Origin of the sequence: Streptomyces meridianus (assembly GCF_023703325.1) — a bacterium.
GTDB lineage: Bacteria > Actinomycetota > Actinomycetes > Streptomycetales > Streptomycetaceae > Streptomyces > Streptomyces meridianus.
In genome coordinates, this window is the sequence record NZ_JAMQGM010000018.1 from 1 (window position 1) to 55,208 (window position 55,208).

A 55,208-nucleotide genomic window follows, 5' to 3' on the forward strand; every position below is an offset into this window, starting at 1 on the left:
GTATTCGCGTCGATGTTCACCAGGATCGTGCGCGGACCGACCCGCTGAGCCGGTACCGGCAACATCCCCTCACGGAACCAGCGATACGCGGTGTGCGGATGCACTCCGTTCGCGATCGCCCATTCCTTGAGGCTCACGCAGAGAGGTTAACACCCACTCAAAGGCTCTCATACGCACTAGAATTGCCTTAAGGGCAACCAGTTCCCAACCCCGCGCACCAGGCCGCCGACATCCTCTTCTGCAAGGGCAATCTGGTCCCGGTCGGCCGGGATCAACTCCCGCACCTAGAACTCACCCGGACCATCGCTCGCCGCTTCAACGACCGCTACGGCGCGGGCACCGCTGTGTTTCCCCGGCCCGATGCCCTGTTGTCGAGCGCGCCGCTGCTGCTCGGCACGGATGGCTCGAAGATGAGCAAGAGCCGGGGCAACGCCATCGCCCTTGCCGCCGACGCCGACGAGACGGCTCGGCTGATCAAGGGGGCCAGGACCGATTCCGAACGTCGCATCACGTACGACCCGTCCGCTCGCCCCGAGGTGTCCTCACTTCTCCTTCTGGCGGCCCTCTGCCAGAACCGCACCCCTGAGCAGGTCGCCTCCGACATCGGTTCCGCGGGAGCCGCCGCGCTGAAGAAGACCGTGACCGAAGCGGTCAATGAGTACCTGGCTCCGATCCGGACCCGCCGGAGCGAGTACGCGCAGGACCGCGCCCACCTCCGCCGGGTTCTGCGGGAGGGGAACGAGCGAGCCGGAGCCGTGGCCGAGGCCACCCTCACCGAGGTGCGTGCGGCCATGAACAGCCACTACTGACGGCCGGAGGGACACCGCCGTTCGCGCACGCCCGGGTCCCGCGGCTCGGCCCAGCCGGCGTTGATCGTCGCCCTCGGCAGCGGGTGCTCGACCACCCACGTTCGGCGGTTCCAACAGGCCCTTTCTGTACGGCGATTGCCTCCGGCCGGCCGCGGTGAATGCCCAACGGCCCCTGCATCCCGACGAAGCGGTCCGATGAGCGGTCACCACGGCGGGATCTTCGCCGTCGGCGGTGAGCCGTACGCAGACCGCTGCCGGCCGGAAAGCGCCGCTGGTCCGTGACCGCCCAGCGGGATCGCGTGTCCGATCAACGCTCCTGGTTCCTCGGCTCGCAGACGTTGGCGCAATCCTCACCGGCCGTGACCCGGTCGCCGTCCCCCGGCGGCCGGGTCACGGTGTTCCGCGGCGATACCGAAACGGCGGCGTTCGCCCGCAGCGGATTCACCGGGGCGGGTGACCGAGACCGTGCTGATCACCTGCTCCTCGCTCCCGGTCTCCGCCGCCGCCTCCTGCTCTTCGAGAAGGCGCAGGTCGGCCGCCGAAACGAGGGCGACGAGCGGCTTGCCGTGGCGGGTCACGACGACCCGTTCCCCGCCGTACACAACGCGGTTGATGAGCTCGGCGAGCTCTGCACGGGCTTGCGTCACCGGAATCTCGTAGGCCATGCTCCCAGTCTAACGGGATGTACAACCTGTACAATTTTTACAGGGCACTCGGGCAGTCCCGACCCGGCCGCCCCGCGGGAGAGCGCACACAACGAGGTGAAGCGATGAACCGGCCCAACGCCCGCTATGTCCTCCCGGAGTTCACCGAGCGCACCAGCGCAGGACTCCGCACGCTGGACCCCTACTCCAAGCTTCTCGAGGAGCGGATCGTCTTCCTCGGGACACCCGTCGACGACACGGCCGCGAACGACGTGACAGCACAGTTCGTCCACCTCGAATACGCCGCCCCCGACCGGGACATCTCGCTGTACATCAACTCCCCCGGCGGCTCCCTGACGGCGATGACGGCCATCTACGACGTGATGCAGTTCGTGAGCTGCGACATCGAGACCGTCTGTCTGGGGCAGTGCGCCTCGGCCGCAGCCGTCCTGCTGGCCGCGGGCACACCGGGCAAACGCCTCGTCCTGCCCCGGTCGCGCGTCCTCATCCACCAGCCGGCCTTCCCGGAACCGGTCCGGGGCCAGGCTTCCGATCTGGAGATCCACGCACGCGAGTTGGCGCGGCTCGGCGACCGGCTCGAGGAGATGCTGGCCCGGCACACCGGCCGGCCGAAGGAGCAGATCGCCAACGACATCGAGCGCGACAGGATCCTCGACGCCGAGGAGGCGGTCGCCTACGGGCTCGCCGACCGCGTCGTACGGGACCGCGCCCGCATCCTCCGGTCCACCGGCGGGGCGTGAGACATGCTGCCCCCGGAACTGCCGCCGATTCCCTCCCTGACCCGGGCCGAGGGCGAGTTGGTCGACCGATACCTCGACGTGCTCGACCTGCTCGGCCGCATCAACCCGGCCCGCGGCTCCGACACGTACGGCGCCCTGCGCGCAGCCCAGGCCCTGGTGGGAAAGGTCGCAGGACTTCGCGACGCCCTGACGCTGATGCACCGGCGCGGCGAGCGCGAACTGCACCGGAGCACCCTGGAGCGGGCCCTGCGCGTGCTGGACGGGGAGCGGCGCGCAGAGCGCGTCACCCTTCCTCCGGCATCGCAGAGTTGACGGGCCGACGGTCCGGACAGGGGCCGGAAGCGGCCGAATGGGGTTCCCCCTTGCGGCCCATCCATGCCGTGGCGTGAAAGCCGATCAAGTTGCGGCACACCCGGCCTGGAACGGCTGCCGCGCCACATCTGCCCTGATGGAACGGGTGTTGAGGAGACAACAGCAACAACGAATCACACGATATGCACCCATACAGCGCAAGAGTGATCAATGTCACATAGGGCGGTTTCAACTCGAATCGGCGCCCATCGTGAGTGACGATCCCGGAGACGACAAGCCCCCGCCACACCGGCGGGGCGGTCCGGGCGGACGCCGAGTCCTGCCGCCGCCCGGATGACGGGTCGACATGAATGGACCGGCAGGAGTGGAGGACCCAGGCAGTGCGGGACGACATCGCGACACGCGTGTAGTCCCTTGGGGTGAAGCCGCACCGAGCGGCCGGGCATCTTCGTTCTGCCCGAACCCGACAGGTCATCCTTCACAGGCGGCTGACGAAGGGTTGCGCATGTCCGCGCACAGTCTTGTCCCCACCGCCCTCTCCCGCGCCGGCCTCGTGACGTTCCTCACCGCGACGGCTCTGGGCGGCACTCTCCTCGCTCCCCCGGAAGCCTCTGCGGCGACTCCACAGGCCTCGAAGGCACTGCGCATCGCTGCGTCGAAGAAGGGCGCACCCTACGTGTGGGGGGCGGCGGGCCCCCGCAGTTTCGACTGCTCCGGACTCGTCCTCTACGCCTTCAAGAAGGCCGGAAAGAAGCTGCCGCGCACCGCCGCCCAGCAGTACAACCGGACCCGGCACATCTCCGCCTCGCAGCGCAAGCGTGGAGATCTCGTCTTCTTCCACTCCGGCAAGTACGTTTATCACGTGGGGATTTACGCAGGTAAGGGAAGCATCCTGCACTCCCCGAGGCCCGGTTCGGTGGTCAAGAAGGAAAAGCTCTGGACCACGAGCGTCTGGTACGGCCGGGTGCGATGACATCCCTTGCGGCATCGTGACCGGGGCCTGCGGGGCCGCCCCGCAGGCCCCGGTTCATGAGCGGTCGGCGCGGCCGAGTCCGGCTTCGGCAGCTCCCGAAGGGCGGTCTGCGGACGGCATCCGAGCACCGGTGGGTGCCGTCGCGACGACCACCTCCACCGCCTCCTCGACCTGCCGGTCCGTGAGATCCGCTCGCGCCGTCAGGCGCAGCCGCGAGATGCCGTCCGGTACCGACGGCGGCCGGAAGCAGCCGGCCTGGATCCCCGCGGCCCGGCAGTCCTGGGCCCACCGCACGGCGTCCTCGGCGGAGGGGGCCCGCACCGACACCACACATGCGTCCGGACGGACCGCCGTCAGTCCTGACGCGGTCAGTCTCCGGTGGAGCCCGGTCGCGACCTCCCGGGCCCGCACCGCGCGGCCGGGTTCCCTGCCCAGCAGGCGCAGCGCGCTCAGGGCCCCGCCGGCCGCTGCCGGAGCCAGGCCGGTGTCGAAGATGAAGGTGCGGGCGGTGTTGACCAGGTGCTCGATGACCCGGGCCGGGCCGAGGACCGCGCCGCCCTGGCTGCCGAGGGACTTCGACAAGGTCACGGTGGCGACCGTGCCCGCACCCCCTGCCAGCCCTGCGGCATCGAGGGCCCCCCGCCCTCCGTCGCCCAGTACACCCAGGCCGTGCGCATCGTCGACGAGCAGCGCCGCTCCGTGCGCGCCGGCGAGGGCGGCGAGTTCCGCCAGCGGGGCGGCGTCGCCGTCGACCGAGAAGACCGCGTCGGTGACCACGACGGCGGGTCCGTCGTGGCCCTCGAGCGCCTTGCGGACGGCCGTGGTGTCGCGGTGCGGGGTCACCACGGTCGCGGCCCGGGAGAGCCTGCAGCCGTCGATGAGGGACGCGTGGTTGCCGGCGTCCGACACCAGCAGGCCTCCGGCCCCGTTGAGCGCGGTGACGGCGGCCAGGTTTGCCGCGTAGCCCGAGGACAGGACGAGTGCGGCCTCGAAGCCGCAGAAGGCCGCCAACTCGTCCTCGAGTTCGGCATGGAGTGCGGTACTGCCCGTGACGAGACGGGACCCGGTGGCCCCCGCGCCCCACAGCCGCGCCGCCTCCGCAGCCCCCTGAACGACCTCGGGGTGCCGGGCCAGTCCCAGGTAGTCGTTGCTCGCGAGATCGAGGACGGCCGACCGCTCGGGGCGCGGGCGGAGCGTACGGGCCAGCCCGGCGCGCCGACGGGCGTCCGCCTGGGCGCCGATCCACTCGAACGGGTCCTGGGGCATGGGCCGTCCCTCGTCGGTCGTGAGCCGGGGCAGGCCCGGAAGTCTTCGAGGTTTCCAACGTAGTGCCCGGCAGGAGCGACGACGGTGTGGCGATACACACACCCGGATCCCACCGAGTTGTCCGGTCCCTCCTTGGCCCGGACCGCTTCTGTGGGTAAGGATTCGCGTCATGGATCTGCTGAAGACGCTGGTGGACAAGGGGCTGCGACGCGAGCTGCCCACCCGGGACGAGGCGCTGGCGGTACTGGCCACCTCGGACGACGAACTCCTCGACGTGGTGGCCGCGGCAGGCCGTGTGCGCCGGCAGTGGTTCGGGCGCCGGGTGAAGCTGAACTACCTGGTGAACCTCAAGTCCGGGCTGTGCCCCGAGGACTGCTCCTACTGCTCGCAGCGCCTGGGCTCGAAGGCGGAGATCCTCAAGTACACCTGGCTGGGCAAGGACGAGGCGGTGGCGGCGGCCGGTGCGGGTCTGGCCGGCGGCGCCAAGCGGGTGTGCCTGGTGGCCAGCGGCCGCGGCCCGACCGACCGGGACGTGGACCGGGTCTCGCAGACCATCGAGGCGATCAAGGAAGCCAACGAGGGCGTCGAGGTGTGCGCCTGTCTCGGCCTGCTTTCCGGTGACCAGGCCGAGCGGCTGCGCACGGCCGGCGCCGACGCGTACAACCACAACCTCAACACGTCCGAGGCCACGTACGGGGACATCACGACCACCCACACCTACGCCGACCGGGTGTCGACGGTGCAGCAGGCGCAGGCCGCCGGGCTGTCGGCGTGCTCGGGCCTGATCGCAGGTATGGGCGAGAGCGACGAGGATCTGGTCGACGTGGTGTTCTCGCTGCGCGAGCTGGACCCGGACTCGGTGCCCGTCAACTTCCTGATCCCCTTCGAGGGCACTCCGCTGGCGAAGGAGTGGAACCTGACGCCGCAGCGCGCACTGCGCATCCTGGCGATGGTCCGGTTCGTCTGCCCGGACGTCGAGGTCCGGCTTGCGGGCGGCCGCGAGGTGCACCTGCGCTCGATGCAGCCGCTGGCGCTGCACCTGGTCAACTCGATCTTCCTCGGCGACTACCTGACCAGCGAGGGCCAGGCCGGCAAGGCCGACCTCGAGATGATCGCCGATGCCGGGTTCGAGGTCGAGGGCTCCGGCACCACGACGCTGCCGGAGCACCGCGCGGGCGCCCTGGCGGCGGCCGGCGGCTGCGGTTCGCACGGGGGCGGTTCCTGCGCTCCGTGCGGTGACGCGGCCGAGCCTGCCGCCGAGGAGACCTCCGGCGCCGCTGACGTCCGCACCGACCTCGTGAACGTCCGCCGCCGCGGAGCCGGAACGGATCTCGCACCCAATGCCTGAACCGCTCACGACCGGCGAGCTGCTGGCACTCGACCGGCAGCACGTCTGGCACCCGTACGGACCGATGCCGGGACGTCAGGAGCCGCTGGTCGTCGAGTCGGCGTCGGGGGTGCGACTGCGGCTCGCCGACCCGGCCGAGGGGCATCGTGAGCTCGTCGACGGCATGTCCTCGTGGTGGTCGGCGGTGCACGGCTACAACCACCCTGTGCTCAACGAGGCCGCACACGAGCAGCTGGGGCGGATGAGCCACGTGATGTTCGGCGGGCTCACCCATGAGCCCGCCGTCCGGCTCGCCGCCCGCCTGGTGGAGATCACGCCGGAGCCGCTCCGGCACGTCTTCCTCGCCGACTCCGGTTCGGTCTCGGTCGAGGTGGCCGTCAAGATGTGCCTGCAGTACTGGCGTTCCGCGGGCCGCCCCGCCAAGCACCGGTTGCTGACCTGGCGCGGCGGCTACCACGGCGACACCTGGCAGCCGATGTCGGTGTGCGACCCGGACGGCGGCATGCATCATCTGTGGTCCGGGGTGCTGCCGCGGCAGGTCTTCGCCGACGCGCCTCCAGCGGGGTTCGATACCGAGCCGGACGAGTCCTACGCACGCCACCTGCGCGCGCTCGTGGCCCGGCATGCGGACGAACTGGCGGCCGTCGTCGTGGAACCGGTCGTGCAGGGAGCGGGGGGCATGCGGTTCCACTCCCCCGGATACCTGCGGGTACTGCGCGAAGCCTGCGACGAACACGACGTGCTGCTGGTGTTCGACGAGATCGCCACCGGTTTCGGGCGCACCGGCGAGCTGTTCGCCGCGTCCCACGCCGGGGTCTCCCCCGATGTGATGTGCCTCGGAAAAGCCCTGACCGGCGGTTACCTCACCCTAGCCGCGACGCTGTGCACCGCTCGCGTGGCCGACGGGATCAGCTCCGGCGAGGTCCCCGTGCTGGCCCACGGCCCCACCTTCATGGGCAACCCACTGGCCGCGGCCGTCGCGAACGCGTCCCTCGAACTGCTGCTGTCGCAGGACTGGCAGGGCGAGGTGCGGAGGATCGAGACCGGACTCCGGCAGGGGCTCGCGGAGACGGCCGGCCTTCCCGGCGTACGTGACGTCCGGGTGCTGGGAGCCGTCGGTGTGGTGCAGCTCGACCACGAGGCCGACATGGCCGCCGCCTCCCGGGCGGCGTTCCGCGAGGGCGTGTGGCTGCGGCCGTTCCGCGACCTCGTCTACACCATGCCGCCGTACATCACGCAGGACGACGACCTCGCACGGATCTGTGCGGCGGTGACGGCCGCCGCCCGCGAGGGGTGAGGCAGGTGCTGGACATGTCGGTGCTGTTCGTCACCGGGACGGGCACGGAGGTCGGCAAGACGGTGACGACCGCGGCGGTGGCCGCGGCCGCGCTCGCGGCCGGCCGGTCCGTCGCGGTGCTCAAACCTGCCCAGACCGGTGTCGGTCCCCTCGAGCCGGGGGACGCCGCGGAGGTCGCCCGGCTCGCGGGTGACGTCACCACCGCCGAACTCGGGCGCTATCCGGAGCCCTTGGCCCCGGCGACGGCCGCCCGGCGGGCAGGGCGTACCCCGGTCGGTCCCGAGCAGGTAGCCGACGCCGCCCGGAAGCTCGCCCCGGACTACGATCTGGTCCTCGTCGAGGGCGCGGGCGGGCTGCTCGTGCACTTCGACGACACGGGTGCGACGCTCGCCGACGCCGCAGGGCTGCTGGACGCTCCGGTGCTCGTGGTGGCCGCGGCCGGACTCGGCACCCTCAACGCGGTGGCCCTGACCGGCGAAGCGCTGCGCTCCCGCGGACTTCGGTGCCCGGGCGTCGTCATCGGGTCCTGGCCGGACCAGCCGGGCCTGGCGGCCCGCTGCAACGCCACCGACCTGCCGGAGTGCGCGGGCGTCCCGTTGCTGGGAGCGGTCCCCCGGGGCGCGGGGGCGATGGCCCCCACGGTCTTCCGGACCGCGGCCGCAAGCTGGCTCGCACCGGGGCTCGGCGGCACCTGGAACGCGGACGACTTCGCGGCACGGGTACGGAAATTGCCGGAACTTCCCTGACCACGGCGCCGGGGGAGCACAATCACGGTACAGCCGTCCGCGTCGGAAGGGGACCGTGATGCGCAGACGAAGCAACCAGGAGACGACCGGCTCCGTGCACCATCCGCTGTTCGCCCGGTTCTACGCCCGGATGAGCGTGGCCGCCGAGTACGGCGCGGGGATGGCGGCGCACCGCGCAGAACTGCTGGCGGGCCTGTCGGGGCGGGTGATCGAGATCGGGGCCGGGAACGGTCTGAACTTCGCGCACTACCCGCGGACGGTCTCGGAGGTGGTGGCGGTCGAGCCGGAGCCCCGCCTGCGAGGGCTGGCCCGGACCGCGGCTGTTCGCTCCGGGGTGCCGGTGGACGTGGTGCCCGGAACAGCCGAGTCCCTGCCGCTGAAGAGCGAGGCGTTCGACGCGGCGGTGGTGTCCCTGGTGCTGTGCTCGGTACGGGATCCGGCCCGAACCTGCGCCGAGATCGCACGAGTGCTCAGGCCCGGCGGCGAAGTGCGCTTCCTCGAACATCACCGCTCGGACCGGCCCGGCGTCGCCGCATTCCAGCGCGTACTCGACGGCACCGTCTGGCCCCTGCTGCTCGGGGGATGCCACTCGGCACGCGACCCGCTCGGAACGCTGCGCACGGCCGGCTTCGACATCGGCCCGTACCGGAACCTGCGCGTCCCGGCAGGCGGGCTGCCGCTGCCCACCTCCGCCCACGTCCTGGGCCGGGCGATCCGCCTCCCGGACGACGGTCCGCGGGGGTGAGGCGCCCGGGCGCCGGAGATCTTCCCGGCGGCGGGGGCTCCCACGAGGTATCGCCACGCCCCGCAGGCACACCCGGGTGTCCGGCCGATCAGGCGCCTGGCCCCGTCGGTACTGTCATGGGCCGGCACGCCACGCGTGGCCATGGCGTGGAACCCGGCCCGGGGCGGACGGGCGTGAGGCTCCTTCGGCGTCCTCGGCGCGCTGCACCTAGCTAGCCGCTCCAGGTGCGCAGCTCCCCGGCGATCTCGTGGACGTCCGCGTTGCCGGTCTTGACCAGGCGGGCCAGGTCGCGGACCTGCTCGGGCGAGGTGGCCACCTTCAGGCCGCTGGCGACGAGGTAGGCGTACGCGACTGCGGACGCGAACATCGCGTTGCTGCGCTCGAGGGCGGGGACGTGCATGAGCAGCTGGAGCAGCGAAGCAGCGCGGGTGGGCGTGTCGGTGTAGACGGGCGTGCCGAATATCTCCGCCTCGTGCCGGCTGACGGCGGCGACGAGCGCGCCCCAGTCGGTGACCTGGGGGTCTCCCGGAGTGTTCTTCTCGGCGATCATGAGGAGCCAGGCGAGATCGATGCGCAGGGTCAAGAGCTCTTGCGCTCCTCGCCGAACTCCTCAGCGAACAGGGACTCGTACTGCCGCATGAAATCCGCGGCCGCCTCGACGAACGCCTGGCCGACCTCGCCGGCGTCCTGACGGACGAGTTCCTCGATGTACCGGTTCATGCTCAACCCCCGCTGGGTGGCGCGCTGACGCGCCGCCTCGGCGGTGGCTTCGTCCACACGGACGTTCAACTGTGTCTTGGCCACACTTCAAGCTAGCGCTCGAACGCTAGCCATGCAAGAGCGCGGTTCGCCGTCCGCTTCCTCGCCCCGGCGCGCATCCGAGGCGATCATGGGCCTTTCCGTGACCTTTACCATGGCGGTTCGCTTCCCCACGACCCGGAAGAGGTGGCGCCCTCCCATGGGCGGATCCCCGACAGGACCGGACGATCGCGCACTCGCGCGTCCGCGGCCCGATCATGGCAGGGAGGTGACCCGATGACCGAAGTGCTCCTGCTCCTCGCGGCCGTGCTGCTGACCCTCGCCTGCGGTGTGTTCGTCGCGGCCGAGTTCTCCCTGACGACGGTTGAGCGCAGCCTGCTCGAGCGGGAGGCCGCCGAGGGCGACCGCAATGCGCAGAGCGCGCTCGAGGCCGTGCGCACGCTGACCTTCCAGCTCTCCGGCGCTCAGCTGGGGATCACCGTGACCGGTCTGGTCATCGGCATGCTCGCCGAGCCCTCGCTCGGCAAGCTGCTGGCCGGGCCGCTGGATGCCGCCGGTCTCGGGCTGTCGGGGGCCTCGTCGGTCGCGCTCGTCCTGAGCACCGGCGTGTCGACGGTGGTCCTCATGGTGGTGGGCGAGCTGGTGCCGAAGAACTGGGCGATCTCCCGTCCGCTGCCCGTCGCCAAGCGTGTCGGCGGGATCCAGCGGGGTTTCAGCACCGTCTTCAAGCCGTTGATCGGGCACCTGAACAACACCGCGAACCGCACCGTCCGGCGGCTCGGCCTGGAGCCCACCGAGGAGCTGGCCTCGGCCCGTGAGCCGCAGGAGCTGGTGGCGCTCGCCCGCCATTCGGCCGAGGAGGGCGCCATCGAGGCCGGGACCGCCGAGCTGTTCGTCCGCACGCTGAGCCTGGCCGCGCTGACGGCCGAGAACGTGATGACCCCGCGCGTCCAGGTGATGGCCCTCGAGGTGCAGGCCACGGCGGAGGACATCGCCAACGCGACCCGGGCCACCGGCCTGTCGCGCTTCCCCGTCTACCGCGGGAACCTCGACGCGGTCGTCGGCATCGCCCACATCAAGGACGTGCTCACCCTGCCCGCACAGGCCCGGCCCCGCCACTCGGTGGCCGAGCTGATGCGGGACCCCCTGCTGGTGCCCCAGTCACTGCCCGTCGACCGCCTGCTGGACCGGCTGTCGACCGCCCGTGGCATGGCAGTGGTGATCGACGAGTACGGCGGGACGGCCGGCGTGGTCACCTTCGAGGACATCGTGGAGGAGGTCGTCGGCGAGGTACGGGACGAACACGACCCGTACGAGCTCCCCGATCTGGCGCCGGCGGGCGTCGACCCGGAGGGGCGCGAGATGTACGACGCGGACGGCGCGGTGCGCAACGACCAGCTGGAGACCATCGGCCTGCGGGTGCCGGAGGGCCCTTACGAGACACTCGCCGGCCTGGTCGCCACCGAGCTCGGACGGATTCCCTCCGAGGGCGACCGGATCGACGTCGCCGGGTGGCGCATCGAGGTCGTGGACGCCTCCGGCCGCCGGGCCGCCCGGGTGCGGCTCACCGCTCCCCCGCAGGACAGCGGTGACGAGCCCCTGCGGGAGGCGGCCCGGTGACCGCGCTCCAGCTCTTCGTCGGTCTCCTCACCCTGGTGGTCAATGCCTTCTTCGTGGGGGCCGAGTTCGCGCTGATCTCCGTGCGACGCAGCCAGATCGAGCCGCTGTCGGACGAGGGCAACCGCCGGGCCCGCAGCGTGCTGTGGGGTCTCGAGCACGTCTCGGCGATGATGGCGGCGGCCCAGCTCGGCATCACCCTGTGCACCCTGGTGCTGGGCGTGGTGGCCGAACCGGCCATCGCCCACCTGCTGGAGCCGGTCTTCCACGCGCTCGGCGTACCGGACGGACTGACGCATCCGATCTCGTTCGTCATCGCGCTCTCGGCAGCCACTTACCTGCACATGCTGTTCGGCGAGATGGTGCCGAAGAACATTGCGCTCGCCGAGCCGGTGCGCACGGCCCTGGCGCTGGGGCCGCCGATGGTGGCGCTGAGCAGGGCCCTGCGACCCGTCGTCTTCTCGGTGAACGGCTTCGCGAACGCGCTGCTGAGGCTGCTGCGCGTGGAGCCCCGCAGCGAGGTGTCGGCGACGTTCTCGGACGACGAACTCGCCGGGATGGTTGCCGATTCGCGGGAGGCGGGGCTGCTGGACGAGCGTGCGACCGAGCGGCTGCGGGACGCCCTCGAGCTGGGGCGCCGGCCGGTCGGGGACGTGGTGAAGCCCGCCGGCCAGGTGGTCTCCGCCCGGCTCGGGGTGACGCCCGAGGGTCTGGAGCAGCTCTCGGTGGAGTCGGGCTTCTCACGCTTCCCGGTCGTGGACGCGCGCGGGCGGATCCTCGGCTATCTCCACGTCAAGGATGCTCTCGACGCGGTGCAGCGGGACGTGCCGTTCGCCGTCGGCGCGCTGCGCCGGATCGCGAGGATCCGCCCGAACACCGCACTGGACGACGCGCTGGCCGCCATGCGCGACACGGTGACGCACCTCGCGGCGGTCGTCGACGCGGAGGGCCGCCCGGCGGGGCTGGTCACGCTGGAGGACGTGCTCCGGGAGCTGGTGGGACAGACTCCTTCCGGCTGAGGGTGACGGGCCGGCGGAGGTGTAACCGCCCGCCGGCCCGTAACCCTGGTCCGCGCAGCGCCAGACGGACCTCAGGCCTCGAGCTCCCGGCGCACCTCGGTGAATGCCCGGACCGCGCGCAGCACTTCGTCCTTGGAGTGCGCGGCGGAGAGCTGCACGCGGATGCGCGCCTTGCCCTTCGGCACCACGGGATAGGAGAAGGCGATCACGTAGATGCCCTTCTCCAGCAGACCCGCGGCCATCCGGCCGGCGAGCGCGGCGTCGCCCACCATGACCGGGGTGATCGGGTGCTCGCCGGGCAGGACGTCGAAGCCCGCGGCGGTCATCTCGGTGCGGAAGAGCGCGGTGTTCTCGCGCAGCCGTGCCCGCTGCTCGCCGGATTCCGAGAGCAGGTCGAGGATGCGCAGGCTCGCGCCGACGATCGACGGGGCCAGCGAGTTGGAGAACAGGTACGGACGGGAGCGCTGACGCAGCATCTCGACGATCTCGGTCCGTCCGGCGACGTAGCCGCCGGAAGCCCCGCCGAGCGCCTTGCCGAGGGTGCCGGTGACGATGTCGATCCGGTCGCTCACGCCGAACAGCTCGGGGGTGCCGCGGCCGTGGTCGCCGACGAAGCCGACCGCGTGCGAGTCGTCGACCATGACCAGGGCGTCGTAGCGCTCGGCCAGGTCGCAGATCTCGTCGAGCGGCGCGATGTAGCCGTCCATGGAGAACACGCCGTCGGTGACGATGACGCGGTGCCGGGCGCCGGACGCCTCCTTGAGGCAGCGCTCGAGGTCGTCCATGTCGCGGTTCCGGTAGCGGAAGCGGGCGGCCTTGGACAGCCGGATGCCGTCGATGATGCTCGCGTGGTTGAGCTCGTCGGAGATGATCGCGTCCGCGTCGCCGAACAGCGTCTCGAAGACACCGCCGTTGGCGTCGAAGCACGAGCTGTAGAGGATGGTGTCATCGGTGCCGAGGAACTCGGAGATGCGGCGCTCCAGTTCCTTGTGCGGCTGCTGGGTTCCGCAGATGAAGCGGACGGAGGCCATGCCGAAGCCCCAGTCGTCGAGCGCCTTCTTGGCGGCCTCGACGACGTCGGGGTGATCGGCGAGGTCCAGGTAGTTGTTGGAGCAGAAATTGACGACCCGGTCGTCGCCGACCGTGATGGCCGAGGACTGCGGACTGGAGATCACGCGCTCGGCCTTGTGCAGCCCGGCCTCGCGGATCTCGTCCAGCTGGGCGCGCAGATGTTCGCGCATGGTGTCGAACACGGGGGTACTCCTCGTCGTTGAACTCGTCGCCCTGCGGGGCGTCGTCGGTGCGGGCTGCGTCAGTCGGTGACCGGTCGGGTCCAGTCGATGACGATCTTTCCGCAGTTGCCGGAGCGAGCGGTGGCGAACGCCTGGTCGTACTGCTCGTAGCCGAAGCGGTGGGTGATCACCGGGGAGATGTCGAGGCCGCTCTGCAGGAGCACCGACATGCCGTACCAGGTCTCGTACATCTCGCGGCCGTAGATGCCGCGCAGGGTCAGCATCCGGGTCACGACGGTGGCCATGTCGACCGGGACCTCGCCGGTCGGCAGCCCGAGGACGGCGATGCGGCCGCCGGGGCTCATGGTGGCGATCATGTCCTGGAGGGCGTCGGCCCGGCCGGACATCTCCATGCCGACGTCGAAGCCCTCGCTCATGGCGAGGCCGGGCATGACCTCGGCGACGCCGCTGCTGCTCACGTCGAGGGCGACGGTGGCGCCGAGCTTGCGGGCCAGGTCGAGGCGGTACGGGCTGACGTCGGTGATCACGACGTTGCGGGCTCCGGCGTGGCGGGCGATCGCCGCGGCCATCATGCCGATGGGTCCGGCTCCGGTGATCAGCACGTCCTCGTTGAGGACGGGGAAGGACAGCGCGGTGTGCACGGCATTGCCGAACGGGTCGAAGATCGCCGCGACATCGAGGTCGATCTCGTGCCGGTGGACCCAGACGTTCGTCTCGGGGAGCACCACGTACTCGGCGAAGGCGCCGTCGGTGTGCACCCCGAGCCCGATGGTGCGAATGCACAGATGCCGCCGGCCCGCCATGCAGTTGCGGCACTTCCCGCAGACCAGGTGGCCCTCACCGCTGACGGTGTCGCCCACACGCACGTCCTTGACGCCCGGACCGATCGCCGCCACCTCGCCCACGAACTCGTGGCCGAGCACCAGGGGCGCCCGAACGGTCCGCGCGGCCCAGTCGTCCCAGCTGTCGATGTGCAGGTCGGTGCCGCAGATGCCGGTGCGCAGCACCCGGATGAGGACCTGCCCGTCGCCGGCCTCGGGAGTGGGGACCTCGGTGAGTTCGATGCCGGGGCCCGCAGCGGTTTTCGCCAATGCCTTCATGAGCGATCACTGTGGCCGGTCCGCCCTGTGAAGTCCATCGCCATTACTCCATGTCGCCCATGAAGCGCAGCTTCACAAGGGCGCGATACTGGAGGGGTGATCGATCCCCGCAGACTCCGGGTCCTCCGGGCCCTCGCCGAACACGGCACCGTGACCGCCGCCGCAGAGTCCCTGTACCTGTCCCCCTCGGCGGCCTCGCAGCAGCTGGCGGCGCTGGAGGCGGAGGTCGGGCACGCGCTGCTGGAACGCCGGGGCCGCACCGTGCGGCTGACGGCCACCGGGGCGGTGCTCGCCGGGCACGCGGCGAAGATCGCCGCGCAGCTCGAGGCGGCCGAGGCCGATCTGGCGGCGTGTGCGGCGGGGGCGGCGGGCGAGTTGACGGTCGCGGCGTTCGCCACCGCCATCACGGAGGTGGTGGCACCGGCCGTGGCGGTCCTGCGCGAGCGCGTGCCGCTGGTGCGGGTCCAGGTGAAGGACGCCGAGGGTCCGGCCAGCCGCCGGCTGCTGATCGACGGCGGGGCGGACATCGCCGTCGCGGTGGAGCACCGGGACACCCTCTCCCCCGGTGAGGGCCAACTGCTGCGGGAGGCCCTGTACGCGGAGCCGTACGACGCGGTGCTCCCGCCGAACCATCCGCTGGCCGGCGAGCGCAGTGTGCGCGTCGCGGGGCTGGCGTCCGACCCGTGGATCACGCCGTGGCCGGGCAACCCGCTGCACGACGCAGTGCTGCTGGCGTGCGAGGAGGCGCGGTTCCGGCCCCGGGTGGAAGGGGTGTCCGACGACTTCCGCGCCGTGTGCGCCCTGGTGGCGGCGGGGGCCGGGGTCGCGCTGGTGCCCCGGTCGGCCCTGCGGGCGCTTGACCTGGCCGGGGCCGTGGTGCGGGCGGTGAGCGGTTCCACTCCGACCCGGCGGGTGTTCGCCGCGGTGCGGCGGGGCAGCGAGGGCCACCCGCTGCTGCGCCGGGCCCTGGACGCCTTGCACGAACGGGCTGCCGAAGTGGGCGAACGCCCGTTGTGAGCTGCCCCTCACGCAGCCCGGAACGGGCGATTCCGACCGGACGGGCCCCGTAGGATCTTGCCTCGCCATGCAGATGAATGCCTCCTACACCAGTCTCGTCGCCCTGGGCGACTCCTTCACCGAGGGCATGTCGGACGACCTGCCCGACGGCTCGTACCGCGGCTGGGCCGACCTCCTCGCCGCCCGCCTCGCCGCGCGGACGCCCGGCTTCCGCTACGCCAACCTCGCGGTGCGCGGCAAACTCATCCAGCAGATTCTGGACGAGCAGGTGGACCTCGCCGCCGGGATGGGCGCGGACGTGATCACCCTGGTGGGCGGCCTCAACGACGCCCTGCGGCCCCGGTGCGACATCGATCTGGTGTGCGCCCGGCTGGAGGAGGCGGCCGCCAGGCTCGCGCCGAACTGCAAGCAGTTGGTGCTGATGCGCAGCCCGGCCCGCCGCGGCCCGGTGGCCGGACGCATGCTGCCCCGCATGGAGCGGCTGTTCTCGTTCATCGACGAACTCGGCGAGCGGCACGGCGCCGTCGTGGTGGACCTGTTCGGGGCCGAGGTGCTCGGCGACCCGCGGGTATGGGCGGACGACCGGCTGCACCTCAACGCCGAGGGGCACCGGCGGGTGGCGGAGGCGGTGTGGCAGGCCCTGGGCCGGGCCGCCGAGTCCCCCTGGTCGGATCCACTGCCCCCGGCAGCGGCCCAGGCCTGGTACGCCCGGCGCAGCGCGGACCTCCGCTTCGCCCGCGTGCACCTGCTGCCGTGGATCGGCCGGCGGCTGACGGGGCGCTCCTCCGGTGACGGCCTGAAGCCGAAGCGGCCGGAGCTGCTGCCGTTCGAGGTCTGAGGCGAGCACCGGCCGCGCGGCTTCGTACGATCCTCCGACGAGGGCGTGCGGCAGTGGTCGGAGGTCTCACCGGGCCGGAGCGTCTGCCTGCGGATACGGCCAGTAGAATCTGTCCGTGTGACTGCCAAGCCCCGCATCCCGAACGTCCTGGCCGGCCGCTACGCATCTGCGGAGCTCGCCGTCCTCTGGTCCCCCGAGTACAAGGTGACGCTGGAGCGGCGGCTGTGGCTCGCCGTTCTGCGCGCCCAGAAGGACCTGGGCATCGACGTGCCGGACCAGGTCCTCGCCGACTACGAGCGGGTTCTGGACGAGGTGGACCTCGCCTCGATCGCCGAGCGGGAACGGGTCACGCGCCACGATGTGAAGGCCCGCATCGAGGAGTTCAACGCCCTCGCCGGCCACGAACACGTGCACAAGGGCATGACGTCCCGTGACCTGACCGAGAACGTCGAGCAGCTGCAGATCCGGCTGTCGCTGGAACTCGTCCGGGACCGCACGGTCGCGGTGCTCGCCCGGCTCGGCAGACTGGCCGCCGAGTACGGCGAGTTGGTCATGGCGGGCCGCTCGCACAATGTGGCGGCACAGGCGACCACCCTGGGCAAGCGGTTCGCGACCACGGCCGACGAGATGCTCGTCGCCTTCGCCCGGCTCGAGGACCTGCTGGCGCGCTACCCGCTGCGCGGCATCAAGGGCCCGGTCGGAACGGCGCAGGACATGCTCGACCTCCTCGGCGGCGACGCCGGCAGGCTGGCCGAGCTCGAGGAGCGCATCGCCGGGCACCTGGGCTTCGGGCACGTCTTCACGTCCGTCGGCCAGGTCTACCCCCGCTCGCTCGACTACGACGCCGTCACCGCGCTGGTGCAGCTCGCGGCCGGGCCGTCCTCGCTGGCGAAGACCGTGCGGCTGATGGCCGGGCACGAACTGGTCACCGAGGGCTTCAAGCCGGGCCAGGTCGGCTCGTCGGCGATGCCGCACAAGATGAACACCCGGTCCTGCGAGCGGGTCAACGGCCTCGCGGTCATCCTGCGCGGATACGCCTCGATGGCGGGTGAGCTGGCGGGCGACCAGTGGAACGAGGGCGACGTCTCGTGTTCCGTGGTGCGCCGGGTCGCCCTGCCCGACGCGTTCTTCGCGTTCGACGGCCTGCTGGAAACGTTCCTGACGGTGCTCGACGAGTTCGGCGCCTTCCCGGCCGTCGTGGCCCGGGAGCTCGACCGCTACCTGCCGTTCCTCGCGACCACCAAGGTGCTGATGGGCGCCGTCCGGGCCGGGGTGGGCCGCGAGGTGGCCCACGAGGTCATCAAGGAGCACGCGGTGGCGTCCGCGCTCGCCATGCGGGAGAAGGGCGCCGAGCGCAACGAACTGCTCGACCGGCTCGCCGGCGACGAGCGGATCCCCCTCGACCGCGGGGGTCTCGACGCTCTGATGGCCGACCGGCTCTCCTTCACCGGGGCGGCGGCGGGCCAGGTGGCTGCCGTCGTCCGGCGCATCGAGGAGATCACGGCGGAACACCCCGAGGCCGCGCGGTACGCGCCGGGGGCGATCCTCTGATCCCGGAGGAACTCGAAGCCGCCCGCGAGCGCACCGTCGAGGATGTGATCACGGACGGGCTTCGGGTGCTGTTCTGCGGCATCAACCCCGGCCTGATGTCGGCTGCCACCGGGCATCACTTCGCCCGTCCGGGCAACCGCTTCTGGCCGGTCCTGCACGCCTCGGGTTTCACACCGCGCAGGCTGAAGCCGTCCGAGCAGCAGGAGTTGCTCGCTTGCGGGCTCGGCATCACCAATGTCGCCGCTCGTGCGACGGCGCGCGCCGACGAACTGAGCCGTCAGGAGCTGGTCACGGGCGGGGAGTTGCTCGTGGAGAAGGTGTACCGTCACGAGCCGGCCTGGCTGGCCGTGGTCGGGGTGACCGCTTACCGGGTGGCGTTCGGGGACCGGCACGCCGGGATCGGCCCGCAGGAGCGGACGATCGGCGGGACCCGGCTCTGGGTGCTGCCCAATCCGAGCGGTCTGAACGCCCACTGGCCCCCCGCGTCGATGGCGCAGGAGTACGGTCGGCTGCAACGGGCCGCCGGAGGCCCGGACACCACTGACCGGGACGACCGGCGCTGAGGCGCCGCACCGGTCCGTCGAGGGAGGAAGCCGCGTGGAGCAGGTCACCGTCGTCACGGGCGGCAGCAGGGGCATCGGTTCGGCCGTCGCCCGGAGGCTGGCCGACGCGGGACACCACGTCTGCATCGGCTACGAGCGGGCGCGCGAGGCCGCCGAGGAGACGGCCCGGGCCGTGCGCGCCTCCGGGGTCCGCTGCATCGCCGTGCAGGCCGACACCAGCGTCGACTCACAGGTCGAGGCGCTGTTCGGCGCGGCGCAGGAGGAGTTGGGGCCGGTCACCGGACTGGTCAACAACGCCGGGATCACCGGGCCGCTCGGCCGTTTCACCGAGACGGCGCCGGAGGTCATGCGCCGGGTCGTCGACGTCAACGTGACGGGCGCCCTGCTCTGTGCACGCCGCGCCGCGCTCGGGATGTCGACCCGGCACGGCGGTACCGGCGGCGCGATCGTCAACATCTCCTCCTGTGCGGCGACCCTCGGGGCGCCGGGCGAGTACGTGCACTACGCCGCCTCGAAGGCCGCGGTGGACGCCATGACCGTCGGCCTGGCCAAGGAACTCGCGGGAGAGGGTGTGCGGGTGAACTCCGTGCAGCCCGGCATGGTCCTCACCGACATCCACGCGTCGATGGGCGACCCCGAACGACCCTGGCGCAACGCGTCGCGGGTACCGATGGGTCGCCCCGGCGAGGCCCACGAGGTCGCGGCAGCGGTGGCCTGGCTGCTGTCGCCGGAGGCGTCCTACACCTCGGGAGCGGTGCTGCGGGTGTCGGGTGGGCTCTGAGGATCCCTACGGCCGCAGGGCGCCGAGCTTGTCCGGGTTGCGCACGACGTAGATGCAGGTGATCCGGCCCTCCTCGACGTCGAGGGAGAAGACGGAGTCCGGCTCCCCCGCCACGAGGGCAACGATGGCGACCGCCCCGTTGACCTCGCGCAAGCCGGTCTCCATCTCCGTCGGCGGGCGCTGCGAGACCGCGGCCAGGAAGCGGGCGACCTTCTGCGCACCCTCGATGACGCGCAGCGGCGCCTTGGCCTTGCCACCGCTGTCGCCGACGAGCCGGACCTCGGGGGCGAGCAGCGAGAGCAGGGCGTTCAGGTCGCCGCCCGAGGCCGCTGCGAGGAACCGCTCGGTCAGTTCGCGCTGGAGCTGCGGCTCGGCCGGGTAGCGCGGCCTGCGATCCGCCACATGCTGCCGGGCCCGGTTGCCGAGCTGACGGACGGCCGGTTCGCCGCGGTCGAGGATCCGGGCGATCTCGGCATACGGGTAGCCGAACGCCTCGCGGAGCACGAACACGGCCCGTTCCAGGGGGGACAGCGACTCCAGCACCACGAGCACGGCGAAGGACACCGACTCGGCCAGCACGGCCCGTTCAGAGCTGTCCTCGACGGTGGCTCCGAGGTCGGTGACGACGGGCTCCGGCAGCCAGGGCCCGACGTACGCCTCTCGCCGAGCCTGTAGCTGGCGCAGCCGGTCGATCGCCAGCCGGGTGGTGATGCGCACGAGGTAGGCGCGGGGCGTCTCGACATCCGCGCGGTCGGCGCCCGACCAGCGCAGCCATGCGTCCTGGACGACGTCCTCGGCGTCGGCTGCCCGGCCCAGCATCCGGTAGGCGACACCGGTCAGCAGGGGTCGGTGTTCTTCGAAGACGTCGACAGCGGTTCGGGTGGCCACCGCCCCATCACAGCGGTCCGGCTCCGCCGTGTCCAGCCGGAATCGCCACGCCCGCCCGAACGGCCTGCCGTGCGCACCGGGGTGAACGGGAGGGCGCACGGGTCTTCCCGGCAGTACGTCACGGGTTGTTCACTGGGACATCGCGGTGTGTGATGTCCCAGCGACGTACGGCAACGTGCGGGCCTCGTGTGATCGAACGACCAGGAGATGCCATGACGCAGGAATCCGGGAGAACCGTCGGCCGGCGGGCGGTGCTGCAGGGGGGCGCCTCCGCCGCGCTGCTGGTGCCCGCGCTGTCGTTCGCCGCGCCGGCGCAGGCCCTGTCCGGGCGGCCCGAGGCCCGCTGGGGCGTTCAGGCCGGCGACGTGACCGGCTCGTCGGGCCTGGTGTGGGTGCGCGCCGACCGCCCGGCCCGGATGTACGTGGAGGTCTCCGCCACCGAGTCGTTCCGGCGGGTGCGCCGGGTGCGGGGGCCGCTCCTCGGTCCCGGCACGGACTTCACGGGCAGGGCCGCCCTGCACGGGCTGCCGCCCGGCACCCAGGTCCACTACCGCGTGGTGCTGGCCGACCCGGACGACCCGCGCCGCACCGGCAGACCGGTCGCGGGGACGTTCCGCACTGCCCCCGTCCGGCGGCGGGACGGGCTGCGGTTCCTGTGGTCGGCGGACGTCGCGGGCCAGGGGTGGGGCATCAACCCCGACCGGGGCGGATACCGCATCTTCGAGGAGATGCGGTGCCTCGACCCGGATTTCTACCTGAGCAGCGGGGACAACATCTACGCCGACGGCCCGATCTCCGCGAGCGTCACCCTGCCGGACGGGCGGGTGTGGAGGAACGTCACGACCGAGGAGAAGTCCAAGGTCGCGGAGACGCTCACGGAGTTCCGCGGCAACTACCGCTACAACCTGCTGGATGAGAACCTGCGCAGGTTCAACGCCCAGGTCCCCTCGGTCGTCCAGTGGGACGACCACGAGGTCCACAACAACTGGTATCCCGGGGAGACGCTCGCCGACGACCGCTACACCGTGAAGGACACCGGCCTCCTCGCGGCGCGCTCGAAGCGGGCGTTCGCCGAGTACTTCCCGGTGCCGACGCTGCACCCGGACGGCGAGGGCCGGATCCACCGCGTCCTGCGGCACGGACCGCTGCTCGACGTGTTCGTGCTCGACATGCGCACCTACCGCAACGCCAACTCACCGGGCCGTCAGACGGAGGACCCGCAGGGCATTCTCGGTGCCGAACAACTCACCTGGTTGAAGAGGGAGTTGGGGCGCTCCACGGCGTTGTGGAAGGTGATCGCCTCGGACATGCCGCTCGGGCTCACGGTGACGGCCGGCAAGACGGACTTCGAGGCGGTCGCCCAGGGCGACCCGGGCGCGCCGCTCGGCCGCGAACTGCAGATCGCGGAACTGCTGCGCCACATCAAGCACCGGCGGATCACCGGGACGCTGTGGCTGACCGCGGACGTGCACTACACCTCGGCCCAGCGCTACGACCCCTCCCGCGCGGCATTCCAGGATTTCGAGCCCTTCTGGGAGTTCGTCTCCGGCCCCCTGAACGCGGGCGGGTACCCGGCACTGAAACTCGACGGCACGTTCGGCCCGGAGCAGAAGTTCCTCAAGGCGCCCTCGAAGGCCAACTCCTCCCCGTTCGACACCCCCCAGTACTTCGGCGAGGTCGACATCGACGGCGTGAGCGGTGAACTGACGGTGCGGCTGCGGGAGGAGAGCGGCGGCGTGCTGTTCGCCCAGGTGCTCCAGCCGGGCCGGGTGGGCCAGTGAGCCACGGCCTCCGGGCACGTCCAAGGCGCGTCCGGACGTGGCACACAGCACATTCACGGGAAACCGGTCGTTCACCGGTCACAGGTGCACTTAACTCGTGGGTCACGAGTGATTCGCGACCGTGCAACACCGGTCCGCCAGGGTTGGGCCCATGACTGACACATCATCCTTCGCAACCTCCCGCCGCCGGCACCGATGGCGGCGGGACCTCGTCGAACTGGCCGCGTTGTTCACCGCGGTGGCCGTCGCCGACGCCGTGGCGAACACGGTCGCGCACACCTCGCAGGGCTCGGTCGCACTCGTCGGTTTCGCCGTCGTGCTGTTCGCGACCACTGCGTTCCACCTCTGGTGGGCCCACCGTCATGAACACGCCCCGCCCGGCAACGGGGACGGCCCCTCGGCCGGCGCCTCTGCACCGGCCGCCCGGGCCGCCGAGGGTGCGACCTCGCTGTGGCGGATGCGGACGACCGTACGGGACGAGCCGGGCAGTCTGGCCCGGCTGTGCACCGCGCTGGCGCGATGCGGCGCCGATATCGTGAACCTGCAGACACATCCGCTCGCCCACGGCACCGTGGACGAGTTACTGCTGCGGACCCCGGCCGCCCTGGAGCCCGGCGACCTGTCCCGGGCGGTCGGCGAGGCCGGCGCGCACAGCACCTGGATCGAACGGGCGGACGCCCACGACCTGGTGGATGTCCCGGCACGGGTGCTTGGCCTGGCCACCCGCACGGCACTGGACTCCGCCGAAATTCCGCTGGCGCTCAGGAAGTTGCTGGGACGCTGCACCGTGCACTCGCTTCCCTCAGGTACCGGCGGCATGTCCCCGCCCGCGGAGGGGCTGCTGGAGGAGACGCAGATGCAGCTGCCCGACCCCTCCGGTGGGACCCTCCTGATCGAACGGCCCCACCTCCCTTTCACTCCCGCGGAGTTCGCCCGGGCCCGCGCCCTGGTGGAACTGGGCGCCCGGCTCGGACCGCGCCTCCCCCGCGGCCGGGACGTGCCGGCCAGGTCCGAGGGGGACGACGTCACGGTGCGGCGGGCGGACGCCGGCGACCTGCCCGCCGCCCGGGCGATGCACGAACGCTGCTCCCCGGCGACGCTGCGGCTGCGCTACCACGGGCCGGTCGACGGCTGCGCCCGCCACCTCGACCACCTGCTGAGCCCGCGCTTCGGCCGGACGCTGGCCGCGCAGACCGGCTCCGGCCGGATCGTCGCCCTCGGCCACCTGCTGTGGGACGGGGACGAGAGCGAGGTCGCCCTGCTCGTCGAGGACGACTGGCAGGGCCGCGGCATCGGCGCGGAACTGCTGCGGCGCCTGGTCGCCCTCGCGGTCGAGTCCGGCTGCGAGCGGGTGTACGCCGTGACCCGGGAGCAGAACACGGCCATAGTCGCGACCATGCGGGGGCTGGGCGTACCGCTGGACTACCAGCTCGAGGACGGCACCGTGGTCATCACCGCACGCCCGGACCCTGCGCCGACCCGCCCATGACGTCCGAGCCCGCCAGGGCGGGCCCCTGCGCGCCGAGCGCGGCGTCGAGGTCGTTCCACAGGTCCTCGACGTCCTCCAGGCCGACCGACATGCGCAGCAGGCGGTCGCTGACCCCGGAGGCGTGCCGGTCGCCCTCGTCGACGATGCGGTGGCTGATGGAGGCGGGGTGCTGGATGAGCGAGTCCACGCTGCCGAGGCTGACGGCGGGGGTGATCAGACGAACACCGGCGATGACCGCGTGCGGGTCGTCCTGAACCTCGAAGGCCACCATCGCGCCGCCGAGGCGCGGGTAGTGGACGCGGGCGACGCGGGGGTCCGCCTCCAGGCGCCTGGCGAGTTCCGCGGCGGTGGCGGAGGCTGCGCGCACGCGGACGGGCAGCGTGGACAGACCGCGCAGCAGCAGGTAGCCGGCCAGCGGGTGCAGCACGCCGCCGGTGGCGAAGCGCACCTGACGCAGCTTGCGGGCGAACTCCTCGTCGCAGGCCACCACGCCGCCGAGCACGTCACCGTGGCCCCCGAGGTACTTGGTGGCGCTGTGCAGCACGATCCGCGCGCCGAGTTCGGCCGGGCGCTGGAGGACGGGGGTCGCGAAGGTGTTGTCCGCCAGCAGCGGCACCTCGCCGCAGGAATGGGCGATGGCGCGCAGGTCGAGTTCGGCGAGGGTCGGGTTGGCCGGGCTCTCGACGATGACCAGCCCGGTGTCCGGACGGATGGCCTCCGCGACGCCGGCCGGGTCGACCCAGGTGACTTCGCTGCCGAGGAGGCCGGCGGTCAGCAGGTGGTCGCTGCAGCCGTAGAGCGGGCGGACGGCGACGACGTGACGCAGGCCCATGCTGATGCGGACCATCAGGCAGGCGGTGAGGGCGGCCATGCCGCTGGCGAAGGCGACGGCGCTCTCGGTTCCTTCGAGACGGGCGAGCGCCGTCTCGAAGCGTGCGGTCGTCGGGTTGTCGAGGCGGGCATAGACCGGCGGGCCGTCGGGCTGGGCGCCGGTGGTGGCGAACGCGTCGATCCGGGCGGCCTCGGCCCGGCTGTCGTACGAGGGGTAGGTGGTGGACAGGTCGAGCGGCGGGGCGTGCAGGCCGAGTTCCGCGAGGTCCTCGCGGCCCGCGTGCACGGCTTCGGTGGCGAGCGAACGGGGTGGCACCGGTGCAGTCGTCATGGATCGGATAGTGAACAGCTACCGGTTCGTAGCGGAGTTTTCCCGTGCTATGTTCGGCCAATGGACGGTTCCGTCGCTCTTGATCCGGTGGATCTGCGCATCCTGAGCCTGCTCCAGAACGACGCCCGGACCACCTACCGCGACCTGGCGGCCGAGGTCGGCGTGGCCCCGTCGACGTGCCTGGACCGGGTGACGCGGCTGCGGCGTTCCGGCGTGATCCTCGGCCACGAACTGCGCCTCGATCCGGGGAAGCTGGGGCGGGGGCTGGAGGCGCTGCTGCTGGTGCAGGTCCGGCCCCACCGCAGGGAGCTCATCGGGCCGTTCGTCGAACGCATCCGGGCGCTGCCGGAGTCGCGGGCGCTGTTCCATCTGACCGGCCCGGACGACTATCTGGTGCACGTCGCGGTGACCGGTACGTCCGATCTGCAGCGGCTCGTCCTCGACGAGTTCACGGCGCAGCGCGAGGTCGCACGGGTGGAGACCCGGCTGATCTTCCAGCAGTGGGAGTGCGGCCCCCTGCTGCCGCCCCGGACCGGTGCACCGTCCGGGTCCGGTCAGGTGCGCACACAAACGTAAAGGCGCTGACACGGGGGCTCGTCGGGCGTGAGGATGTCGTCATGTCCGACATCGCGAGCCATCAGCTGCCCCGTCAGGTCGCCGACTCCTACGTCCACGATCTGGTCGAACTCGACCCGGCCCTCGGCACCTACCTCGGTGTGCCGGAGAGCGCCGATGCGCTCCCCGACTTCTCCCCCGCAGGCGAGGAGGCGCATGCCCGGCTGGCGCGGGCGACGCTGGAGCGGCTGGCCGGGGCCGAGCGGCTGCCGGGAGCGGCTGCCGAGGAGGAGCGGCGGTGCGCACGGCTCCTCCGGGAGCGGCTGACCGCCGACCTCGCCGTGCGCGAATCCGGTGAACCGCTGCGTGCCGTCAGCAACATCCGCTCTCCGCTGCACACCGTGCGCAGTGTCTTCACCGTGGCCCCGACGCAGACCGCGGACGACTGGAGCGCGATCGACCGGCGGATGCGCGGCGTTCCGGCGGCGCTGGAGGGCTATCGTGCCTCGCTGGCCGAGGGTCTGAGCCGGGGGCTGCCGGGCGGTCCCCGCCAAGTGACGGCCGTCATCGCCCAGTTGCACGAGTGGATCGGTAAGGACGCGGGCTGGTTCGGGAGCTTCGCGGCACAGGGACCGGAGCGGCTGCGCGCGGATCTGGACCGGTCGGCAGCGGTCGCCACCACCGCACTGGCGGAACTGCGCAGCTGGCTTGCGGACACCTACGGGCCCGCGGTGCAGGACGCACCGGACGTCGTGGGCCGTGAGCGGTACGCACGCTGGTCCCGGAAGTGGAACGGCACGGACCTGGACCTGGACGAGGCCTACGCGTACGGCTGGTCGGAGTTCCACCGACTGCACGCCGAGATGCGCTCGGCGGCGGAGAAGGTCCTGCCCGGCGCGACCGACCCGTGGAAGGCGCTGCGCCACCTCGACGAGCACGGTGAGCACATCGAGGGCGTCGAGGAGACCCGGGTCTGGCTCCAGCGGCTGATGGACGAGACCATCGCGGCGCTGGACGGCGTGCACTTCGAACTCGCCGACCGGGTCAAGCGGGTGGAGTCACGCATCGCGCCGCCCGGTAGTGCGGCCGCCCCGTATTACACCGCGCCCTCCGAGGACTTCAGCCGGCCCGGTCGGACCTGGCTGCCGACGCTGGGCGAGACCCGGTTCCCGGTCTACGACCTGGTGTCGACGTGGTACCACGAAGGGGTTCCGGGTCATCATCTTCAGCTGGCCCAGTGGGTGCACGTCGCCGGCCGGCTCTCCCGCTACCAGGCGACGGTCGGCCAGGTCAGCGCCAACTCGGAGGGCTGGGCCCTGTACGCCGAGCGGCTGATGGACGAGCTGGGCTTCCTCGGCGATCCGGCGCGCAGGCTGGGCTGTCTCGACGCGCAGATGATGCGGGCCCTGCGGGTGGTCGTCGACATCGGCATGCATCTGGAGCTTCGGATCCCGGCGCACTCGCCGTTCCGTCCCGGTGAGCGGTGGACGCCGGAGCTCGGCCGTGAGTTCTTCGGCCTGCACTGCAGCCGCTCGGCCGAGTTCGTCGACAGCGAGCTGGTCCGGTATCTGGGCATGCCCGGCCAGGCCATCGGCTACAAGCTCGGCGAACGGGCATGGCTCGCCGGACGGGACGCCGCCCGGCGGGCCCACGGCAATGCCTTCGACCTGAAGCAGTGGCACATGGCCGCCCTGTCGCTGGGCGCGCTCGGACTCGACGACCTCGTCGAGGAGCTGTCCCGGCTCTGACACCACCGGCCACCGGCACCCTGCAAGACAACTCGATGAGGAGCACTCGTTGGAGATCCATGCCACGGACGACGGCGGCCGCCTGGTCCTCGCCGGCGAACGTGTGATGCTGCGCGAGCAGACCCCCGAAGACGCACGGTTCCTTGCCCTCGGCGAACCGGGCGATCTGATCTGGGTGGACGGCGTACCCGGCGAGGGCACGGTCGTCGCGGCCGGGATGACCCTGCGCGCCGCCGCGGCCGGCGTTCACCGGCCCGGCCGGGGCCTGTTCGTGGTCCGGCGCACCGAGGACTCGGCGGCCGTCGGGGGGATCGGATTCCACAGCCCCCCGGCCGAGGGGACCGTGGAGATCGGCTACGACCTGACCTCGTCCGCGCGCGGCTCGGGCTTGGCCACCGAAGCCGTACGGCTCCTGTCCGCCTGGGCGCTGCGGCAGCCGGAGGTGGAGCGGGTAGTGGCGACGACCGAGGCGCACAATGTGCCGTCCCAGCGGGTCCTGGAGCGAGCGGGGTACCGCCGGGTCGAGGACCGCGGCGCCCTGATGGCCTTCGAACTGGCCCGCTGACGGCGAACGTTCAGCTCTCTGCGCCCACGGTCCGCTGGCGGACCGCCGACCCGTTGCGGGCCTTGGCGACCTCCAGCCGGGCGGGGACCCGCTGCCTGAGCTCCGGGACGTGACTGACGATGCCCACGGCCCGGTCGCGCTCGCGGAGCGCATCCAGGACGTCCAGCACCTCGTCGAGGGTCTGTTCGTCGAGACTGCCGAAACCCTCGTCGATGAACAGGGTGTCCAGCCGCACCCCTCCGGCCTCGTCCGTCACCACGTCCGCAAGGCCGAGAGCGAGGGCGAGGGAGACGAAGAACGTCTCACCGCCGGACAGGGTCGCGGTGTCGCGCTCGGTTCCGGTCCAGGCGTCGATGACGCGCAGTCCGAGTCCCGACCGGCCGCGGCCGCTCGACCGGGCATCCGAGTGGACGAGCGTGTAACGGCCCGAGGACATGCGCTCCAGACGTTCGCCGGCCGCGGCGGCGACCTGCTCGAGCCGGGCGGCGAGGACATACGCCTCGAGCCGCATTCTGCGCTCGTTCTCCGCGGAGGTGCCGGCGGCGAGCGACGCGAGCCGCGCGAGCCGTTCGAACTCCTCCCGCAGCGGGGCGAGCCGGCGCGCGTCGGCCACGGCCTCATCGGAGAGCCGGTCCAGTTCGGTGCACCGTTCGCGGGCGGCGGCGTCCACGGCCGACGCCTCGCGCAACCTGCGGGTGGCCGCCTCCGCCACGGTCAGGGCCGCCGCGGGATCCGCAGGCGGGAGGACCGCGGCCTCGGCCGGGCCCGGGTCGGCCAGCTCCGCTTCCACGAACGCCTGTTCCGCACGCCGTGCCTCGGCGCGGGAGCGCAGTTCACGCCACCGGGCGTCGTCCAGTACGGCGTCGGCGGCGGCACGCGGGTTCTCGAATCCGGCCCGGGAGGCGGCATCCGCGAGCCGCGCGTCCGCCTCCTTCAGCCGCTGGGCCGATTCCTCCGCAGCCCGGACGGCCACGGCGGCGCGGGCCACCGCGTCGGCGCGCCGTTCCAGATCCCCGGCGCGTGCGGTGACACCCGCGGGTCCGGCTCCGACGCGGGACAACTCGGCTTCCAGCGAAGCCTGTTCGGCGGTCAGGGCCTCGCGGCGCGAGGTCCGTGCGGCGGCCCGCTGCTCGGCCCGGCGCCGCTGCTCGAGGCGGTGTTCCCGCTCCCGCTCGCCGCGGTCGGCCGCCTCGCGGGCCGCATGCAGGTCCCCCGCGGCATGCCGGGCCCGGATGTAGGAGCGCTGCAACTCCGCGACGGCGGACCGGATCCGGGCTGTCTCCTCCCCTCCGGCTGCCGAGTCGGCCGCGGCGAGCGATTCCCGCCGCGAGCGCAACTCCCGGTCGGCGTCCTCGCGTGCTCCCTCCGCCCGGCGGTGTTCCGCCAGCGCCGCTTCCTCGGCCTCGCGGTTCGCCTGGCCGGGGACGGCACGCGCCGGGCGGGGATGTTCGGTGGAGCCGCACACCGCGCAGGCGTCCCCGGGACCCAGCTCGGCGGCCAGTTCCGCGGCGATGCCCTGCAGCCGGCGCTCCCGCAGGTCGAGCCAGCGCTCGTGCGCGTCGCCCGCGCTGCGGCGGGCCCGCTGGAAGCGTTCCTCCGCCTCCGGCAGCTCCGCGGCGAGGTCGTCGCGGCGCTGCGCCGCCTCCAGCCTGCGCAGTTCCGGCTCGACTACGGCACCGAGCTGCTCGGCCCGAGTGGCTGCCTCCTGTGCCTCCTCGACCCGTCGCCGCAGTTCATCACGGCTGCTGTACCATCCGGCGAGCCACGCGTCGGCCTCGTGGAGCAGCTCGTCGTCGGCGTGCGCCTGGCGGTCGAGTCCGGCGAGCTCGACGGCGAGCTCGGCGACCCGCTGTTCGCTCCGCCGGGCCGCCGAGAGTTCGCCGAGTTCCTCGCGGAGCCGGTGCTCCACAGCCTCGAGTCGGTCCGCGCCCGCCTCGGCGAGTTCCCCGGGGAGCCGCTGCCGGCTCCGGTCCACAGCGGCGACGGCGGCCTGCTGGTCGCGTTCGGCGGCCGCTCTGAATTCCAGTGCGGGAAGGACGCGTTGGGCCTGCTCTGCGCGTTCCAGGCGGGCGCTGATCCGCTCGTGCTCCTCCCGGCCGGCAGCGAGGGCGGCACGGCGGCGCAGGACGTCGGCACGGCGCTGCTGGAGACGGGCGAGTTCGCGGGCGTCCTCGGCGCCCTGCTGCGCCGCCCGGTGCTCCTCTTCGGCCGCCTCCACCGCGGTCCTGGCGATGTCCCTGGCCTCGCGGGCGTCGACCCGGGCCAGGCAGGCCCAGGTGAGCAGTTCCTCGGCGAAGCCCGGTTCGCCCGGAGTGCGGTCCGGCAGCGGAGCCGACGCCGTGCCCGTGGCGGCCTGCGCCATCCGGTGGGCGCGTGCGAGCAGCCGGTCGTCGCCGTGGCGCACGCGTTTCTCGGCGGTGCGCCGCAGTTCGGCGAGACGGTCCTCGGCGGCGGAGAACCGGCCGGTGTCGAACAGGGCACCGAGCAGGCGTCCCCGTGCCTCGGCATCGGAGCGCAGGAAACGGGCGAAGTCGCCCTGCGGCAGCAGGACGACCTGGCAGAACTGCTCCTTGCTCATGCCCAGGAGCTGGGTGATCTCCTCACCGATCTCCTGGTGCGAACGGCTCAGCGCGGTCCACTGCCCGTTGCGCAGCTCCCGCAGGGCGGTGTGGGCCTTGTCGCGGGTCAGACCGGTCCCACGCTTCTTGGGCCGGGACTGCTCGGGGCGCCGCGTGATCTCCAACCGCCGTTCGGCGACGGTGAGTTCGAGGGCGACCTCGGTGGCGACGGACTGCTCGGCGTGGTCGCTGCGCAGGCCCTGGCCGCTCTGCCGGGCGCCGGGGACGCTGCCGTAGAGCGCGAAGCAGACGGCATCCAGGACGGAGGTCTTGCCGGCCCCGGTCGGACCGTGCAGGAGGAAGAGGCCCGCCGCGGACAGTTCGTCGAAATCGATGCGCTGCGTGCCGGCGAACGGTCCGAAAGCCGTCACCTCCAGCCGGTGCAGCCTCACCGTGCGATCTCCTTCACGATGTCCTGCACGCGGACACTCTCGAGTACCTCACGCAGCACGGCCCGCTCCTGTTCGTCGGGGCCCGCACCGCCTCGGACGTGTCCCACGAAGTCCTCCGCGATCTGCTCGTCGGTGCGCCCGCCCACGCGTCCCGCGTAGGAGGACGACCGGTCCTCCGGCGGACGCTCCGGAGCGAAGCGGAGGTTCAGCACGTGGGGGAAGCGGCGGGTGAGCCGGGCCATCGGCTCGGCCGGGCGCGCCGGGTCGGTGAGGGTCGCCTCGACCCACGACTCCTGGTGGCACTCGAGCGCCGGATCGGCCAGGAGGTCCTCGAGGCGTCCCTGGAGCCGGACCAGACGACGGGGTACGGGGCAGTCGACTCGCTCGGCGTCCAGGGAGCCGTCCGGGCCGAGTTCGACCAGCCACATGCTCTTGCGGTGGCCGGCCTCGGAGAAGGAGTAGGCGAGGGGGGAGCCCGAGTAGCGGACCCGCCCGGTGATGCTCTGGCAGCCGTGCAGATGCCCGAGCGCGGCGTAGTCGACGCCGTCGAACACCTCGGGCGGTACGGCCGCGACACCGCCCACCGTGATGTCGCGTTCGCTGTCGCTGCCGGCGCCGCCGCTCACGAAGGCATGGGCGAGCACGACGGAGCGGGTGTCCGCGGGGCGGTCGGCCAGGTCGGCGCGCACCCGGTCCATGGCCGCGGAGAGCACCGCGGTGTGGCTCACCCGTGCCGCTCCCAACTTCTCGCGGGCCAGGGCGGGTTCGAGGTAGGGCAGCCCGTAGAGGACCACGTCGCCGTGGTCGTCCGCGAGCACGACGGGGGTGGAGCAGCCCGCGGGGTCGGTGCGCAGATGGATACCGGCGCGCTCGAAGAGGCCGGCGCCCACGCCCAGGCGCCGGGCGGAGTCGTGGTTCCCGGAGATCATCACGGTCGGTACGCCGAGGTCGGCGAGCCGGTGGAGCGCGTCGTCGTACAGCTCCACGGCGGCCAGGGGCGGCACGGCGCGGTCGTAGACGTCGCCGGCGACGAGCACGGCGTCGACCCGGCGTGACCGGACAGTCTCCACGAGATGGTCGATGAAGGCAGCCTGCGCGGGCAGCATGTTCACCCGGTGGAAGGACCGGCCGAGGTGCCAGTCCGATGTGTGCAGAATCCTCAAGCCGTGGCTCCGAGCCGCATGTCTCCCCCTGGTTTCCGCTCATGTGCAGGGCCGGGAACCCGTCGCCGGCGTTTCCCTACGGTATCGGCGGGGACCGACAGTCCGTGCACGGGCCTCGGCCTCGGCCGGGAACGGGGTCGACGGGATCCGCCGGGGCCGTTCGGGTGATGATCAGGGGCCGGGGCGCCCGGACGGTGTCGTGGAGGCCCGCTGAACCGTTCGCCGTGCATGACCGTTCCTGCTGCTCGCCCGTGGTTCCTTCCCTCCCGACTGGAGGCCCTGTTCGCGACGGAGCCGTTCCCCGCGGCACCCGCTCCGCGGCGTCGCTCCCCCGGCGCAGCGGCATCCGGCGAACCGGACCCGGAGGGCGCTGCGACCGCAGCCGCTCCTCCGGCGGACGGACGGAGACGGGGCCCGGTCCCCCCGACTCCGGACCCCATGTAGCCATTTGGCCACCACCGGTGGCGAGGGAAGGATCCTGCCCATAGCTTCAAACCCATGACAAAACACCAGGTAACGTTCATCGGCTGGGTGGCGGCCGCCATGGTCGCCGGCCTGGCCGCAGCACCTGCGGCACATGCGTCGGATGTCCACCTCGTCCATTCCGGAGAGTCGATCCAGAAGGCGGTGAACGCCGCCCGGGCGGGCGACACCGTGATCGTTTTCCCCGGCACCTATCGGGAGAGCGTCCAGATCAAGAAGTCCGGTGTGACGCTCCGCGGCTCCGGCTCGGCGACCGTGCTCAAGCCGAGCACCAAGAAGGCCAAGAACGCCTGCGCCAAGGCCGGCAACGGCATTTGCGTCACCGGCACGGACAGCAAGCCGTTGCGGAATGTCAGCATCCGCTCGCTGGTCGTCTCCTCCTTCAAGAAGAACGGCATCTGGGCCACGCGCACCGACAGCATGACGGTCCGCGGTGTCACCGCCCGCTACAACGGGCAGTGGGGCATCGCCCAGGAACGGTCGACCCGCGGGTACTTCCGCAACAACACCGCCAGGAACAACGTCGAGTCCGGGATCTTCCTCGCCAACACGATCGACCGTGAGGGCGGCGCCACCGACACCAAGGGTGCCGTGGTCCGCGACAACGATCTGACAGGCAACCGGATCGGCGTCACCCTGCGGCGGATCCGGAACTTGTCCGTCCACCACAACACCATCAGCGGCAACTGCGGTGGCGTGTTCGTGGTCGGCGACGAAGGCGTCCCGGCGGCGGGCGACATGACGATCCGCAGCAACATCGTCTACAAGAACAACAAGTTCTGCGCCGGCAACAGCCGGCTGCCCGCCATCCAGGGCGCCGGCATCGTCCTGACCGGCGCCCAGGACACGACGGTCTCCCGGAACTTCGTCGCGGACAACAACGGCTCCTCACCGCTGTCCGGCGGCATCGTCCTCTTCAAGAGCTTCGTGGGTGCACCCAACAGCAACAACGTCATCCGGGACAACATGGCGCAGCGCAACCTGCCCGCCGACCTGGCCGACCGGGACACCGGGACCGGGAACCGGTTCACCCGCAATTCCTGCACGGTTTCGGAACCCACGGGCCGGTGCTGACCGGTACGTCCTCCGTCCCTCCGAGAATCGAGGCGGCATGACCACCGTTGACCCAACTCCCGCACCAGCGGTGCGACTTCGGGAACTCGTATTCGGCGCGGCATTCGCCGGGGCGGTGCGGGCTGCAGCCAGGCTGGGTGTCGCCGACGCGCTCGGGGACGCACCGGCCGCTCCGAAGGAACTGGCCGCCTCGGTGAAGACCGAGGCACAGCCCCTGAAGAGGCTGCTCCGCGCACTGTCCGCGCACGGGATCTTCGAGGAGACCGCGGACGGGCGGTTCGCCCACACCGAGATGTCACGTCTGCTGCGGGAGGACACGCCGGGCAGCCTTCGCTACATCGCGCTGTGGTGCACCGAGCCGTGGACCTGGGAGGCGTGGCCGCGGCTGGACGAGGCCGTGCGGACGGGGAAGCACGTCTTCCACGACCTGTACGGCAAGGAATTCTTCGACTACCTGAACAACGACGCTCCCGAGTCGGCCCATGTCTTCGACAGAGCCATGACCACCTCGAGCAGGCAGTCGGCCAGGGACATCGCGGAGTTCCTCGACCTCGAAGGGGTCTCGTCCATCGCGGACATCGGCGGCGGTCAGGGACTCGTTCTCGCCAGCCTGCTGGAGAAGCACCCCGAGGTGCACGGCACCCTGCTGGACCTGCCGAGTGTGGTGGCGAACGCCGACTCCCGTCTCCGGGAGGGCGGGCCCCTCGCCGCACGAGCCCAGGTCGTCGGCGGAGACTGCCGTCGGAACATCCCGGTCGAGGCCGATCTGTACATCATCAAGAACATCCTCGAATGGGACGACGAGAGCACCCGCAGGACCCTGCGCAACGTCATCGCGGCCGCCCGGCCCGGTGCCCGCGTGGTGGTGATCGAGAACCTGGTCGACGACAGCCTGTCGATGAAGTTCACGACGGCCATGGACCTGCTGCTGCTCCTCAACGTCGGTGGTGGCAAGCACACCATGCAGAGCATGACCGAGCGGATGGAGCAGAGCGGCCTCCAGGTCGGTGACATCCGCCAGGTCAACGGTTTCCTGCACGCGTTCGACAGCACCGTCCCCGCCTGAACGAGGCCGGCTTGTGCGTCGTCCGCAGGGCACATCCGCCGGATGTGCCCTGCGGCATGCGGTAGCAGCAACCGGCCATGGGGGACCGGCTGTTGGCGTGCCCTGGACGACACGGCATCATCACTCCGTCAACGCAAACCGATCCCCGGGGGGAATCCGTGTCATCCCTACGCGACGTCGACCAGCGGGCCGGGCGGGACCTCTGGATCGCCACGGCGGCCATGCTCGTCGCCCTGGCCTGCTTCCCGTGGTCCGCCCCGGGCGGCACGTCGTGGGTGTTCGTCGTGGTCTCCGCCGTGCTGGCCCTTTTGTCCGTCTTCCTGCTGGTGGCGGCCCGGCGCCGGCTGCGGCGACCGGACGGAACACCGGCCCCCCTGCAAAAGCCGGCACCCGGCACGGACGGGAACCAGGACCTCGACTTCGGTTCCTCCCCCGGCCCGGACCGGGCACATCAGCCCCCGGGCGGAGGCGGCCCGGCCACCCCGCCCGACTCCGGTCCCGCTCCGGTCACAGCACCTGCCCCCGCGCCCGGCATGGCCTACGGCAGCGGGTCCACCCCCGCCGGTGATCTCCCGCCGGTGGCCGTCGCCGACGCTCCGAGGGCCCGGCCGATGACCGTGCTCGCCGAACTCGCCGCCCTGCTGAGCCTCGTGGTCTCCGTGATCCAGCTGTTCGTCGACGGCTGAGGCCCACGGCAGCGGATGCGAACGGGCGGGCGCCGGGCGGTCCTGCCGCCCGGCGCCCGCCCGGATTCCGACGACCCGTGTCACGTGCCGCTCGCGGCCTCCCACCGGTAGAACTCGTGGGCCATCGCATCCTTCGGGCCGGCCCACGTGTCCGGGTCGTACGCCTCGACGAAGGACGACAGCCGGTCACTGACGTCCCGGAACTCGGGGTGGTCGGCGACCTTGGCGACAGCGGGCCCCGGTGCCCGGTCGGCCTCGATCAGATGCAGGTAGACGTCGCCGAACTGGAAGAGGCTGCGGCCGGTCACGCCGACCATGCGCGGCAGCTCTCCGCGGTCCGATTCGGCGAAGATCCGGGCGATGTCCCGGGCGGAGCCGGGCTTCATCCGGGCGACGATCAGTGCGCGGTGCATGAGGCGTCCCTTCGCTCATGGGCCGGAGGGCCCGCTTGAATGGCGCCCGGCCCCGTGCGCACGCATCGCGCGAGGGGCCGGGCGGACGAGGCCGTCAGCTCATGGCGGCGGCGCGCTTTTCGACCTTGTCCCGGATGAGGGCCATCTGGACACGGGAGTTGCGGTTGATCATGTCCGTCATGCCGGCGTCGTCGACCGGCGCCTGAGGGTTCATCGCGAAGTCCTGGATCCAGCGCATGCGCGAACCCGTGGGGAGCTCCGAGTACTCCCACCGGATGTCCATGTGGTGAAACGGCCCCGGCTCGATGCGGCGGGCCTGCACCGTGAGCGACTCGCGGTCGGTGATGCGTTCGGAGACCCAGCTCCAGACCTTGCCGTTCTCATCGGGGTGCATGGTGAGCCGGAAGGTGGTCCGGTCGCCCTCGCGGGAGAGGACCTCGACCGCCGCGTACTCGCTGAACAACTGCGGCCACCGTTCGAGGTCGTTGGTCATGTTCCAGACCAGGTCCACGGGCGCCTTGATGCTGATCTCGTTCTCGGTGTGTCCGGGCATGTCACGCTCCAGCGGTGAGCACGGAATTGATGAGGCCGACGAATTCGTGCGGCGTCCTGGACTGTTCGGCGTCCGGAGGCATGGGGCTGCCGCTCCGGTTCTCGAGCTCGCCCACGATGCCGAGGAGCCCGAGGGAGTCGAGGCCGTAGTCCGCGAACGTGGCCTCGGTCCGGGCTTCGAGCACCTTCGGGTCCACGGTGACACCGGCGCCGCTCTTCATCAGTGCGGCCAGCTCGTCGAAGGTCAGATGAGTCGTCATGGCGCTTCTCCTTGTCAAGAGGGGTTCCCGTCGCCGGCCCGCAGGACGAGGGCGGCATTGGAGCCCATGAGCCCGCGGGACAGGACCAGGGCGGTGCGCAGCTCGGCCGGGCGGGCCCGGGTCGTCACGAGATCGATGTCGTGGCAGATGTCGATCACGTTGGGGGTGGGGGGGACCAGACCGTGCTCCATGGCCAGGACTGCGGCGGACGCATCCAGGACCGGGGCACCGCAGTACGCACGCCCCGTTCCCGTCTTGGGCGCACTCACCGGGACGTTCCCCGCCCACGCCCCGAGCGCATCCGCGATCGCCAGCGCCTCCGCCCGGTCCGCCTCCGGCACACCGAGAGCGTCGGCGAAGACCACGTCGACCTCTTCGGGGGCGCACTGCGCCTCCTCCAGGGCCTGCCGGATCGCCTGAGCGAGTCCGTCACGCGACTTCTCCCAATCGGACGCCCCGGTGAACGTCGCGGCATGACCCGCCACGACGGCCCGCACCGCCGCTCCGCGGGCCCGCGCCGCCGACTCCTCCTCGACCACCAGCATCGCGCCGCCCTCGGCGGGAACGAAGCCGCAGGCCTCGGAGGTGAACGGCAGATAGGCGCGTGCCGGGTCGCCGGACGCACTGAGGTCGGGATAGCCCAGCTGGCAGACGATCGAGTACGGGGCCAGCGGCGCCTCCGCGGCGCCGACGACCACCGCGTCGGTGCCGCGCCGGATGTTCCGGGCCGCGTGCGCGAGGGCGTCCAGGCCTCCCGCCTCGTCACTGGCGACGACTCCGCACGGCCCCTTGAACCCTCCGCGGATGGAGATCTGGCCGGTGCTCGCGGCGTAGAACCAGGCGATGGACTGGTACGGGCCGACGTAGCGGGAGCCCTGGCCCCACAACCGCTGGAGTTCACGCTGACCGAACTCACCGCCGCCGGACCCGGCTGCAGTGACGACGCCGAGCGCGAACGGCGAGCCGTGGGACTGCGCGTCCAGCCGGGCGTCCTCCAGTGCAAGGCCGGCGGCAGCCATCGCGAAGTGGGTGAAGCGGTCGGTCTGGACGAGGTAGCGCTCCTCGATCACCGCGCCCGGGTCGAACCCGCGCACCTCTCCGGCCACCTGGAGGGGCAGATGACCGCACCCCTCCCGGCTGACCCGGTCGAGGACGCTGACTCCCTCCTGCGTCGCCTTCCAGAAGGCTTCCGTGCTGGTGCCGTTGGGGGCGACGACCCCGATTCCCGTGACGACGGCCCGTCGTGGCCCTTGCGAACTCATCGTGTTCTCCCGCCTGTCCGGTTCAGCACGACCGCCGACTGGAACCCGCCGAAGCCGCTCCCCACCGACAGAACGGTGCGCAAAGGCAGCGAGCGCGCGGTCCGCGGCACGTAGTCGAGGTCGCACTCCGGGTCCGGGGTCTCGTAGTTGGCTGTCGGCGGCACGACACCGTGGGCGAGCGCCAGGGTGCACGCTGCCAGCTCGATGGCCCCGATCGCTCCGAGCGAGTGACCGACCATGGACTTGATGGAACTCATCGGCACCGAGTAGGCACGCGCACCCAGCGAGCGTTTGACGGCCGCCGTCTCGTGCCGGTCGTTCTGCTGGGTCCCGGAGCCGTGGGCGTTGACGTAATCGACCTCGGAGCTGTCGATGCGGGCATGGTCGAGCGCCGTGTCGATGGCCTCCGCCATCTCCAGGCCGTCCTTGGTCAGACCGGTCATGTGATAGGCGTTGCCGAAGGTGGCGTAGCCGCGGATCTCGCAGTAGATGCGCGCGCCGCGCCTGCGGGCGTGCTCGAGTTCCTCAAGAACCAGCACGGCCCCGCCCTCGCCCATGACGAAGCCGTTCCGCCGGGCGTCGAACGGCCGGGAGGCGTGCTCGGCGTCGTCGTTGCTCGGGGAGGTCGCCTTGATCGCATCGAAACAGGCCACGGTGATGGGCGAGATCGGGGAGTCGGAGGCGCCGGCGAGACAGACGTCGACCTTCCCCTCCTCGATCGCGTGGAAGGCGTAACCCACGGCGTCCAGGCCGGAGGTGCATCCCGTGGAGACGGTCTGCACCGGACCGTGGGCGCCGATCTGCTCCGCGACCTCGGAGGCCAGGGCGCTGGGGGAGAACGCCCGGTGCAGGTGCGGGCCGGCCGGCCGGTGATCGACGTCCCACCGCGCGCCCGACTCGCTCACCTCGACGTAGTCGTTCTCCAGCCGGGTGGTGCCTCCGACGGCGGTGCCCATCGACACCCCCATCCGCCACGGGTCCTCCGCCTCCGGATCGAGCCCGGCGTCACGGATGGCCTCCTCGGCGGCCACCATGGCGAACTGGACGTAGCGGTCGGCGCGTTCGACCTCCTCCTCGTCCAGCCCGTGGGCGTGCGGATCGAAGTCGCACTCGGCCGCGATACGGGACCGGAAGCCCGTGGGGTCGAAGAGGGTGATGCCGCGGGTCGCCGTGCGCCCGGCTGTGAGCATGTCCCAGAACGCGGGGACGCCTATCCCGCCGGGAGCCACGACCCCGAGGCCGGTGACTGCCACACGACGGGTCATGATCTCGCCTCCACCCGCTCGTCCGGGGGCCCGGCGGGGGCCGCGGCCGCGGTTTCCTCGGTGTCGACGTGTCCGAGCTCGGGACGGGGAGCCAGCGGGCCGAGATGGAAGACCATACGGGCCTCGGTCTTCCCCACGTTGCGGAAGCGGTGCCGCATGTTGACCGGGATGTACAGGCCCTGATCGGGCTTCAGCGAATGGGGCTCGCCGTCCAGGTCGACCTCGAGCGCTCCACTGACGACGTACACGAACTCCTCGGAGTACGGGTGGTAGTGCTCGCCGATGCGCTCGCCGGGCTGCACGAGGGCCATGCCCATGAAGCCGCTGGTGGCGCCCACCGTCGTGGGCGTCAGCATCGCCCGCAGGTCCCCGCCGCGTCTGCGGTTGGGCTCGGTGGCTGCAAGGTCCACGATGCAGGGGTGGTGCGTGGTCATGAGAGCTACCTCCAGGGGGAGCTGCCAACGCCGGCACCGGCGGCCGGCGGCGGCTGACGCATACGCGTCGGGTCAGGCGTCGGCCGACCGGCGGTCGGTGACGGGTTCCATGGCGCAGCGTGTGAGGAGCCGCGCAACGGACTGGTCGCTCGCCAGATCGTCGTCCTCCTCGAGGCGCAGCAGCCGGCCCAGGACAGCGGGGGTGCGGTGCCCGTCGAGGCCGAGCGCGCTGACGGGGTCCCGCTCGAGGGGACCGCGCATGTCGATGAGTCGGACAACGATGTCGTCACGCTGGAGGATCGTGCTGGCCATCACCGGGCTGGCGGGGTCGTCCGCGGCCAGCTCGGCCTGACGGGCCAGCAGCCGGGCCACGGCCATCCCGCAGTCCGGCTTGACCGGGTAGGACAGCGCGTGACGCTCGACCCCCGTCTCCGACTGTCCCCGGGCCACGTGGTGCACCGCCGGCAGGGCGGCACGGGTGAAGAACACCCGGGCGGACTCGGGGTCCTCCAGGTCGCGTTCCTGTTCCAGGTAGGGGTTGACCGCCTCTTCCACGGCGCGCACCTCGGGCTGCCGGGCCACGTGCCGCAGCGCGGCGACCAGGTCGCCCTGGACCTCGATGGCGCGGACCACCCGGTTTCCGTGCATGAACAGCGAGGTGCGCCGGAGTCTGGTGTGCTCGTCCACCTGCGCCGTCGGCGAATCGTACTCCGAGAGGATCTTGGCGACGTCCGCCTCGCTGCCGGGCCTCACCGTGAAGGTGAGGGCGTGCCGGACCGTGCCGTCACCGACCCGGGGAGCGGCCTGCAGGTTCCTCGCCGACGCCTCGGTGTAGACCGGGAGTTCCGGGGTCTCCCGCAGCACACTGAAACGCAGCGACCGGGTGTCGCGGACGCAACTGTGCAGCGGCTGCACCATCTCGACGTGGTCCTCGCTGTTCACCCAGGCGAGGAACGGCGGGGCGCTCTCCCATTCGCTGGTGATCAGCCACTGGGAGGGGTTCTCGATCGACTGGCAGAGCTGGTCGCTGATGTGCCCTGGTACGGATGCCACCCGGCTGCGCAGATGTTCGTAGGCGTCCATGAACCGCTGTTGGGCGCCATCCTGGAGATCCAGCAACAGGATCACCCGGAGCCGGGAGCCGTCGAAGGCGGACTGCGAGACCTTTTCCGAGACGGTGGTCATCTTCCTCATCTCTCTCCTTCGGGGCAGAACTCGGCTCCACGTGCTGGGCGTCGTGGGCCGGAGGCCCGTGCAACATGAGGGCGTTCCGGTTGAGGGACCGGATTCCGAGCCGGTGATACGCCCCGGTCCGGGGCGGAGCTCCTTGGGCTCCAGAGGTGAGAAAGATCCCGGTTTCGGTGGTTGCCCGATACTGATCGTAGGCCCGAGTCCCGGGGGCGCGAGATGTGCGATCCATCGGAGTGAACCTTGATCAGCGGTCCTGCGGCCGGGCACATTCAACCCATACGCCGGCCCGGAATTCCGCTCCGGCGCGGGGCGACCGGCACGTCTGCCGGAGTCGCGGAACGGCCGTCCGCACGGCTCGGAACGGAGCCGGGTCCGGCACCGTTCCGCACCGGGAACCGCGGCCCTGTCCGTACGGCGGCCCGGTGCCCGCGAACGTCCTGTTCCTGCACGTCCCGTTCATCACCGTCGGCTCGAAACGACTGGAGCGATTGATGGATCCGAAGGTCGACGTCCGTGTGCCGGTCCTCGTCGTGGGCGGTTCCCTCGTGGGCCTGTCCGCCTCCCTTTTCCTGGGCCGGCTGGGCATCGGACACATGCTGGTCGAAAAGCACGCCTCCACTTCTCATCACCCCCGTGGACGCGGCAACAACGTGCGCACGATGGAGCTCTACCGGACGGCCGGGGCGGAGGCTCGGATCCGTGACGCCGCATCCGTCCTGGCCGAGAACCACGGCATTCTGCAGGCCCCGTCACTGACCGGGGAGGAGCAGGAATGGCTCTTCAAGGAGATCGACCCGGGTGGTGGCCTGGCTCGCTTCAGTCCGTCCGGGTGGTGCCTGTGCAGCCAGAACGACCTGGAGCCGGTACTGGTGGAGTGCGCCCGCGAACTGGGCGGGGACCTGCGCTTCCATCACGAGCTGCGCTCCTTCGAGCAGGACGCGAACGCGGTGACCGCTGTCGTGAAGAACCGGGAGACCGGTGAGCATCTGACCGTGGCGGCCGACTACCTGGTCGCCGCGGACGGGCCGCGCAGTCCGGTCCGCGAGTCCCTGGGCATCGGCCAGACGGGGCACGGCGAGCTGTTCCACAACGTCAGCATCACCTTCCGCTCCGAGGCACTGGCCGGGATCGTCGGCGACCGGCGCTTCATCGCCTGCTACCTCACCGGCCCCACGGCGGACGGTGCGCTGCTGCCCGTGGACAACCGGGAGAAGTGGGTCTTCCACGCCCCCTGGCACCCCGAGCAGGGCGAGGCGCTGGAGGAGTTCACGGACGAGCGGTGCGTGAAGCACATCCGCGCCGCGGTCGGGGCCCCCGAGCTCGACGTGGAGATCACCGGCATGGCGCCGTGGCATGCGGCCGAGAGGGTGGCCGAACGCTACGGCACGGGGCGGATCCTGCTCGCCGGGGACTCGGCCCACGAGATGTCTCCGACGGGTGCGTTCGGCTCCAACACCGGAATCCAGGACGCGCACAACCTCGCCTGGAAGCTGGCGGCCGTGCTGGGCGGCTGGGCGGGCCCCGGTCTCCTCGACACCTACGGCGCGGAGCGCCGACCGGTCGCCGAGGCGACCGGTGCGCGAGCCTCCTCGCGGTCGGCGGAGCACAGCCACCCCGGCTACGCGCCGCCGCCCGGGGCGGCCGGTGGCAAAAAGAGCGGGGTGCTCACAGTGGCACTGGGCTACCGCTACACCGCCGGTGCGGTCGTGGGCGCCGACCCCGCGGCGCCGACCGTGCCCGAGCGGATGCAGCTGTCCGGTGAACCCGGCACTCGGGCCCCGCACATGTGGGTGACGCAGGACGGTGTGCGACGTTCACTCCTGGACCTCTACGAGAAGTCGATGGTGCTGCTGAGCGGCTCGGGCGACGCCGTCTGGGCACCGGCGGCGGCGCGTGTCGCGGCCGGGCTGTCCGTACCGCTTGCGGCCTACCGCGTCGGCAGCGGATCGGACGACGACCTCGTCCCGGAGGCCGACGCCGACTGGGCCGAGCGGCACGGCGTGACCGGTGAGGGCGCGGTACTCGTCCGGCCCGACGGGTTCGTGGCCTGGCGTTCGGTAGGCCGGATGCCGGACCCGGAGCGGACGCTGACCGAGGTGCTGCGGACCGTGCTGCGCCGCGGCTGAGCCGCGCGCGGGTGTGCCCCGCCGCCCCTGGGTGGATTCGGCACCGGTGGCGGCGGGGCACGCCCGGCTCAGTTCTCCATGTAGGTCAGTTCGCCGAGCTCGAGTCCGGACGCACCGGCGGTCGCGTCGGCGAGCCAGGAACGGAAGGCGTCCGTGCGGTGGTCGGGCACTCCGACCTCGATCGTGACGCACTCGCCGTAGTGCACGGCGCGGACGCAGTGCCCGGCGGCCCGCAGATCGTTCCCGAGCCGGCCGGCCTGCTGGTGGCCGACGGTGACGGTGGCCAGCCGCAACGGGTGCAGGGCGACGGTCCCGATCTCGTCGAGGGCGTGGCCGACCGCTCCGCCGTAGGCTCTGATCAGACCACCCGCGCCGAGCCGGACGCCTCCGAAGTAGCGGGTGACGACGGCGACGGTGTCCCGCACCTCGCGGCGCATCAGCATCTGGAGCATCGGGACGCCGGCCGTACCGCCCGGTTCACCGTCGTCACTGGACTTCTGGATGACGCCACCGGGGCCGATCACGTACGCGAAACAGTTGTGGTTCGCGCCCGCGTGCTGTCCACGGACGCGCCGTATCACCGCCAGGGCCTCCTCCTCGGTTGCGGCTGGTGCCAGCGTGGCCAGGAAGCGCGACTTCTTGATCTCGGTCTCGGACACACCCTCGCGGCCGACCGTGCGGTACTGCTCCTGCATGTCACCAGCCTATGGGCTGGAATGGACCCGACCGCCCAGAGGTTGAGCGGACATGTATGCCGATACGTCAGAGACAGAGGTCATCCGCCGCATCCTGACCGCCACCGGAGACACCTGGGCCGTGGTCGGTCTGTCCGGCAACACGGGCCGCGCGGCGTACGGGGTGGCGCGGGCGCTCCAGCGGTACGGCAAGCGCATCGTGCCGGTGCACCCGAAGGCGGAGAGGGTGCACGGGGAACAGGGCTACCGCTCGCTCGCGGACATCCCCTTCCCGGTGGACGTGGTCGATGTCTTCGTGAACAGCGACCTCGCGGGAGCAGTCGCCGACGAGGCTGCGGGCATCGGCGCCAAGGCGGTCTGGTTCCAGCTGGGGGTCGTGGACGAGGCGGCCTACCGCCGGACCCGGGAGGCGGGTCTCGACATGGTCATGGACCGCTGCCCGGCGATCGAAATCCCGCGGCTGGGCTGATCGTGGCGTTCCGGTCCGGCCGCCCGGGCTGCGCGGACGGGCCCGGGCGACCGGACCGGTTCAGCGCACCGGCGGAATCGCGACCGTCATGATCATCTCGGCTGGGACCCGGCCGTCGTTGCGGTAGCCGTGCGGGAGGTTCGCCTCGAACGTGGCCGACGTGCCCGCGGCGAGCCGGTACTCCTCCCCTCCGACGGCAAGGGTGATGTCACCGGCCGTGACGTGGAGCATTTCGTGCGTCCCGGACGGATGCGGGTCCGAGGTGCTGCCCTCCCCCGGCATCAGCCGCCAGGACCACATCTCGAGCGGTCCGGGGTTCTCGGCACCGACCAGCAGGGACGTCGAACTGCCGGCCTCGGTCGACCACATGCGCACCGTCCGGTCTGCCGGAACGATCCGCACCGCCGAGCCCTGTTCGTAGTCGAGCAGGGTGGTGATGCTCACGCCGAGCGCGTCGGCGATCTTCACGGTGGTTCCGACGCTGGGGTTCGTCCGGGCCTGCTCGATCTGGATGATCATCCCGCGGCTGACGCCCGCCCGGGCCGCCAGGGCCTCGAGGGTGAAGGCGCGCTCGGTGCGCCAGTGCTTGACGTTTCTGGCCAGCGCCTTGGTCAGGTGATCGAGGTCCGTCACGTTGCGTCCATTTCATTGAATGCTATAGTTCAGTCTATTGAACTTCGGTGCGTTGCACTGCACCGTCCATCACATTGTACTGGGAGGGATGACGTGACCGCAGTCTTCGCACTCGCCACCAGCCTGCTCTGGGGTCTGGCGGACTTCGGCGGTGGCATGCTGACCCGCCGCAGCCCGGCCCTCACCGTGGTCGTCGTGTCGCAGACCATCGCCGCCGCGGTCCTGGGCGTCGTGGTCGTCGCCTCCAGCGCGTGGACCCAGGCCGACGCCCGGCTCTGGTACGCAGTGGCCGCCGGGGTGGTGGGCCCGGTCGCCATGCTCTGCTTCTACCGCGCCCTGTCCCTCGGGCCGATGGGCGTCGTCTCGCCGCTCGGTTCCGTGGGGGTGGCCGTCCCCGTCGGCATCGGCCTGCTGCTCGGCGAACGCCCCGGCCCGGTACAGGCGTTCGGGATCCTGCTGGCCGTGGCCGGCGTGGTCCTCGCCGGAGGGCCCCAGCTGCGCGGCGCCCCGGTCCAGCGGCAGACGATCATGCTGACCCTCGTCGCCGCATTCGGCTTCGGTGCGGTCATGGTGCTCATCGCGGAGTCGTCGTCCACGCTCACCGGTCTCTTCCTCGCCCTGTTCGTGCAGCGCCTGACGAACGTCGTGGTGGGCGGTGCGGCGCTGGCCGTGTCCGTCCGGCGCGGCGCGGCGGCCCTTCCGGCCGAGGGGGTGCGGGTGCTGTGGTCCGCGCTGCCCGCTCTGGCCTTCGTCGGTCTGGCCGACGTGGCGGCCAACGGCTCGTACGCCCTCGCGGCGCGGAGCGGGCCGGTCACCGTGGCCGCCGTCCTCGCCTCGCTCTACCCGGTGATCACCGCGCTCGCCGCCCGGGGTGTGCTGAAGGAGCGTCTCCTCGGCGTCCAGACGACCGGAGCCGCCATCGCCCTGTTCGGCACCCTTCTGCTGGCCTCCGGCTGATCAGAACCTGCGCGCGGCGTAGACGAGCAGGGCGATCCCCTGCAGGGCCACCACCGCGGCCAGCAGGATGCGCAGCGTACGGTCGTTCACTCCCCGCACTCCTTTTGGGCTCGGCGCAGTCAGCGCTCCGACAGGTCCAGTGTGCCCGGCTCGGGCGCCCCGGCGGCCAAATCACCGAGCGCGGCCAGCTGCTCGGGGGTGATGTGCTCCGGGAGCGGGACGGGCGCAGGGGTGCGCAGCGGAGGCTGCCAGCCCGTCCCGGGATCCCAGCGACGGACGATGCGCGCCGGAGCCCCCGCGACGACAGCGTGGTCGGGCACCTCACCGCGGACGACCGCGCCCGCGGCCACCACCACGTTGCGCCCCAGGCGCGCTCCCGGGAGGACGACCGCCCCGGCACCCAGCCAGCTGCCCGGGCCGATCTCGACGGGGGCGGTGCGCGGCCACTGCCGGCCGATGGGCTGTTCGGGGTCGTCGTAGGAGTGGTTGTCGCTGGTGATGTAGACGTAGGGGCCGCAGAAGACGTCGTCGCCGATCACGACGGAGCGTGAGGCGACGACGTGGCTGCCGCGCCCGATCACGACCCCGTTGCCCAGCCTGACCACCGGGTCGGGCCCGAGGTCGAGGCCCGGCATCATGCCGGCGGTCAGGGTGACCTGTTCGCCGATGATGCAGCACGCGCCGAGCTCGATCCACTGCTCGCCGAACACCGTGCCCTGCGGGAAGGCGAGCCGGGTGCCCGCCCCGATCCGGCGGAAGCGGAAGGGGCCGGGATGTTCCGCGGAGACCGACCCGGCCCGCTGGATCCGGCGCCAGATGCGGTGGACTGCGGACGAGGCCGCCCGGCCGGGCAACGCCGCGAGCGAGGAGAACACGTTCCTGTGGGTCGGCACCCAGACACCGTAGTCGGCCGAATGCCCCGGGGCGCCGGTGCCGGCCTGTGATCTTGCCCCCAGCCCGCCCGTCCGCCCCCGCCGCCCATCGCCTACGGTTCCTCGGGCAACACCGGCAACGGCACGAGGAGCACGGTATGACGGAACGGGCATGGGTCAGGGGCGTCGACGGCAAGGAACCCCGGATTCACCCGGAGGCGTTCGCCGCCCCGACCGCGGTGGTGGTGGGGGACGTGACCCTCGGCGCGGGTTCGAGCGTGTGGTACCACGCGGTGCTGCGCGGGGACGGCGACTCCATCACGCTCGGCTCGCAGAGCAACGTCCAGGACAACTGCACGGTGCACGCCGATCCGGGGTTCCCCGTGGTGGTGGGCGACCGGGTGTCCGTCGGCCACAACGCCGTCCTGCACGGATGCACCGTCGAGGACGACGTGCTGGTCGGCATGGGCGCAACCGTGCTGAACGGCGCCCGGATCGGAACCGGCTCACTGATCGCGGCGCAGGCGCTGGTGCCGCAGGGCATGGAGGTGCCGCCCGGCTCGCTCGTCGCCGGGGTCCCGGCGAAGGTCCGGCGTGAGCTGACGGCCGAGGAGCGCGCGGGGCTGGAGCTCAACGCGGCCGTCTACGTGGAACTGGCCGGCAAGCACAGCGCGGCGTCCGGGGGCTGAGCCTGCACCGGGCGCCGGCTCGGCCGCCCCTCCGGGGCTCAGTCGGCGGCCGGAACCGGATCCCGCTCCTGCGCCTGCCGGGCCTCGGCCTTCTTCGACCGGCTGCGGACGACCAGGAACGAGGTGAGCCCGAACAGCACGGCGACGACCAGACCCAGCCAGGAGAAGCGTTTCAGCCACGCTTCGGCGACGATGCCGACGTAGTAGATCACCGCGGTCGTCCCGCCCGCCCAGACGATGCCGCCGAGCACGTTGGCGATGAGGAACTTCCAGTACGGCATCCGCAGTACGCCGGCGAGTGGGCCGGCGAAAATGCGCAGCAGGGCGACGAAACGCCCGAAGAAGACGGCCCACACGCCCCACTTCTCGAAGGAGCGTTCGGCCGTCGCGACCTGGGCCGGGCCGAAGTGTTTCGGGAACCTGCGGCCCAGCCGGGTCAGGAGCGGCTTTCCGCCCTTGCGGCCGATGGCGTAGCCGATGGAGTCGCCGATGATGGCGCCGGCAACGGCACAGGAGCCCAGGACCACGGGATCGATCGCGTCGTTCTGCGAGGCCAGCAACGCCGAACTGACGAGGATGATCTCACCGGGCAGCGGGATGCCGAGACTTTCCAGGCCGATGACGATTCCGACCAATGCGTAGACAGCGACCGCCGGTACGGTCTCGAGCCATTCCTGGACGTGCACCGCCGGTTTCCTCCCGCACAGACGACCCCCGTCAGTGCGCCTCGGTGGCGCACGCCGGGAAGACTACTGGATCGGGCCGGTGGGACAAGTGGCGCATCCCGGACGGCTTTCCAGGCCGAGGGCGGTCGCCGCCGCGTTACTCACGAGTTGGGGCGCAGCGTCCATGTGATGCTCATCTCACCCGTGACGGCTCCGTCCTCACGGGTGATGGCCACCTCGACCGGGAACTCGGGCCGTTCGCCGGCATCGAGTTCGGCGACGACGTCGGCTGCCGGTCGGCCGAGGGTCGCGGTGGCGGCGACCGGACCCATGGCGAGTTTCCGGTAGCCGATCTCCGCCCGCACCGCGAGCGGGACGGCCCGGGAGAGCTGGTCGCCGAACGCGGCGAGGACGATCGCACCGCTCGCGGACTCGGCCAGCGTGAACATCGCGCCGGCGTGGGGGCCGCCGACGTGGTTGTGGAAGTCGTCCTGGTCGGGAAGCCGGACCACGGCCCGTTCGGGGGTGGCCTCGGTGAACTCGAGGTTGAGGGTGCGGGCCATCGGCACGGTGGCCGCCATCATCTCGCCGATCGACGGCAGGGTTTCGGACATGGCGGAAGGTTACCAACGAGTAGAAGCTTCTCGGCAGTGCCGCGGGGGCCACATCGGCGCGACTCCGCACGCCCCGGTCACCCGGTGTCCCACCCGGCCGCAACCACACCCTGCTGTGGCGGGCGCCACCGGGGAACGCACCCGGTCAGCCCACGCCGAAGGCGCCCTCCGGCGGCACCGGCGAGGCGACGGCACGGTCGTCGTGCACCGGTTCGGCGCCCGCGATCAGCCGCCACAGGGCCGCACCGTGTTCGACGCGTGCGGGGAAGGCGTCCGCGGCGGTGCGGCGGGTCAGCGCGGCCAGGGGCAGTTCGCGGCGGGATGCGGCCAGGACGAGGTTGCCGAAGCGCCTGCCCCGCAGGACCGACGGCTCCGCCATGAGGCACAGATGCCCGAAGACCGCGGCCAGGGACGCGAGTTGGGGACGCACGAAGCCGAAGGGAGCCGTGTCCGCGAGGTTCGCCGCGTACACGCCACCGGGGCGCAGGACGCGCGCGGCAGCACGGGCGTACTCGATCGAGCCGAGATGGGCGGGCACCCGGCTGCCGCCGAAGACGTCACTCACGATCACGTCCGCCGATCCCGGTGGCGCCTGCTCCAGCCAGGAGCGGGCGTCGGCAGCGTGCACCGTGATCCCGTCCGGGTCGGCGAGGGGCAGGAATTCGGCCACGAAGCCGAGGAGCCCCCGGTCGTTGTCCACGGCGGTCTGCCGGGATCCGGGACGGGTGGCGGCGGCATAGCGGGCCAGGGTCAGCGCCCCGCCGCCGAGGTGGACGACATCGAGCGGGCAGCCGGGCTCCCCTGTGGTGTCGAGCACGTGGGCGAGCCGGCGGGTGTACTCGAACTCCAGGTGCGCCGGGTCGTCGAGGTCGACGTACGACTGCGGGGCGCCGTCCACGGTGAGCAGCCAGGCCCGGCTCCGGTCCACGTCGGGCATCAACTTGGCGATACCGTGGTCGACGGCTCTGCTCACGGGGGTCTGCTCGGTCACCCTCCCATTGTGGAGCCGGCTCCGATCGCGCCGGCGCGGGGCACGGCGGGTGGATTTCGTCATATGAGCGCATCATGACGTCGCAGCGGGGCTCCGGTCGGATAGCCTCCGGCTGATGCTCGAAGCCACGACGCAGCCACCCGGTCCCGCCGCCCGGTGCTCCGGTGCGCTGTTCTCCCCCTGGTCGCGACTGGCACTGCTGGTCGTGCTGCTGGCGTGCGCCGCGACGGGGCTGGTGGTGTACGAGCCGCAGCACCTCCTCGCCGACGGCTGGCCCCCTCGGTTCTCCGGCCTTCCGGCCGCCGGGGTTTTCGCCGTCGGCTACGGCCTCTGCACGGCCGCCCTGGTGCCGCGGACCCTGCTGAACCTGGGAGCCGGGGCGCTGTTCGGCCCGATGCTCGGCCTGGGGGCGGCGCTGGGCGGCACCGTCGTGGGGGCAGCCATCGCCTTCGCCCTCGGGCGCGGACTCGGCCAGGCGGCGTTGCGCCCCCTGTTGCGGGGACGCTGGCTGCTCGCGGCCGACCGGCAGCTCAGCCGGCACGGTTTCCGCTCGATGATCGCGGTACGCCTGGCCCCGGGACTGCCGTTCGCGCTGGCCAACTACTGCGCCGCGGTCTCCCGGGTGCGCTGGACGCCGTTCCTGATCGCCACCGCCCTGGGCAGCGTCCCGAACACCGCCGCCTACGTCGTCGCGGGCAGCGAGGCGTCGAGTCCCACGTCACCCGCTTTCCTGCTCTCTGCGGGTTTCATCGCCCTGACCGGGATCGCCGCGGCATTCCTGGCCTGGCGGGCCCGGGGTCGCGCCGCGGCACGCACGCCCGATCCGGCCGTGGAGGACCCCCTGCCCACGCCCGTCCCCTCACGCCATAGCATCTGAGGCGACCTCTCCGTCGATCCCCGAGGACGAATACCTTCCGCCATGTCCTGGTTCGAATCACTGATCCTCGGGCTCGTCCAGGGGCTCACCGAATTCCTGCCCATCTCCTCCAGCGCCCACCTGCGCCTCACCGCGGCCTTCGCGGACTGGCACGACCCCGGCGCCGCCTTCACGGCGATCACGCAGATCGGCACGGAGACGGCCGTCCTCATCTACTTCCGCAAGGACATCGGACGCATCCTGTCCGCCTGGTTCCGGTCCCTGTACGACCGACAGGCCCGGTCCGACCACGACGCACGGATGGGCTGGCTGGTCATCATCGGCTCGATCCCGATCGGCGTCCTCGGCGTGACGCTCAAGGACCAGATCGAGGGGCCGTTCCGCGATCTGCGGCTGACCGCCACGACGCTGATCGTCATGGGCATCGTGCTCGGTGTCGCGGACCGGCTGGCCGCACGCGACGAAGCAGGCGGCCGGCACCGGGCGGTGCGCGAGCGCAAGACCCTCGCAGAACTCGGGGTCAGGGACGGTCTGATCTTCGGCGTGTGCCAGGCCATGGCACTCGTACCGGGAGTCTCGAGGTCGGGAGCGACGATCAGCGGCGGCCTGCTGATGGGCTACACCCGCGAGGCCGCCGCACGCTACTCGTTCCTGCTGGCGATCCCGGCCGTCCTGGCCTCCGGCGCCTACGAGTTGAAGGACGCCGGTGAGGGCCACGTGTCCTGGGGCCCCACCGTCTTCGCGACGATCGTCGCCTTCGTGGTGGGCTACGCCGTGATCGCCTGGTTCATGAAGTACATCACCACGAAGAGCTTCATGCCGTTCGTGATCTACCGGATCCTGCTCGGCATCCTCATCTTCGCTCTGGTCAGCGCGGGAGTGCTCAACCCCCACGCGGCCGAGTAGGCCGGCTGAGAGCTCAACGCCCCTCCCGCAGGCCGTCCGTCGCCGCGCCCCGGCTCAGCACCGCCTCGCGCACCCGTTCCCGGACCTCCGGATCGCCCGTGCCGGGGCTCGCGGTGACGACGCGGAACGGCGGGCCGACATCTGAGTGCCCGACCAGGAACTCGGCGCCGGAGACCTTCCAGCGCCGGCCGTCCGGTTCGAAGGTGAAGCGGGCCATGGAACCGTCGTTGCCCCGGTACTTCTCGGGGACGAAGCTCGCCACCTGGTCCCCGAGCCCGTACACCACCCAGATGCCGTTGACCTTCTCGTAGGGCTGCGGGACGTGGTTGTGGGTCCCGATCAGCAGGTCGATGTCGGGGAGACCGCCGGTCCGGGCGGCCGTCAGCTTCCTCGCCACCCGCAGCTGCTGCTCGTCCGGGGCCTCCTGCCACTCCGTGCCCCAGTGCAGGCTGACCAGGACGACCTCCGCACCCGCCCGGCGGGCGGCCCGCGCGTCGGCGATGACACGGCCGGGGTCGAGCAGGTTGACCGCCCAGGGCCTGCCCTCGGGGAGCGGTATGCCGTTCGTGCCGTAGGTGTACGACAGGTGGGCGACCTGCGCCCCGCCAGCCTGCAACAGGGCCGGCCGGCCGGCTTCCGCCCGGGTGCGGGCCGAGCCCGCGTGGGCCACACCGGCCGCGTCCAGCGCGTCGAGGGTGCGTTCGAGTCCCTTCGTACCCCCGTCGAGCGTGTGGTTGGAGGCGGTGGAACAGCTGTCGTAGCCGGTCGCCCTGAGCGAATCGGCCAGCTGGGGCGGGGAGATGAACAGCGGATAGCCGGTGAACGGGCCCTCGGGCGGACCGTAGGGCGTCTCCGCGTGGCATATCGCCAGGTCGGCCTTCTCGACGGTGGGCCTGACCCCGTCCAGGATCCGGCGGAAGTCGTAGCCGTCGCCTCCGGCGTCCTGGCGGGCCTGACGGATGATCGACGGATAGGGGATCACGTCGCCCGTCGCGACGACGGTGAAGGACGTGCGGCGGCCGTCGGCCGGTGCGGCCCGCCCCGACGCCGCCGGGCCGTCGGGTATGCCGCCGCCCGCCGAGCACGCGGCCAACGCCCCCAGGGCGAGGCCGCCGAGGGTGATCCGGGTTCTGCGCCACCGAAACGCCATGTCTGGACAGCTCCCTTGGCCCCCCGTTGTCGGGTTCTTCTGACCGCAGGGTGAACCGGGGCGGGAGCAGCCGACAGCCGGGAGGCCGGACGGCTGGGCCGATGGGACGGCAGGTCAGCCGTCCGGAGGCACCCCGATGGCGCCGGGGGGCATCCGGTGTATCTGCCCGGGCGGAACAGGAAGGGCCGGGTCAGCGGGTCCCGGTCTCGGGATCCCACTCCAGGAGACGGACCTTCGCGACCGTGCGCAGGTGACGGCGCATCGCGGCGGCCGCCTCCCCGGGGCGGGAACCGGCAATGGCCTCGAGGATGCGCCGGTGCTGGGCGAGCGACCGTGCGGGCCGGCCCGGCTGCCGCAGTGACTCGTGGCGGCTCTCGGCGATCTGCTCCGCGATGGAGCGCATGAACTCGGCGAGCAGTGCGCTGTGCGCGGCAGCCGTCACCGCGGCGTGGAAGCGCCGATCGCCCTCGGCACCGTGGGCCCCGGCTGCGATGTCGTCCGCCATGAGCTCGACTGCCGCGCGCAGGTCCCGGAGGTCCTGCTCGGTCCGGCGCTCGGCGGCGAGTGCGGCGAGCTTGGTCTCCAGCGCCTCCCTCGCCTCCAGTACGTCGGGCAACCGGCGGCGGCGCTCGATGAGCTGGCGCACCGGCTCCACGTCGAGCGTGTCGCGCAGCAGGTAGGTGCCACCGCCGTGCCGTGCCTCCACCAGACCCTGGGCTTCCAGTACGACGATCGCCTGCTTCACCGAAACCCGGCTGACGCCGAGCCGCCCGGCCAGTTCGCGTTCCGGGGGCAGCCGGTCGCCGGCGCCGAGCGATGACTCGGCGACGTAGGCGCGCAGCCGTTCCAGCACCTGCTCGTACAGGCGCATCCGCATCATCGGTCTCAGTGCGTCGGTCACCCAGCCCCCTCCGTACACCGTTTGACCGGAAGTCAGCAGCGTAACAGCGGGACCACGGCGTCTCGGTGGATCAATCCGTTCCCATGCATTGACAGGCGTCTGCGGCACCCACAACTGTGGCCTGGCCACTCAGCCACTTTCCAACTGCCTGCGCAGGACCCGGACCCAGGGACGGGAGCCCTTGATGTCTGCTGAACTGATATCGATCGTCGTGCTCGTGGCGGTTTTCGTGATCGCCACCACCAGATCCGTGAACATGGGCGCCCTGTCCTTCGCAGCCGCCTTCGGAGTGGGCGAACTCGTCGCCGGGCTCGATGCAGAGGGCATCTTCGGCGGCTTCCCCGGCGACCTGTTCGTGGTACTTGTCGGCATCACCTACCTCTTCGCCATCGCCCGGGCCAACGGCACCACGGACTGGCTCGTCGCGGCATCACTGCGTGTCGTGGGCGGCCGCGTCGTCCTCATCCCATGGGTCATGTTCGCCGTCACCGGCCTGCTGACCGCCATCGGAGCGGTGAGCCCGGCCGCGGTCGCGATCGTGGCCCCCATCGCGCTGAGTTCCGCGGCCCGCCACGGCATCAGCCCCCTGCTCATGGGAGCCATGGTGGTGCACGGCGCCCAGGGCGGCGGATTCTCCCCGATCAGCATCTACGGCTCCATCGTCAACGGAATCGTCGCCCGGGAGGACCTCCCCGGCAGCCCCCTGGTCCTGTTCCTCGGCAGTCTCGTCGTCAACCTGCTGATCGCCGCGATCGTGTTCGTGGTCTGCGGTGGCCTGAAACTCTCCGGTCGGGACACCGAGGTCATGTCCGCGGACAACTCCGCTGTGTCCAGGGCGGGTTCCGCATCACAGGAGAAGGAGAGCCCGGGCAAGGGCCGACTCTCCCCGCAGCGGACCGCCACGCTGGTGGCCCTGGTGGCCCTGGTGGTGGCGGTGCTCGTGTTCGACCTCGACGCCGGGCTCACCGCCATCACCCTGGCCGTCGTGCTCAGCATCTTCTGGCCCGACGTCAGCCGGAAGGCGGTCGGCAGCATCACCTGGCCGACGGTGCTGCTGATCTGCGGTGTGCTGACGTACGTGAGCGTGCTCGAGGAGATGGGGACCATCGACTGGGCCGGCAGGGGCGTCAGCGGCATAGGTGTCCCGCTGCTCGCCGCACTGCTGCTCTGCTACATCGGGGCGATCGTCTCCGCCTTCGCCTCCTCGGTCGGCATCATGGGCGCGCTGATCCCCCTCGCTGTGCCGTTCCTCGCCCAGGGGCACATCGGTGCCATCGGGATGATCACCGCTCTGTCGGTCTCGGCGACCGTCGTGGACGTGAGCCCCTTCTCCACCAACGGAGCGCTCGTCCTGGCCGCCGCTCCCGACGTCGACCGCGACCGGTTCTTCCGTCAGCTGATGGTCTACGGCGGCATCGTCGTCGCCGTCGTGCCCGCGGTGGTGTGGCTCGCCATGGTTGTCCCCGGATTCGGCTGAGCCGGGGCGGGACCGGCAGCGCAGGTCGTGGCCCGTTCGGCCCTGGTCGGCGGGCGAACGGGCGGGCCATGATCTCTCATAGGTGTCATCGCACAGCCACGGGCAAGGGGCCGCAGATGTCGGAGGAGCGGGTGTTCTCCCCGGAGAAGCCGATCAGAGTCTTCCTGCTCGACGACCACGAGGTCGTCCGGCGCGGCCTGCAGGACCTGCTGGACGCCGAGCCGGACATCCAGGTGGTCGGCGAGGCCGGGACCATCGACCACGCGCTCGCCCGGGGGCCCGCGTTGCGTCCGCACGTGGCCGTACTCGACGTCCGGCTGCCCGACGGCAGCGGCATCGAGGTCTGCCGGGAGCTGCGCTCGCGCATGCCGGACCTGGCCTGCCTCATCCTCACGTCGTTCGACGACGACGACGCCCTGCTGAACGCGATCATGGCGGGCGCCTCGGGATACGTGCTCAAGCAGATCACCGGATCCGACCTGGTCTCGGCGGTGCGCACCGTCGCCTCGGGCCAGTCGATGCTCGACGCGGCGACGACCACGCGGCTGATGAGCAGCCTGCGCGGTCCCGACGCCCGGGAGCAGGAGACCGACCAGCCGCTGGCCGGGCTTTCGCCGCGGGAGCGGGAGATCCTGGCTCTCATCGGCGAGGGGCTCACCAACCGGCAGATCGGCAGGAAGCTTTATCTGTCCGAGAAGACGGTGAAGAACCACATCTCGCGGCTGCTGGCGAAGCTGGGC

The 55,208-nt window shown here is 71.7% G+C and carries 55 protein-coding genes, 2 pseudogenes and 1 riboswitch (1 of these 58 running past the window's edge); of the genes and pseudogenes, 31 read left to right on the top strand and 26 right to left on the bottom strand.

Annotated elements, in window-relative coordinates; genetic code table 11:
* A pseudogene (locus tag M1E25_RS08310) lies at positions 1-137 on the bottom strand (IS607 family transposase); the annotation flags it as partial.
* A 72-nt stretch (positions 138-209) separates the two neighbouring features.
* Between M1E25_RS08310 and M1E25_RS08315 the strand changes: the two are divergent.
* A pseudogene (locus M1E25_RS08315) lies at positions 210-809 on the top strand (tryptophan--tRNA ligase); the annotation flags it as partial.
* Positions 810-1,159: 350 nt separating this feature from the next.
* Here M1E25_RS08315 and M1E25_RS08320 read toward each other — a convergent pair.
* Complete coding sequence (locus tag M1E25_RS08320) at positions 1,160-1,474, bottom strand: type II toxin-antitoxin system Phd/YefM family antitoxin (protein WP_251412044.1); 315 nt, start codon at positions 1,472-1,474, stop codon at positions 1,160-1,162.
* Between the two features lie 104 nt (positions 1,475-1,578).
* Here M1E25_RS08320 and M1E25_RS08325 point away from each other — a divergent pair, with 104 nt between their 5' ends.
* The 3 genes from M1E25_RS08325 (at position 1,579) to M1E25_RS08335 (ending at position 3,499) form a co-directional block, all read left to right on the top strand.
* Positions 1,579-2,214, top strand: coding sequence for an ATP-dependent Clp protease proteolytic subunit (locus M1E25_RS08325; protein WP_251412048.1), 636 nt, complete (start codon positions 1,579-1,581; stop codon positions 2,212-2,214).
* Positions 2,215-2,217: 3 nt separating this feature from the next.
* Positions 2,218-2,526 (top strand): hypothetical protein, encoded by a 309-nt coding sequence (locus M1E25_RS08330; protein WP_251412050.1) that lies wholly within the window; start codon positions 2,218-2,220, stop codon positions 2,524-2,526.
* Positions 2,527-2,842: 316 nt separating this feature from the next.
* Positions 2,843-3,028: riboswitch (cyclic di-AMP (ydaO/yuaA leader) on the top strand.
* Between the two features lie 3 nt (positions 3,029-3,031).
* Positions 3,032-3,499, top strand: coding sequence for a C40 family peptidase (locus M1E25_RS08335; protein WP_251412053.1), 468 nt, complete (start codon positions 3,032-3,034; stop codon positions 3,497-3,499).
* A gap of 54 nt (positions 3,500-3,553) precedes the next feature.
* Here M1E25_RS08335 and M1E25_RS08340 read toward each other — a convergent pair whose 3' ends face one another.
* Positions 3,554-4,765 carry an 8-amino-7-oxononanoate synthase gene (locus tag M1E25_RS08340; RefSeq protein ID WP_251412056.1) on the bottom strand — a complete coding sequence of 404 codons (1,212 nt, stop codon included), beginning with the start codon at positions 4,763-4,765 and terminating at the stop codon, positions 3,554-3,556.
* A 169-nt stretch (positions 4,766-4,934) separates the two neighbouring features.
* On the opposite strand from M1E25_RS08340, the gene bioB reads away from it, so the two are divergent.
* Genes bioB through M1E25_RS08360 form a run of 4 tightly spaced genes read left to right on the top strand, consistent with a single transcriptional unit; the run spans position 4,935 to position 8,901 of the window.
* Complete coding sequence (gene bioB / locus M1E25_RS08345) at positions 4,935-6,113, top strand: biotin synthase BioB (protein ID WP_251412059.1); 1,179 nt, start codon at positions 4,935-4,937, stop codon at positions 6,111-6,113.
* A complete protein-coding gene (locus tag M1E25_RS08350) occupies positions 6,106-7,410 on the top strand; it encodes an adenosylmethionine--8-amino-7-oxononanoate transaminase (RefSeq protein ID WP_251412062.1) in 1,305 nt (434 codons plus the stop codon). The genes bioB and M1E25_RS08350 overlap by 8 nt, the downstream gene beginning before the upstream one ends.
* Before the next feature lie 14 nt (positions 7,411-7,424).
* Positions 7,425-8,156 carry a dethiobiotin synthase gene (bioD, locus tag M1E25_RS08355; RefSeq protein WP_251412065.1) on the top strand — a complete coding sequence of 244 codons (732 nt, stop codon included), beginning with the start codon at positions 7,425-7,427 and terminating at the stop codon, positions 8,154-8,156.
* Between the two features lie 58 nt (positions 8,157-8,214).
* Positions 8,215-8,901 (top strand): class I SAM-dependent methyltransferase, encoded by a 687-nt coding sequence (locus M1E25_RS08360; protein WP_251412068.1) that lies wholly within the window; start codon positions 8,215-8,217, stop codon positions 8,899-8,901.
* A gap of 211 nt (positions 8,902-9,112) precedes the next feature.
* Here the strand turns inward: M1E25_RS08360 and M1E25_RS08365 are convergent, their stop codons facing one another.
* A complete protein-coding gene (locus M1E25_RS08365; protein WP_251412071.1) occupies positions 9,113-9,484 on the bottom strand; it encodes a fic family toxin-antitoxin system, toxin component in 372 nt (123 codons plus the stop codon).
* Complete coding sequence (locus M1E25_RS08370) at positions 9,481-9,705, bottom strand: antitoxin (RefSeq protein WP_251412074.1); 225 nt, start codon at positions 9,703-9,705, stop codon at positions 9,481-9,483. The genes M1E25_RS08365 and M1E25_RS08370 overlap by 4 nt, the downstream gene beginning before the upstream one ends.
* A gap of 231 nt (positions 9,706-9,936) precedes the next feature.
* On the opposite strand from M1E25_RS08370, the gene M1E25_RS08375 reads away from it, so the two are divergent.
* Complete coding sequence (locus M1E25_RS08375; protein ID WP_251412077.1) at positions 9,937-11,280, top strand: hemolysin family protein; 1,344 nt, start codon at positions 9,937-9,939, stop codon at positions 11,278-11,280.
* The gene (locus tag M1E25_RS08380; protein ID WP_251412081.1) at positions 11,277-12,296 is read left to right on the top strand and encodes a hemolysin family protein; all 1,020 of its coding nucleotides are present in this window, start codon (positions 11,277-11,279) and stop codon (positions 12,294-12,296) included. Before M1E25_RS08375 ends, M1E25_RS08380 begins: the two co-directional genes overlap by 4 nt.
* Before the next feature lie 71 nt (positions 12,297-12,367).
* Here M1E25_RS08380 and M1E25_RS08385 read toward each other — a convergent pair whose 3' ends face one another.
* Both M1E25_RS08385 and tdh read right to left on the bottom strand, forming a co-directional pair.
* Positions 12,368-13,549: a glycine C-acetyltransferase gene (locus M1E25_RS08385; protein ID WP_251412084.1), complete on the bottom strand. Its 1,182-nt coding sequence runs from the start codon at positions 13,547-13,549 to the stop codon at positions 12,368-12,370.
* Positions 13,550-13,608: 59 nt separating this feature from the next.
* Positions 13,609-14,649 carry an L-threonine 3-dehydrogenase gene (tdh, locus tag M1E25_RS08390; protein WP_251412087.1) on the bottom strand — a complete coding sequence of 347 codons (1,041 nt, stop codon included), beginning with the start codon at positions 14,647-14,649 and terminating at the stop codon, positions 13,609-13,611.
* A gap of 96 nt (positions 14,650-14,745) precedes the next feature.
* On the opposite strand from tdh, the gene M1E25_RS08395 reads away from it, so the two are divergent.
* The 5 genes from M1E25_RS08395 (at position 14,746) to M1E25_RS08415 (ending at position 19,399) form a co-directional block, all read left to right on the top strand.
* Positions 14,746-15,666: a LysR family transcriptional regulator gene (locus M1E25_RS08395; protein ID WP_251412090.1), complete on the top strand. Its 921-nt coding sequence runs from the start codon at positions 14,746-14,748 to the stop codon at positions 15,664-15,666.
* Between the two features lie 67 nt (positions 15,667-15,733).
* Complete coding sequence (locus tag M1E25_RS08400) at positions 15,734-16,504, top strand: SGNH/GDSL hydrolase family protein (protein ID WP_251412093.1); 771 nt, start codon at positions 15,734-15,736, stop codon at positions 16,502-16,504.
* 117 nt (positions 16,505-16,621) lie between these two features.
* Positions 16,622-18,055 (top strand): adenylosuccinate lyase, encoded by a 1,434-nt coding sequence (gene purB / locus M1E25_RS08405; RefSeq protein ID WP_251412096.1) that lies wholly within the window; start codon positions 16,622-16,624, stop codon positions 18,053-18,055.
* Positions 18,052-18,618, top strand: coding sequence for a G/U mismatch-specific DNA glycosylase (mug, locus tag M1E25_RS08410; protein WP_251412313.1), 567 nt, complete (start codon positions 18,052-18,054; stop codon positions 18,616-18,618). Before purB ends, mug begins: the two co-directional genes overlap by 4 nt.
* Positions 18,619-18,652: 34 nt before the next feature.
* Positions 18,653-19,399 carry an SDR family oxidoreductase gene (locus tag M1E25_RS08415; RefSeq protein WP_251412098.1) on the top strand — a complete coding sequence of 249 codons (747 nt, stop codon included), beginning with the start codon at positions 18,653-18,655 and terminating at the stop codon, positions 19,397-19,399.
* A 6-nt stretch (positions 19,400-19,405) separates the two neighbouring features.
* On the opposite strand, the gene M1E25_RS08420 is transcribed toward M1E25_RS08415, so the two are convergent.
* The gene (locus tag M1E25_RS08420; RefSeq protein ID WP_251412100.1) at positions 19,406-20,287 is read right to left on the bottom strand and encodes an RNA polymerase sigma-70 factor; all 882 of its coding nucleotides are present in this window, start codon (positions 20,285-20,287) and stop codon (positions 19,406-19,408) included.
* 212 nt (positions 20,288-20,499) lie between these two features.
* On the opposite strand from M1E25_RS08420, the gene M1E25_RS08425 reads away from it, so the two are divergent.
* Positions 20,500-22,068 (top strand): alkaline phosphatase D family protein, encoded by a 1,569-nt coding sequence (locus tag M1E25_RS08425; protein WP_251412102.1) that lies wholly within the window; start codon positions 20,500-20,502, stop codon positions 22,066-22,068.
* Positions 22,069-22,219: 151 nt separating this feature from the next.
* Positions 22,220-23,557 (top strand): GNAT family N-acetyltransferase, encoded by a 1,338-nt coding sequence (locus M1E25_RS08430; RefSeq protein ID WP_251412104.1) that lies wholly within the window; start codon positions 22,220-22,222, stop codon positions 23,555-23,557.
* Here the strand turns inward: M1E25_RS08430 and M1E25_RS08435 are convergent.
* Complete coding sequence (locus M1E25_RS08435) at positions 23,520-24,719, bottom strand: trans-sulfuration enzyme family protein (RefSeq protein ID WP_251412106.1); 1,200 nt, start codon at positions 24,717-24,719, stop codon at positions 23,520-23,522. The two genes, M1E25_RS08430 and M1E25_RS08435, sit on opposite strands and share 38 nt — an antisense overlap.
* A gap of 60 nt (positions 24,720-24,779) precedes the next feature.
* On the opposite strand from M1E25_RS08435, the gene M1E25_RS08440 reads away from it, so the two are divergent.
* The 3 genes from M1E25_RS08440 to M1E25_RS08450 are packed head-to-tail and all read left to right on the top strand — an operon-like array spanning position 24,780 to position 27,587.
* On the top strand, positions 24,780-25,295 hold the full coding sequence (locus M1E25_RS08440; RefSeq protein ID WP_251412108.1) for an Lrp/AsnC family transcriptional regulator: 516 nt from the start codon (positions 24,780-24,782) through the stop codon (positions 25,293-25,295).
* 41 nt (positions 25,296-25,336) lie between these two features.
* Entirely contained in the window at positions 25,337-27,022 is a 1,686-nt protein-coding gene (locus M1E25_RS08445) for a DUF885 domain-containing protein (protein ID WP_251412112.1), read from the top strand.
* A gap of 49 nt (positions 27,023-27,071) precedes the next feature.
* Positions 27,072-27,587, top strand: coding sequence for a GNAT family N-acetyltransferase (locus M1E25_RS08450; RefSeq protein WP_251412115.1), 516 nt, complete (start codon positions 27,072-27,074; stop codon positions 27,585-27,587).
* 10 nt (positions 27,588-27,597) lie between these two features.
* Here M1E25_RS08450 and M1E25_RS08455 read toward each other — a convergent pair whose 3' ends face one another.
* Both M1E25_RS08455 and M1E25_RS08460 read right to left on the bottom strand, forming a co-directional pair.
* Positions 27,598-30,597, bottom strand: coding sequence for an AAA family ATPase (locus tag M1E25_RS08455; protein ID WP_251412118.1), 3,000 nt, complete (start codon positions 30,595-30,597; stop codon positions 27,598-27,600).
* Positions 30,594-31,760, bottom strand: a complete 1,167-nt coding sequence (locus M1E25_RS08460) for an exonuclease SbcCD subunit D (protein ID WP_251412121.1) — start codon at positions 31,758-31,760, stop codon at positions 30,594-30,596. Before M1E25_RS08460 ends, M1E25_RS08455 begins: the two co-directional genes overlap by 4 nt.
* Positions 31,761-32,258: 498 nt before the next feature.
* Here M1E25_RS08460 and M1E25_RS08465 point away from each other — a divergent pair, with 498 nt between their 5' ends.
* The 3 genes from M1E25_RS08465 (at position 32,259) to M1E25_RS08475 (ending at position 35,069) form a co-directional block, all read left to right on the top strand.
* A complete protein-coding gene (locus tag M1E25_RS08465) occupies positions 32,259-33,317 on the top strand; it encodes a right-handed parallel beta-helix repeat-containing protein (protein WP_251412123.1) in 1,059 nt (352 codons plus the stop codon).
* A gap of 37 nt (positions 33,318-33,354) precedes the next feature.
* A complete protein-coding gene (locus M1E25_RS08470; RefSeq protein WP_251412125.1) occupies positions 33,355-34,383 on the top strand; it encodes a methyltransferase in 1,029 nt (342 codons plus the stop codon).
* Positions 34,384-34,541: 158 nt separating this feature from the next.
* A complete protein-coding gene (locus tag M1E25_RS08475; RefSeq protein WP_251412137.1) occupies positions 34,542-35,069 on the top strand; it encodes a hypothetical protein in 528 nt (175 codons plus the stop codon).
* An 80-nt stretch (positions 35,070-35,149) separates the two neighbouring features.
* Here the strand turns inward: M1E25_RS08475 and M1E25_RS08480 are convergent, their stop codons facing one another.
* The 7 genes from M1E25_RS08480 to M1E25_RS08510 all read right to left on the bottom strand — a co-directional run bounded on the left by M1E25_RS08480 (position 35,150) and on the right by M1E25_RS08510 (position 40,440).
* Entirely contained in the window at positions 35,150-35,482 is a 333-nt protein-coding gene (locus tag M1E25_RS08480; protein ID WP_251412139.1) for a TcmI family type II polyketide cyclase, read from the bottom strand.
* 94 nt (positions 35,483-35,576) lie between these two features.
* Positions 35,577-36,035, bottom strand: a complete 459-nt coding sequence (locus M1E25_RS08485; protein WP_251412141.1) for an SRPBCC family protein — start codon at positions 36,033-36,035, stop codon at positions 35,577-35,579.
* A 1-nt stretch (position 36,036) separates the two neighbouring features.
* A complete protein-coding gene (locus M1E25_RS08490; protein WP_251412143.1) occupies positions 36,037-36,294 on the bottom strand; it encodes an acyl carrier protein in 258 nt (85 codons plus the stop codon).
* A 14-nt stretch (positions 36,295-36,308) separates the two neighbouring features.
* A complete protein-coding gene (locus M1E25_RS08495) occupies positions 36,309-37,556 on the bottom strand; it encodes a ketosynthase chain-length factor (RefSeq protein ID WP_251412145.1) in 1,248 nt (415 codons plus the stop codon).
* Positions 37,553-38,821 (bottom strand): beta-ketoacyl-[acyl-carrier-protein] synthase family protein, encoded by a 1,269-nt coding sequence (locus tag M1E25_RS08500; protein WP_251412147.1) that lies wholly within the window; start codon positions 38,819-38,821, stop codon positions 37,553-37,555. The genes M1E25_RS08495 and M1E25_RS08500 overlap by 4 nt, the downstream gene beginning before the upstream one ends.
* Positions 38,818-39,255 carry a cupin domain-containing protein gene (locus tag M1E25_RS08505; protein ID WP_251412149.1) on the bottom strand — a complete coding sequence of 146 codons (438 nt, stop codon included), beginning with the start codon at positions 39,253-39,255 and terminating at the stop codon, positions 38,818-38,820. Before M1E25_RS08505 ends, M1E25_RS08500 begins: the two co-directional genes overlap by 4 nt.
* 72 nt (positions 39,256-39,327) lie before the next feature.
* Positions 39,328-40,440, bottom strand: a complete 1,113-nt coding sequence (locus M1E25_RS08510; protein ID WP_251412316.1) for a TcmI family type II polyketide cyclase — start codon at positions 40,438-40,440, stop codon at positions 39,328-39,330.
* A 497-nt stretch (positions 40,441-40,937) separates the two neighbouring features.
* Here M1E25_RS08510 and M1E25_RS08515 point away from each other — a divergent pair, with 497 nt between their 5' ends.
* Positions 40,938-42,572 (top strand): FAD-dependent oxidoreductase, encoded by a 1,635-nt coding sequence (locus tag M1E25_RS08515; protein ID WP_251412318.1) that lies wholly within the window; start codon positions 40,938-40,940, stop codon positions 42,570-42,572.
* 68 nt (positions 42,573-42,640) lie between these two features.
* Here M1E25_RS08515 and M1E25_RS08520 read toward each other — a convergent pair whose 3' ends face one another.
* Positions 42,641-43,267 (bottom strand): YigZ family protein, encoded by a 627-nt coding sequence (locus M1E25_RS08520; RefSeq protein ID WP_251412151.1) that lies wholly within the window; start codon positions 43,265-43,267, stop codon positions 42,641-42,643.
* Positions 43,268-43,319: 52 nt separating this feature from the next.
* On the opposite strand from M1E25_RS08520, the gene M1E25_RS08525 reads away from it, so the two are divergent.
* Positions 43,320-43,736: a CoA-binding protein gene (locus M1E25_RS08525; RefSeq protein ID WP_251412153.1), complete on the top strand. Its 417-nt coding sequence runs from the start codon at positions 43,320-43,322 to the stop codon at positions 43,734-43,736.
* Positions 43,737-43,796: 60 nt separating this feature from the next.
* Here the strand turns inward: M1E25_RS08525 and M1E25_RS08530 are convergent, their stop codons facing one another.
* Positions 43,797-44,369 carry a helix-turn-helix domain-containing protein gene (locus M1E25_RS08530; RefSeq protein WP_251412156.1) on the bottom strand — a complete coding sequence of 191 codons (573 nt, stop codon included), beginning with the start codon at positions 44,367-44,369 and terminating at the stop codon, positions 43,797-43,799.
* Positions 44,370-44,462: 93 nt separating this feature from the next.
* On the opposite strand from M1E25_RS08530, the gene M1E25_RS08535 reads away from it, so the two are divergent.
* Positions 44,463-45,326, top strand: coding sequence for an EamA family transporter (locus M1E25_RS08535; RefSeq protein ID WP_251412157.1), 864 nt, complete (start codon positions 44,463-44,465; stop codon positions 45,324-45,326).
* Between the two features lie 119 nt (positions 45,327-45,445).
* On the opposite strand, the gene M1E25_RS08540 is transcribed toward M1E25_RS08535, so the two are convergent.
* A complete protein-coding gene (locus M1E25_RS08540; RefSeq protein ID WP_251412159.1) occupies positions 45,446-46,219 on the bottom strand; it encodes an acyltransferase in 774 nt (257 codons plus the stop codon).
* Positions 46,220-46,356: 137 nt separating this feature from the next.
* Between M1E25_RS08540 and M1E25_RS08545 the strand changes: the two genes are divergently transcribed.
* A complete protein-coding gene (locus M1E25_RS08545; protein ID WP_251412161.1) occupies positions 46,357-46,887 on the top strand; it encodes a gamma carbonic anhydrase family protein in 531 nt (176 codons plus the stop codon).
* Positions 46,888-46,925: 38 nt separating this feature from the next.
* On the opposite strand, the gene M1E25_RS08550 is transcribed toward M1E25_RS08545, so the two are convergent.
* The 3 genes from M1E25_RS08550 to M1E25_RS08560 form a co-directional block, all read right to left on the bottom strand.
* Positions 46,926-47,573 (bottom strand): DedA family protein, encoded by a 648-nt coding sequence (locus M1E25_RS08550; protein WP_251412163.1) that lies wholly within the window; start codon positions 47,571-47,573, stop codon positions 46,926-46,928.
* A gap of 140 nt (positions 47,574-47,713) precedes the next feature.
* The gene (locus tag M1E25_RS08555; protein ID WP_251412165.1) at positions 47,714-48,166 is read right to left on the bottom strand and encodes a DUF4442 domain-containing protein; all 453 of its coding nucleotides are present in this window, start codon (positions 48,164-48,166) and stop codon (positions 47,714-47,716) included.
* 145 nt (positions 48,167-48,311) lie between these two features.
* Positions 48,312-49,157 carry a spermidine synthase gene (locus M1E25_RS08560; RefSeq protein ID WP_251412167.1) on the bottom strand — a complete coding sequence of 282 codons (846 nt, stop codon included), beginning with the start codon at positions 49,155-49,157 and terminating at the stop codon, positions 48,312-48,314.
* A gap of 115 nt (positions 49,158-49,272) precedes the next feature.
* Between M1E25_RS08560 and M1E25_RS08565 the strand changes: the two genes are divergently transcribed.
* Both M1E25_RS08565 and M1E25_RS08570 read left to right on the top strand, forming a co-directional pair.
* Positions 49,273-50,034 (top strand): TVP38/TMEM64 family protein, encoded by a 762-nt coding sequence (locus M1E25_RS08565; protein WP_251412170.1) that lies wholly within the window; start codon positions 49,273-49,275, stop codon positions 50,032-50,034.
* 42 nt (positions 50,035-50,076) lie between these two features.
* A complete protein-coding gene (locus M1E25_RS08570) occupies positions 50,077-50,940 on the top strand; it encodes an undecaprenyl-diphosphate phosphatase (RefSeq protein WP_251412173.1) in 864 nt (287 codons plus the stop codon).
* 13 nt (positions 50,941-50,953) lie between these two features.
* Here the strand turns inward: M1E25_RS08570 and M1E25_RS08575 are convergent, their stop codons facing one another.
* Positions 50,954-52,090 carry a CapA family protein gene (locus M1E25_RS08575; RefSeq protein WP_251412175.1) on the bottom strand — a complete coding sequence of 379 codons (1,137 nt, stop codon included), beginning with the start codon at positions 52,088-52,090 and terminating at the stop codon, positions 50,954-50,956.
* A gap of 190 nt (positions 52,091-52,280) precedes the next feature.
* Entirely contained in the window at positions 52,281-52,991 is a 711-nt protein-coding gene (locus M1E25_RS08580; RefSeq protein ID WP_251412177.1) for a FadR/GntR family transcriptional regulator, read from the bottom strand.
* A 184-nt stretch (positions 52,992-53,175) separates the two neighbouring features.
* On the opposite strand from M1E25_RS08580, the gene M1E25_RS08585 reads away from it, so the two are divergent.
* Complete coding sequence (locus tag M1E25_RS08585) at positions 53,176-54,468, top strand: SLC13 family permease (protein ID WP_251412179.1); 1,293 nt, start codon at positions 53,176-53,178, stop codon at positions 54,466-54,468.
* A gap of 116 nt (positions 54,469-54,584) precedes the next feature.
* Positions 54,585-55,208, top strand: partial view of a response regulator gene (locus M1E25_RS08590; RefSeq protein ID WP_251412181.1) — the 5' portion only. It continues 93 nt past the right edge of the window; only the first 624 of its 717 coding nucleotides appear in the window; its start codon is at positions 54,585-54,587; its stop codon lies beyond the right edge, outside the window.

What these genes read in the sequence shown, in the direction of transcription:
- M1E25_RS08335 (WP_251412053.1), top strand. Translation starts at nt 3,032, where the DNA reads ATGTCCGCGCACAGTCTTGTCCCCACCGCCCTCTCCCGCGCCGGCCTC.
- M1E25_RS08525 (WP_251412153.1), top strand. Translation starts at nt 43,320, where the DNA reads ATGTATGCCGATACGTCAGAGACAGAGGTCATCCGCCGCATCCTGACC.
- M1E25_RS08440 (WP_251412108.1), top strand. Translation starts at nt 24,780, where the DNA reads ATGGACGGTTCCGTCGCTCTTGATCCGGTGGATCTGCGCATCCTGAGC.
- M1E25_RS08495 (WP_251412145.1), bottom strand. Translation starts at nt 37,556, where the DNA reads ATGAGTTCGCAAGGGCCACGACGGGCCGTCGTCACGGGAATCGGGGTC.
- M1E25_RS08585 (WP_251412179.1), top strand. Translation starts at nt 53,176, where the DNA reads ATGTCTGCTGAACTGATATCGATCGTCGTGCTCGTGGCGGTTTTCGTG.
- M1E25_RS08330 (WP_251412050.1), top strand. Translation starts at nt 2,218, where the DNA reads ATGCTGCCCCCGGAACTGCCGCCGATTCCCTCCCTGACCCGGGCCGAG.
- M1E25_RS08480 (WP_251412139.1), bottom strand. Translation starts at nt 35,482, where the DNA reads ATGCACCGCGCACTGATCGTCGCCCGGATGAAGCCCGGCTCCGCCCGG.
- M1E25_RS08490 (WP_251412143.1), bottom strand. Translation starts at nt 36,294, where the DNA reads ATGACGACTCATCTGACCTTCGACGAGCTGGCCGCACTGATGAAGAGC.
- M1E25_RS08500 (WP_251412147.1), bottom strand. Translation starts at nt 38,821, where the DNA reads ATGACCCGTCGTGTGGCAGTCACCGGCCTCGGGGTCGTGGCTCCCGGC.
- tdh (WP_251412087.1), bottom strand. Translation starts at nt 14,649, where the DNA reads ATGAAGGCATTGGCGAAAACCGCTGCGGGCCCCGGCATCGAACTCACC.
- M1E25_RS08545 (WP_251412161.1), top strand. Translation starts at nt 46,357, where the DNA reads ATGACGGAACGGGCATGGGTCAGGGGCGTCGACGGCAAGGAACCCCGG.
- bioB (WP_251412059.1), top strand. Translation starts at nt 4,935, where the DNA reads ATGGATCTGCTGAAGACGCTGGTGGACAAGGGGCTGCGACGCGAGCTG.
- M1E25_RS08565 (WP_251412170.1), top strand. Translation starts at nt 49,273, where the DNA reads ATGCTCGAAGCCACGACGCAGCCACCCGGTCCCGCCGCCCGGTGCTCC.
- M1E25_RS08515 (WP_251412318.1), top strand. Translation starts at nt 40,938, where the DNA reads ATGGATCCGAAGGTCGACGTCCGTGTGCCGGTCCTCGTCGTGGGCGGT.
- M1E25_RS08435 (WP_251412106.1), bottom strand. Translation starts at nt 24,719, where the DNA reads ATGACGACTGCACCGGTGCCACCCCGTTCGCTCGCCACCGAAGCCGTG.
- M1E25_RS08555 (WP_251412165.1), bottom strand. Translation starts at nt 48,166, where the DNA reads ATGTCCGAAACCCTGCCGTCGATCGGCGAGATGATGGCGGCCACCGTG.
- M1E25_RS08505 (WP_251412149.1), bottom strand. Translation starts at nt 39,255, where the DNA reads ATGACCACGCACCACCCCTGCATCGTGGACCTTGCAGCCACCGAGCCC.
- M1E25_RS08340 (WP_251412056.1), bottom strand. Translation starts at nt 4,765, where the DNA reads ATGCCCCAGGACCCGTTCGAGTGGATCGGCGCCCAGGCGGACGCCCGT.
- M1E25_RS08320 (WP_251412044.1), bottom strand. Translation starts at nt 1,474, where the DNA reads ATGGCCTACGAGATTCCGGTGACGCAAGCCCGTGCAGAGCTCGCCGAG.
- M1E25_RS08520 (WP_251412151.1), bottom strand. Translation starts at nt 43,267, where the DNA reads ATGCAGGAGCAGTACCGCACGGTCGGCCGCGAGGGTGTGTCCGAGACC.
- M1E25_RS08575 (WP_251412175.1), bottom strand. Translation starts at nt 52,090, where the DNA reads ATGGCGTTTCGGTGGCGCAGAACCCGGATCACCCTCGGCGGCCTCGCC.
- M1E25_RS08430 (WP_251412104.1), top strand. Translation starts at nt 22,220, where the DNA reads ATGACTGACACATCATCCTTCGCAACCTCCCGCCGCCGGCACCGATGG.
- M1E25_RS08570 (WP_251412173.1), top strand. Translation starts at nt 50,077, where the DNA reads ATGTCCTGGTTCGAATCACTGATCCTCGGGCTCGTCCAGGGGCTCACC.
- M1E25_RS08325 (WP_251412048.1), top strand. Translation starts at nt 1,579, where the DNA reads ATGAACCGGCCCAACGCCCGCTATGTCCTCCCGGAGTTCACCGAGCGC.
- M1E25_RS08465 (WP_251412123.1), top strand. Translation starts at nt 32,259, where the DNA reads ATGACAAAACACCAGGTAACGTTCATCGGCTGGGTGGCGGCCGCCATG.
- M1E25_RS08485 (WP_251412141.1), bottom strand. Translation starts at nt 36,035, where the DNA reads ATGCCCGGACACACCGAGAACGAGATCAGCATCAAGGCGCCCGTGGAC.
- M1E25_RS08375 (WP_251412077.1), top strand. Translation starts at nt 9,937, where the DNA reads ATGACCGAAGTGCTCCTGCTCCTCGCGGCCGTGCTGCTGACCCTCGCC.
- M1E25_RS08470 (WP_251412125.1), top strand. Translation starts at nt 33,355, where the DNA reads ATGACCACCGTTGACCCAACTCCCGCACCAGCGGTGCGACTTCGGGAA.
- M1E25_RS08510 (WP_251412316.1), bottom strand. Translation starts at nt 40,440, where the DNA reads ATGACCACCGTCTCGGAAAAGGTCTCGCAGTCCGCCTTCGACGGCTCC.
- M1E25_RS08360 (WP_251412068.1), top strand. Translation starts at nt 8,215, where the DNA reads ATGCGCAGACGAAGCAACCAGGAGACGACCGGCTCCGTGCACCATCCG.
- M1E25_RS08400 (WP_251412093.1), top strand. Translation starts at nt 15,734, where the DNA reads ATGCAGATGAATGCCTCCTACACCAGTCTCGTCGCCCTGGGCGACTCC.
- M1E25_RS08425 (WP_251412102.1), top strand. Translation starts at nt 20,500, where the DNA reads ATGACGCAGGAATCCGGGAGAACCGTCGGCCGGCGGGCGGTGCTGCAG.
- M1E25_RS08350 (WP_251412062.1), top strand. Translation starts at nt 6,106, where the DNA reads ATGCCTGAACCGCTCACGACCGGCGAGCTGCTGGCACTCGACCGGCAG.
- M1E25_RS08445 (WP_251412112.1), top strand. Translation starts at nt 25,337, where the DNA reads ATGTCCGACATCGCGAGCCATCAGCTGCCCCGTCAGGTCGCCGACTCC.
- bioD (WP_251412065.1), top strand. Translation starts at nt 7,425, where the DNA reads ATGTCGGTGCTGTTCGTCACCGGGACGGGCACGGAGGTCGGCAAGACG.